Annotated in this window: 52 protein-coding genes (2 of these 52 running past the window's edge); 19 read left to right on the top strand and 33 right to left on the bottom strand. The window is 63.2% G+C overall.

Annotated elements, in window-relative coordinates:
* Together BBX50_RS27835 and BBX50_RS27830 are read left to right on the top strand one after the other, a co-directional pair.
* Window positions 1-755: the 3' portion of a metalloregulator ArsR/SmtB family transcription factor gene (locus tag BBX50_RS27835; protein WP_065778504.1), read on the top strand. Its footprint begins 91 nt before the window's first position; only the last 755 of its 846 coding nucleotides appear in the window; its start codon lies off the left edge, out of view; the stop codon is at window positions 753-755.
* Window positions 748-1,347 (top strand): dihydrofolate reductase family protein, encoded by a 600-nt coding sequence (locus tag BBX50_RS27830; protein WP_065778503.1) that lies wholly within the window; start codon window positions 748-750, stop codon window positions 1,345-1,347. The genes BBX50_RS27835 and BBX50_RS27830 overlap by 8 nt, the downstream gene beginning before the upstream one ends.
* A gap of 41 nt (window positions 1,348-1,388) precedes the next feature.
* On the opposite strand, the gene BBX50_RS27825 is transcribed toward BBX50_RS27830, so the two are convergent.
* On the bottom strand, window positions 1,389-2,447 hold the full coding sequence (locus tag BBX50_RS27825; RefSeq protein ID WP_065778502.1) for a D-TA family PLP-dependent enzyme: 1,059 nt from the start codon (window positions 2,445-2,447) through the stop codon (window positions 1,389-1,391).
* A 218-nt stretch (window positions 2,448-2,665) separates the two neighbouring features.
* Between BBX50_RS27825 and BBX50_RS27820 the strand changes: the two genes are divergently transcribed.
* The 4 genes from BBX50_RS27820 to BBX50_RS27805 all read left to right on the top strand — a co-directional run bounded on the left by BBX50_RS27820 (window position 2,666) and on the right by BBX50_RS27805 (window position 5,631).
* Window positions 2,666-3,445, top strand: coding sequence for a transporter substrate-binding domain-containing protein (locus BBX50_RS27820; RefSeq protein WP_244513237.1), 780 nt, complete (start codon window positions 2,666-2,668; stop codon window positions 3,443-3,445).
* 71 nt (window positions 3,446-3,516) lie between these two features.
* On the top strand, window positions 3,517-4,179 hold the full coding sequence (locus tag BBX50_RS27815) for an amino acid ABC transporter permease (RefSeq protein WP_065778537.1): 663 nt from the start codon (window positions 3,517-3,519) through the stop codon (window positions 4,177-4,179).
* Window positions 4,180-4,184: 5 nt separating this feature from the next.
* Window positions 4,185-4,847, top strand: coding sequence for an amino acid ABC transporter permease (locus BBX50_RS27810; protein WP_065778500.1), 663 nt, complete (start codon window positions 4,185-4,187; stop codon window positions 4,845-4,847).
* 13 nt (window positions 4,848-4,860) lie between these two features.
* Window positions 4,861-5,631, top strand: a complete 771-nt coding sequence (locus tag BBX50_RS27805) for an amino acid ABC transporter ATP-binding protein (RefSeq protein WP_065778499.1) — start codon at window positions 4,861-4,863, stop codon at window positions 5,629-5,631.
* Window positions 5,632-5,709: 78 nt separating this feature from the next.
* Here the strand turns inward: BBX50_RS27805 and ugpC are convergent, their stop codons facing one another.
* From ugpC to BBX50_RS27775, 6 genes are all read right to left on the bottom strand, one after another.
* Window positions 5,710-6,795, bottom strand: a complete 1,086-nt coding sequence (ugpC, locus tag BBX50_RS27800; RefSeq protein WP_065778498.1) for a sn-glycerol-3-phosphate ABC transporter ATP-binding protein UgpC — start codon at window positions 6,793-6,795, stop codon at window positions 5,710-5,712.
* Window positions 6,792-7,727 carry a PfkB family carbohydrate kinase gene (locus BBX50_RS27795; protein WP_065778497.1) on the bottom strand — a complete coding sequence of 312 codons (936 nt, stop codon included), beginning with the start codon at window positions 7,725-7,727 and terminating at the stop codon, window positions 6,792-6,794. Before BBX50_RS27795 ends, ugpC begins: the two co-directional genes overlap by 4 nt.
* 2 nt (window positions 7,728-7,729) lie before the next feature.
* Window positions 7,730-8,755: an aminotransferase gene (locus BBX50_RS27790; protein ID WP_065778496.1), complete on the bottom strand. Its 1,026-nt coding sequence runs from the start codon at window positions 8,753-8,755 to the stop codon at window positions 7,730-7,732.
* Window positions 8,752-9,597 (bottom strand): carbohydrate ABC transporter permease, encoded by an 846-nt coding sequence (locus BBX50_RS27785; protein ID WP_065778495.1) that lies wholly within the window; start codon window positions 9,595-9,597, stop codon window positions 8,752-8,754. The genes BBX50_RS27790 and BBX50_RS27785 overlap by 4 nt, the downstream gene beginning before the upstream one ends.
* Window positions 9,597-10,478 (bottom strand): sugar ABC transporter permease, encoded by an 882-nt coding sequence (locus BBX50_RS27780; RefSeq protein WP_065778494.1) that lies wholly within the window; start codon window positions 10,476-10,478, stop codon window positions 9,597-9,599. Before BBX50_RS27780 ends, BBX50_RS27785 begins: the two co-directional genes overlap by 1 nt.
* A 205-nt stretch (window positions 10,479-10,683) precedes the next feature.
* Window positions 10,684-11,922 (bottom strand): extracellular solute-binding protein, encoded by a 1,239-nt coding sequence (locus BBX50_RS27775; protein ID WP_065778493.1) that lies wholly within the window; start codon window positions 11,920-11,922, stop codon window positions 10,684-10,686.
* A 229-nt stretch (window positions 11,923-12,151) separates the two neighbouring features.
* Here BBX50_RS27775 and BBX50_RS27770 point away from each other — a divergent pair, with 229 nt between their 5' ends.
* Window positions 12,152-13,381: an ROK family transcriptional regulator gene (locus BBX50_RS27770; RefSeq protein WP_065778492.1), complete on the top strand. Its 1,230-nt coding sequence runs from the start codon at window positions 12,152-12,154 to the stop codon at window positions 13,379-13,381.
* A 13-nt stretch (window positions 13,382-13,394) separates the two neighbouring features.
* Here the strand turns inward: BBX50_RS27770 and BBX50_RS27765 are convergent, their stop codons facing one another.
* Window positions 13,395-14,315 (bottom strand): LysR substrate-binding domain-containing protein, encoded by a 921-nt coding sequence (locus tag BBX50_RS27765; protein ID WP_065778491.1) that lies wholly within the window; start codon window positions 14,313-14,315, stop codon window positions 13,395-13,397.
* Between the two features lie 127 nt (window positions 14,316-14,442).
* Here BBX50_RS27765 and BBX50_RS27760 point away from each other — a divergent pair, with 127 nt between their 5' ends.
* The gene (locus BBX50_RS27760; protein ID WP_065778490.1) at window positions 14,443-15,120 is read left to right on the top strand and encodes an isochorismatase family protein; all 678 of its coding nucleotides are present in this window, start codon (window positions 14,443-14,445) and stop codon (window positions 15,118-15,120) included.
* Window positions 15,121-15,189: 69 nt separating this feature from the next.
* Here the strand turns inward: BBX50_RS27760 and BBX50_RS27755 are convergent, their stop codons facing one another.
* The 10 genes from BBX50_RS27755 to BBX50_RS27710 all read right to left on the bottom strand — a co-directional run bounded on the left by BBX50_RS27755 (window position 15,190) and on the right by BBX50_RS27710 (window position 28,046).
* Window positions 15,190-16,443, bottom strand: coding sequence for a Zn-dependent hydrolase (locus BBX50_RS27755; protein WP_065778489.1), 1,254 nt, complete (start codon window positions 16,441-16,443; stop codon window positions 15,190-15,192).
* Window positions 16,440-16,976, bottom strand: a complete 537-nt coding sequence (locus BBX50_RS27750) for an L-2-amino-thiazoline-4-carboxylic acid hydrolase (protein WP_065778488.1) — start codon at window positions 16,974-16,976, stop codon at window positions 16,440-16,442. Before BBX50_RS27750 ends, BBX50_RS27755 begins: the two co-directional genes overlap by 4 nt.
* A 214-nt stretch (window positions 16,977-17,190) precedes the next feature.
* Entirely contained in the window at window positions 17,191-19,752 is a 2,562-nt protein-coding gene (locus BBX50_RS27745; RefSeq protein ID WP_244513230.1) for a fused MFS/spermidine synthase, read from the bottom strand.
* A 65-nt stretch (window positions 19,753-19,817) separates the two neighbouring features.
* Window positions 19,818-21,461: an arylsulfatase gene (locus BBX50_RS27740; RefSeq protein WP_201723529.1), complete on the bottom strand. Its 1,644-nt coding sequence runs from the start codon at window positions 21,459-21,461 to the stop codon at window positions 19,818-19,820.
* 145 nt (window positions 21,462-21,606) lie between these two features.
* On the bottom strand, window positions 21,607-22,977 hold the full coding sequence (locus BBX50_RS27735) for a BatD family protein (protein WP_083219772.1): 1,371 nt from the start codon (window positions 22,975-22,977) through the stop codon (window positions 21,607-21,609).
* The gene (locus tag BBX50_RS27730) at window positions 22,974-24,545 is read right to left on the bottom strand and encodes a VWA domain-containing protein (protein ID WP_065778487.1); all 1,572 of its coding nucleotides are present in this window, start codon (window positions 24,543-24,545) and stop codon (window positions 22,974-22,976) included. Before BBX50_RS27730 ends, BBX50_RS27735 begins: the two co-directional genes overlap by 4 nt.
* Window positions 24,542-25,546, bottom strand: a complete 1,005-nt coding sequence (locus BBX50_RS27725) for a VWA domain-containing protein (RefSeq protein WP_065778486.1) — start codon at window positions 25,544-25,546, stop codon at window positions 24,542-24,544. Before BBX50_RS27725 ends, BBX50_RS27730 begins: the two co-directional genes overlap by 4 nt.
* Window positions 25,533-26,060, bottom strand: a complete 528-nt coding sequence (locus BBX50_RS27720) for a DUF4381 domain-containing protein (RefSeq protein WP_139108225.1) — start codon at window positions 26,058-26,060, stop codon at window positions 25,533-25,535. Before BBX50_RS27720 ends, BBX50_RS27725 begins: the two co-directional genes overlap by 14 nt.
* A gap of 2 nt (window positions 26,061-26,062) precedes the next feature.
* A complete protein-coding gene (locus tag BBX50_RS27715; RefSeq protein WP_083213841.1) occupies window positions 26,063-27,058 on the bottom strand; it encodes a DUF58 domain-containing protein in 996 nt (331 codons plus the stop codon).
* Between the two features lie 16 nt (window positions 27,059-27,074).
* Window positions 27,075-28,046 (bottom strand): MoxR family ATPase, encoded by a 972-nt coding sequence (locus BBX50_RS27710; protein WP_065778484.1) that lies wholly within the window; start codon window positions 28,044-28,046, stop codon window positions 27,075-27,077.
* Between the two features lie 280 nt (window positions 28,047-28,326).
* Here BBX50_RS27710 and BBX50_RS27705 point away from each other — a divergent pair, with 280 nt between their 5' ends.
* The 4 genes from BBX50_RS27705 to BBX50_RS27690 all read left to right on the top strand — a co-directional run bounded on the left by BBX50_RS27705 (window position 28,327) and on the right by BBX50_RS27690 (window position 33,153).
* The gene (locus BBX50_RS27705) at window positions 28,327-29,292 is read left to right on the top strand and encodes a formylglycine-generating enzyme family protein (protein ID WP_244515139.1); all 966 of its coding nucleotides are present in this window, start codon (window positions 28,327-28,329) and stop codon (window positions 29,290-29,292) included.
* Window positions 29,293-29,333: 41 nt separating this feature from the next.
* Window positions 29,334-30,398: an HAD family hydrolase gene (locus BBX50_RS27700; RefSeq protein WP_244515137.1), complete on the top strand. Its 1,065-nt coding sequence runs from the start codon at window positions 29,334-29,336 to the stop codon at window positions 30,396-30,398.
* A gap of 197 nt (window positions 30,399-30,595) precedes the next feature.
* Window positions 30,596-31,159, top strand: coding sequence for a hypothetical protein (locus tag BBX50_RS30910; RefSeq protein WP_244513231.1), 564 nt, complete (start codon window positions 30,596-30,598; stop codon window positions 31,157-31,159).
* Window positions 31,160-31,377: 218 nt separating this feature from the next.
* The gene (locus tag BBX50_RS27690) at window positions 31,378-33,153 is read left to right on the top strand and encodes a hypothetical protein (protein WP_065778483.1); all 1,776 of its coding nucleotides are present in this window, start codon (window positions 31,378-31,380) and stop codon (window positions 33,151-33,153) included.
* 22 nt (window positions 33,154-33,175) lie between these two features.
* On the opposite strand, the gene BBX50_RS27685 is transcribed toward BBX50_RS27690, so the two are convergent.
* The 13 genes from BBX50_RS27685 to BBX50_RS27625 form a co-directional block, all read right to left on the bottom strand.
* Window positions 33,176-34,201, bottom strand: a complete 1,026-nt coding sequence (locus BBX50_RS27685) for an NADP-dependent oxidoreductase (RefSeq protein ID WP_065778482.1) — start codon at window positions 34,199-34,201, stop codon at window positions 33,176-33,178.
* Between the two features lie 179 nt (window positions 34,202-34,380).
* Window positions 34,381-35,742: a PLP-dependent transferase gene (locus BBX50_RS27680; RefSeq protein WP_083213840.1), complete on the bottom strand. Its 1,362-nt coding sequence runs from the start codon at window positions 35,740-35,742 to the stop codon at window positions 34,381-34,383.
* Between the two features lie 103 nt (window positions 35,743-35,845).
* A complete protein-coding gene (locus BBX50_RS27675) occupies window positions 35,846-36,883 on the bottom strand; it encodes a 2-oxoglutarate and iron-dependent oxygenase domain-containing protein (RefSeq protein WP_065778481.1) in 1,038 nt (345 codons plus the stop codon).
* Window positions 36,880-37,206: a hypothetical protein gene (locus tag BBX50_RS27670; RefSeq protein WP_065778480.1), complete on the bottom strand. Its 327-nt coding sequence runs from the start codon at window positions 37,204-37,206 to the stop codon at window positions 36,880-36,882. Before BBX50_RS27670 ends, BBX50_RS27675 begins: the two co-directional genes overlap by 4 nt.
* A complete protein-coding gene (locus tag BBX50_RS27665) occupies window positions 37,196-37,987 on the bottom strand; it encodes an ABC transporter ATP-binding protein (protein ID WP_065778479.1) in 792 nt (263 codons plus the stop codon). The genes BBX50_RS27670 and BBX50_RS27665 overlap by 11 nt, the downstream gene beginning before the upstream one ends.
* The gene (locus tag BBX50_RS27660; protein WP_065778478.1) at window positions 37,987-38,973 is read right to left on the bottom strand and encodes an ABC transporter permease subunit; all 987 of its coding nucleotides are present in this window, start codon (window positions 38,971-38,973) and stop codon (window positions 37,987-37,989) included. The genes BBX50_RS27665 and BBX50_RS27660 overlap by 1 nt, the downstream gene beginning before the upstream one ends.
* A 9-nt stretch (window positions 38,974-38,982) precedes the next feature.
* Window positions 38,983-40,011: an ABC transporter substrate-binding protein gene (locus BBX50_RS27655; protein WP_065778528.1), complete on the bottom strand. Its 1,029-nt coding sequence runs from the start codon at window positions 40,009-40,011 to the stop codon at window positions 38,983-38,985.
* A gap of 423 nt (window positions 40,012-40,434) precedes the next feature.
* Entirely contained in the window at window positions 40,435-40,671 is a 237-nt protein-coding gene (locus tag BBX50_RS27650) for a hypothetical protein (protein WP_065778477.1), read from the bottom strand.
* A gap of 118 nt (window positions 40,672-40,789) precedes the next feature.
* Window positions 40,790-41,515: a TfuA-like protein gene (locus BBX50_RS27645; RefSeq protein WP_065778476.1), complete on the bottom strand. Its 726-nt coding sequence runs from the start codon at window positions 41,513-41,515 to the stop codon at window positions 40,790-40,792.
* Window positions 41,512-42,696, bottom strand: coding sequence for a YcaO-like family protein (locus tag BBX50_RS27640; protein WP_065778527.1), 1,185 nt, complete (start codon window positions 42,694-42,696; stop codon window positions 41,512-41,514). The genes BBX50_RS27645 and BBX50_RS27640 overlap by 4 nt, the downstream gene beginning before the upstream one ends.
* Window positions 42,697-42,767: 71 nt before the next feature.
* The gene (locus tag BBX50_RS27635; protein WP_065778475.1) at window positions 42,768-42,989 is read right to left on the bottom strand and encodes a hypothetical protein; all 222 of its coding nucleotides are present in this window, start codon (window positions 42,987-42,989) and stop codon (window positions 42,768-42,770) included.
* Between the two features lie 34 nt (window positions 42,990-43,023).
* Entirely contained in the window at window positions 43,024-44,895 is a 1,872-nt protein-coding gene (locus BBX50_RS27630) for a hypothetical protein (protein ID WP_065778474.1), read from the bottom strand.
* A 27-nt stretch (window positions 44,896-44,922) separates the two neighbouring features.
* Window positions 44,923-45,369 (bottom strand): helix-turn-helix transcriptional regulator, encoded by a 447-nt coding sequence (locus tag BBX50_RS27625; protein WP_065778473.1) that lies wholly within the window; start codon window positions 45,367-45,369, stop codon window positions 44,923-44,925.
* Between the two features lie 440 nt (window positions 45,370-45,809).
* Between BBX50_RS27625 and BBX50_RS27620 the strand changes: the two genes are divergently transcribed.
* From BBX50_RS27620 to BBX50_RS27595, 6 genes are all read left to right on the top strand, one after another.
* On the top strand, window positions 45,810-48,365 hold the full coding sequence (locus tag BBX50_RS27620; RefSeq protein WP_065778472.1) for an SH3 domain-containing protein: 2,556 nt from the start codon (window positions 45,810-45,812) through the stop codon (window positions 48,363-48,365).
* Window positions 48,366-48,472: 107 nt separating this feature from the next.
* Window positions 48,473-50,605 (top strand): mechanosensitive ion channel domain-containing protein, encoded by a 2,133-nt coding sequence (locus tag BBX50_RS27615; RefSeq protein ID WP_065778471.1) that lies wholly within the window; start codon window positions 48,473-48,475, stop codon window positions 50,603-50,605.
* 43 nt (window positions 50,606-50,648) lie between these two features.
* On the top strand, window positions 50,649-52,103 hold the full coding sequence (locus BBX50_RS27610; RefSeq protein WP_083213839.1) for a lytic transglycosylase F: 1,455 nt from the start codon (window positions 50,649-50,651) through the stop codon (window positions 52,101-52,103).
* A gap of 194 nt (window positions 52,104-52,297) precedes the next feature.
* Window positions 52,298-52,516, top strand: a complete 219-nt coding sequence (locus BBX50_RS27605) for a hypothetical protein (protein WP_083213849.1) — start codon at window positions 52,298-52,300, stop codon at window positions 52,514-52,516.
* Window positions 52,517-52,583: 67 nt separating this feature from the next.
* The gene (locus BBX50_RS27600; RefSeq protein ID WP_065778470.1) at window positions 52,584-53,681 is read left to right on the top strand and encodes a glycosyltransferase family 4 protein; all 1,098 of its coding nucleotides are present in this window, start codon (window positions 52,584-52,586) and stop codon (window positions 53,679-53,681) included.
* Complete coding sequence (locus BBX50_RS27595; RefSeq protein WP_065778469.1) at window positions 53,678-54,445, top strand: polysaccharide deacetylase family protein; 768 nt, start codon at window positions 53,678-53,680, stop codon at window positions 54,443-54,445. Before BBX50_RS27600 ends, BBX50_RS27595 begins: the two co-directional genes overlap by 4 nt.
* On the opposite strand, the gene BBX50_RS27590 is transcribed toward BBX50_RS27595, so the two are convergent.
* Window positions 54,432-55,262, bottom strand: coding sequence for an MBL fold metallo-hydrolase (locus tag BBX50_RS27590; protein WP_065778468.1), 831 nt, complete (start codon window positions 55,260-55,262; stop codon window positions 54,432-54,434). The genes BBX50_RS27595 and BBX50_RS27590 overlap by 14 nt on opposite strands.
* Window positions 55,263-55,540: 278 nt before the next feature.
* Between BBX50_RS27590 and BBX50_RS27585 the strand changes: the two genes are divergently transcribed.
* Complete coding sequence (locus tag BBX50_RS27585; RefSeq protein ID WP_065778467.1) at window positions 55,541-56,734, top strand: DUF3095 domain-containing protein; 1,194 nt, start codon at window positions 55,541-55,543, stop codon at window positions 56,732-56,734.
* Between the two features lie 70 nt (window positions 56,735-56,804).
* Here BBX50_RS27585 and BBX50_RS27580 read toward each other — a convergent pair whose 3' ends face one another.
* Window positions 56,805-56,911, bottom strand: the final stretch of a protein-coding gene (locus tag BBX50_RS27580; protein ID WP_065778466.1) for a nucleotide sugar dehydrogenase. Its footprint extends 1,231 nt past the window's final position; 107 of the gene's 1,338 nt are visible here — the last part of the coding sequence; its start codon lies beyond the right edge, outside the window; it ends in the stop codon at window positions 56,805-56,807.

Below are 56,911 nucleotides of genomic sequence, written 5' to 3'. Positions count from 1 at the left end.
CGGAGCTGACCGGGCTTCGCCAGCCACAGACGACGAAGCACCTCCAAACGCTGGCGAGTGCCGGTCTCGTTACCGTATTTCCGCTCGGGCAGCGTCGTGTTTATGCGATAGAGGCAGCGCCCCTTGCGGAAATCAGAGAACGCTTGCAGCTGCTGATCGAAACGGCGGCGACAAACAGCGGCGAGCGGGACGTCGTTGCCCGCTACCAGGCGGCCATCGCTGCTGATGCCGCGAAGGCAGACCGGGGCCACTGGGCAGACGGGCGCAGCTTCCGGTTCGAGCGTGCCTTGCCGGCGTCGCGCGAGATTGTCTGGCGCCATTGGACCGATGCAAGTCTGCTTGCATCCTGGTGGGCGCCGCCGTCGCTGACGGTCACCGAGTGTATTCTTGAGCCCGAGCCGGGTGGAAGGGCGATTCTCGAATATCGGGATGCCGAGGGGCGCTACCGCTCCGAGGGGTGCGTACACGCGGCGAAGGAGCCCGAAAAGCTCGTATTCGAGCTCTCGGTGCTCGATGGAAGCGGCGGCATCTCCTTTACCGGCCACTACGATGTGGACTTTGGAGAGGCGGCAGGCGGCACCGCTCTGCGGCTCGGTTTGCGTATCACCGAAACGACAGCTGACGCCTTGCCTTACATCGCCGGTATCGAGACCGGCTGGTGGCAGGTTCTCGATAACCTCGCGCATGCGGTTGACGCTGCGACGCACGCGGTTCCTCCCATTCAGCCTGACGACAAGGGGCGAAGCCATGACTAAGACGACGGGCCGCCGGGTGGCCGCGAACCTGGCCCTGACGCTCGACGGACGATACAGCGGTCCCGGTGGGGCGGGTGACCTTGGCGCAATCGTGCCCTATGCGGTTACCGATGTCGCGCGAAACCATATGGCCCGTATCTGGGAAAGCGCCACGACGGCGGTACTCGGCCGGATCAACGCCGAGGGCTTCCTGGGTTACTGGTCGGCGGTAGCCGGCGACGCGGCGGCCGATCCTCGCGACCGCGGCTATGCACGATGGCTGGTCGGGGTGGAAAAGGTGGTGTTTTCGAGGACCTTGAGCGAAGCTCCCTGGGAGCGCACGCGGATCGCGAATGGGTCTGTGGTGGACGTCGTGTCGGAACTCAAGGCATCCGGCGAAGGCGATATCCTTATCAACAGCAGTGCCGGCCTCATCAAGGCGCTGCTTGCGGCCGATATGGTCGACCGGCTCTATCTGATGATCTGTCCGGAAATCGTCGGAGGCGGGCCACGCCTTTTCGACGATGGCCTGCCGGGAACGAAGTGGTCTGTCGCGCACCAGGAAACGGGCGAGCGGGGCGAGATCGCGCTCGTATACGACCGCGCCTCCTGACCGTCGCGCACGCACATCTGCAGCGCAACAATTGCGCGTGGCTAAAGCACGTGGCCGCGCGCCACGACCGGCCACTTTTCCTTCAGCTGATCGCCTTCAACGATGTGGATCGTGTCGACCATGTTGGTCACGACGCACGCATGATTGGGCACGATGCGAAGCTGGTCACCGACCTTGAGCCCGATCGGCCCATCGGTGACGAGTCGGCCATGCTCCTCGGAGAGCTGGTCGATGCGGATATCGTCGCGACCGAGCACGTGGCCGTAACCGGTCATTCCCAGCAAGTCCGACGTCAGCACCTTGCTGCCGGCGTCGATAATGGCGCGGTTTTCCGAGGGCACCGAGACGACGGTCGCAAGCACCGTCAGCGCACACTCGTCCCAGCTTGCCACACCGCGCGAAACCAGCGAACGGTCGTTGTAGATATAGGTGCCGGGACGATACTCGCTGGCGACCGGTGCGCCGGCCGCATGCATCATGCTCGGCGTGCCGCCTGAGGTGATGACGGGAACCGCGATGCCATCCGCTTCGATCAGGCTTTTTGCTTCGCCCATGAAGGCCTGGACCTTCGCTTCACCATTAACAGGCGGATAGGTCATCAGTCCGCCGAAAACGAGCCCTTTTGCACCGGCGATCCGGCGCGCCAGCGTGGCGGCAGCATGCGGGCTGCCAACGCCGCAGCGGTCGGCGCCGGTGTTGCATTCGACAAGCACGCGCAGCGGCTTGTCCTTGCCGGCAAAATAGGCGGCGAGCCCGTCGATGACCGCCTCGCTGTCGGCGACGACCGCAAGCGCGACGCGGGTATTCAGCCGTTCGAGGCGCGCCATCTTGGCTTCGCCGAGAATATTGTAGGTGATCAGCACATCCTTGATCCGGTCGCTGCCGTCGACCATCGCCTCGGCCTCGGTCACCTTCTGGCAGGTGATGCCGATGGCCCCGGCCGCAAGCTGCAGCTCGGCCATCTGCGGCAGCTTGTGCGTCTTGATATGCGGGCGCACGCGAATCCCATGTTTATCCGCATAGGCCTGGAAGCGCTCGATATTGTGCTTGGCAATCTCGAGATCGACGAGAACGGCCGGCGTTTCGATCGGCAGGGGCATCGCGACTCAACTCCTCATGTGGCGCGGGACGGGGCGAAACTAACTCAAGTGCCCTTGACAAGATATGACCCCGGGCATTTGATAGGTCAATCCATTATTCAGGACTTGGATCCGTAATAATGGAACAATAATCGGGAACCCAAAAGGGGAGAAATGAGATGAACAAGACCGTTTTCGCGGGCGCTGCCGTCGTAGCCCTGACCCTTACGGGTCCGGTCATGGCGCAGGAGCAGACCAGCAAGCTCGACGAGGTTCTGGCGCGCGGCCATCTGGTCATGGGCACCGGCAGCACCAACGCGCCCTGGCACTTCAAGAGTGCCGAGGACAAGCTGCAGGGCTTCGACGTCGACATGGGCCGGATCATCGCCAAGGCACTCTTCAACGATCCGGAAAAGATCGAGTTCGTGAACCAGTCGTCCGATGCCCGCATTCCGAACATCACCACCAACAAGGTGGACATTACCTGCCAGTTCATGACCGTGACCGGCGAGCGCGCGCAGCAGATCGCCTTTACCATTCCCTATTACCGCGAAGGCGTTGGCCTGATGCTGAAGGCCGACGGCAAATACGCCGACTACGCCGCGCTCAAGGCCGCAGGGTCGTCGGTCACCGTGTCTGTCCTGCAGAACGTCTACGCCGAGGCGATGGTGCATGCCGCCTTGCCGGAAGCAACGGTGGACCAGTACGAGTCCGTTGACCTCATCTACCAGGCGCTGGAATCTGGCCGCGCCGACACGGTCGCGACCGATCAATCGTCGCTTGCCTGGTACATGACCCAGAACCCCGACCGCTACAAGGATGCCGGTTACGGCTGGAACCCGCAGACCTATGCCTGCGGCGTCAAGCGCGGCGACCAGGACTGGCTGAATTTCGTCAACACCGCGCTGCACGAGGCGATGACCGGTGTCGAATTCGATTTCTATGCGAAGTCGTTCAAGACCTGGTTCGGCAAGGACCTGACGCCGCCGCAGATCGGTTTCCCGGTCGAGTATAAGTAAGCCACTCCCAGGGACGATCTTGCGCCTGCAGGATCGTCCCTTCCGTCCTTTCGGCATGGATGGCTGAAAACATGGGCTATTCTCTCAACTTCGCCGCGGTCTGGCGCTCCTTCGATCTTCTGCTCGAGGGCCTGGCACTGAGCCTCGGCCTCGCCTTCGCGGCGATCCTGGTGGGCTGTGTGATCGGCCTCGCTACCGCCTTCGGGCTGGTGTCGAAGAACATCGCATTCCGCAAACCGGCCGGTCTCTATGTGACCGTGATCCGCAATACGCCGATCCTGGTGCTGGTGCTGTTCAGCTACTTCGCGCTGCCGCAGCTTGGCGTGCGCCTCGGCAAGATCGAGAGTTTCGTGCTGACGCTCGCGATCTATTCCGGCGCCTATCTCGCCGAAGTGTTTCGTGGCGGGCTCCTGTCGGTTCCGCCGGGGCAGCGAGAGGCGGGGCTTGCGATCGGCCTTACCGAAATGCAGATCCGCACCTCGATCATCCTGCCCTTGATGCTGCGCAACGTGCTGCCGTCGCTGAGCAGCACGATGATTTCGCTGTTCAAGGATACCTCGCTAGCGGCCGCGATCGCTGTGCCCGAGCTCACCTTCGAGGCGCGCAAGATCAATGTCGAGACCTTCCGGGTCATCGAAACCTGGATCGTCGCAAGCTGCCTCTACGTCGCCACCTGCTCTGTGCTGGCCGCCCTGCTTCGCGCGGTCGAGCGCCGACTTGCCGTGCCGAGGTGATCGCCATGGATTTTCCCGCATTCCTCGACCAATTGTGGCTCGCCCGCATTCCCCTCTTGAAAGGCCTCGGCGTTTCGATCTCGATCTCATTCCTGTCGATCGTGGTCGGAACCGTGCTCGGCGTCTTTGTCGGCCTTGCGCTCACCTACGGCTACCGACCGGTGCAATGGATCGTGCGCGGCTACACCGACTTTATCCGCGGCACGCCGGTTCTGGTGCTCGTCCTTGCCAGCTACTATGTGCTCAGCACCGTCGGCATCGATCTCGGACCGTTCCAGGCGGGCATTCTGGCGCTGTCGATCTTCTGCAGCTCGCATGTCGGCGAACTCGTGCGCGGCGCCCTGCAGGCAATACCCAAGGGACAGACGGAGGCGGCCAAGGCGATCGGCCTGACGTTCCCGCAGACCTTCGCCTATGTGCTCGGCCCGCAAGCTCTCAGGCAGGCGCTGCCGGCCTGGGTCAATACCGCGGCCGAGATGGTCAAGGCTTCGACGCTTCTGTCGATTATCGGCGTTGCCGAGCTTTTGCTGCGGACCCAGGAACTGATCTCGCGCACCTTCATGAGCCTCGAATTCTATTTCTTCGCGGGCTTCCTCTACTTCGTCATCAACTACAGCATCGAGCGCTTCGGCCGTTACGTCGAACGCAAGACCGCTGTTCCATCGTGAGGCGTCGGTTGTGATGACCCAGACATTGCTTGAAATTCGTGACCTCCACAAACGCTACGGCGCCGTCGAAGTGCTGAAGGGCGTCGACTGCACGATGGCGCAAGGCGAGGTCATCTCGATCATCGGCTCCAGCGGCTCGGGCAAGACGACGATGCTGCGCTGCATCAACATGCTGGAGGAGTTCCAGGGTGGCTCGATCCGCATCGACGGCCAGGAAATCGGCTATGAGACCGTGGGCGGCGTGCGCCGGCGCAAGAAGGAAAAGGAGATCGCCCGTCAACGGGCGATGACCGGCATGGCCTTCCAGCAGTTCAACCTGTTTCCGCATATGACCGCGGCCAGAAATGTGATGCTCGGCCTTATCAAGGTGCGCGGCATGGGACGCGACGAGGCGCGATCAGTCGCCGAGAAGTGGCTGGATCGCGTCGGGCTGCTGTCGCGGATGGATCACTATCCCGGCCAGCTTTCGGGTGGCCAGCAGCAGCGCGTTGCGATCGCCCGGGCGATCGCCATGAACCCGAAGCTGATGCTGTTTGACGAAGTCACCTCGGCACTCGACCCGGAACTCGTCAACGAGGTGCTGCAGGTCATCAAGGGGCTTGCCGAAGACGGGATGAGCATGCTGCTCGTGACCCACGAGATGCGGTTTGCCTATGAGGTCTCGACGCGGGTGATCTTCATGAACCAGGGGCGGATCGGCGAGGAGGGCAACCCACGAGAAATGTTCGTGAAGCCACAGACCAAGCGCCTGGCGGAGTTCCTGAAAAGCTCGTCCTTCAATTGAGGCGCATCGCGCGCCTTTAGGGAGACCGGCCATCGCGCGATCGATGGCCGGTTTCTTCTTGACGCTGTGACCCCGGCTTCAGTCCGTGGCGAGCGACCGGCCACTCTGCGGATCGAAGAGATGCAGCACGTCCACATCGACGACGAAAGTGCGATCCTCGCCGGCCGTGACCGCGCTGCGCGGCGGCAGGCAGGCGGTGATACGCTGCTCGCCGATGCGTGCCGTGGTGACGAGCTCGGGGCCTGTCAGTTCGACCACCTCGATGCGTGCCTTGAACTGCGCTCCCGTTTCGCCGCCCTTGGCAACGCGAAGTGCCTCGGGTCGAATGCCGACCTTGACCCGCTGACCGTCGGCAACAACGCTGCGGAAGTGCACGGGCATATCGATGGGCTGATCGTCGCCGAGGATCAGCAGCTGTTCTTTTGAAACGGTCGCATCGAGAATGTTCATCGGCGGCGAGCCGACGAAGCCGGCGACGTAGAGTGTGGCCGGGCGGTCGTAGATTTCCTCCGGCGTGCCGAGCTGCTCGATCCGCCCGTCGCGCATCACGGCGATCCGCGTCGCGAGCGTCATCGCCTCGATCTGGTCGTGTGTGACGTAGACGACCGTGGTCTTCAGCATCTGGTGCAGGCGCTTGAGTTCGGTGCGCATCTCCATGCGCAGCTTGGCGTCGAGGTTCGAAAGCGGCTCGTCGAAGAGAAAGACCTGCGGATTGCGCACCAACGCCCGGCCAATGGCGACGCGTTGGCGCTGGCCGCCGGAAAGCTGGCTCGGTTTGCGCGCAAGCAAGTTCTCGATCTGCAGGAGCTTTGCCGTTTCCTTCACCGCCTTCTCGCGTTCGGCGGGCGGTACCTTACGCATCTCCAGTCCGAATCCGATGTTCCGGGCGACGCTCATGTTCGGGTAGAGCGCGTAGGACTGGAACACCATGGCGATGTCGCGGTCCTTGGGATGCGCGCCGAGAATGGAGCGCTCGCCGATGCGGATGTCGCCACCGGTCGGCTCTGCAAGTCCGGCGATGATGTTGAGCAGGGTGGACTTGCCACAGCCGGACGAGCCGAGGAGCACGAGGAACTCGCCGCTCTCAAGATCGATGTCGATGCCCTTCAGCGTCTCGACCTCGCCATAGCGCTTGTGGATGTTCTGGATGGCGAGAGCGCTCATGCGCCGGTCTCCTGAAGGAAGGATGAAAGCGGTTTGCCGTATGTGCGCGGCAGCGTCGAGATCGCCTCGGAAGCGATGGTGACGCCAGTGCGCAGGCAGGCTGCAAGCGGCATCTCGGCGGCAAGCGCTGCGAGGAAACCGGCATTGAAGACGTCGCCGGCGCCGATGGTGTCGACGACGGAAACGACGGGTGCTGCGGCGGATGAGAGGTGGCCATCCGCATCGACGGCGATTGCGCCGTTGGGGCCGCGCTTGATGACGACGATCGCGCCTTCGGGCATATGCGTTTTCAGTTCGTGCGCCGCTTCGATCGGGTCGGCAAGACCCGTCAGCGTCGTTGTCTCGACCTCGTTGAACAGTGCCAGCCGGCAGCGCTTCAGCCAGTCGACCGTGGCCGCACAATTCGCCTCGGTCCAGCCGTCGAGCGGCCAGCCGGTGTCGAGCGCCACGGCGATGTCGTGGGCGTCGGCCCAGTCGAAGAAGCGGTCATAGTCCGCCGTCAGCGCATCGGTCAGGAACGCACCGGTCAGGAGTGCGTAACCACCACGCAGTTTTTCGCCGTCGAGCATGGCGCGGACTTCCTCGAAGCTCAGAAGCGGCAGATGGCCGCGCGTCGTGAAGAAGGTCCGCTCGCCATCGGGATGGGTGATGCCGACGGAGAGGGTGGTGCCGACGTCTTCGACCGGCCAGGACCGGGACCGCTCGGGAAAAGCGTCCTTCAGCCAGGTGCCGAACTGGTCGTTGCCGACATTGGCGGCGATCGCGTAGTCGACCCCGAGCGAATCCCAGGCGAGCGCGCTGTTGCCGGCGCAGCCGCCGACCCGCAACTCGTCGTGATCAACGATGATTTCCGTTCCGGCCTTCGGCCAGGGGGCTGCTGGCCCGAGGATGAGGTCGACATTGGCGTTGCCGACCACGGCAAGAGGACGCATCGTTATTCGCTCCGGGTGATCTTGGTCGAGCGCACCGGGGTGCCGGCATTCTCGACGCGGGACGCCGCAAAGGCGATCATGAAGGACTGGGCGACCGGCAGCATGGCGAAGACCGCCGCCAAGCCGGTGGCCGGCGCAAAGGGGATGGTGATGACGCCGTCGATCGGCGCTTCGCCGGAGGCGTCGAAGACGATGACCGGTGAACCAGCCTCAGCCGCGGAGATCGCCATGGCATGCACGAGCCCGGCGGTCGCATCCGCCCCGCGGAAGAGCACGACACCGACCGACGGGCCGAGCATTTCCATGGGCCCATGCCGAAGCTGGCCACCCTCGAGCGAGAAGCAGGGCAGGCGCGAAAGTTCGGTGAGGCCGAGCCCGATCGCCTCGGCCAGCCCCTGCAGTCGACGGCCCGACGTGACGACAGACCGGACGCCGCTCAAGGCTGCGAGCGCTGCCGTCGTGTCGGGCGTTTGCGGCTTTTCCAATGCGTGAAGGGCATTGCCTGGATCGTCACCGAGGGCAACGAGAATGGCAAGATGCAGGGCAAAGCTGATCGTCAGGCTGCGGGTGGCGGCAAAAGCCTTTTCCGTGCCTCCGACGCCGACGAGTGAGGGCCTGCTTCTGGCAAGGAACGAGCCGCCTTCGAGCGTGAGGCCGAAGGTGTGCGGTGTTGCGCCGTTCGTTTCTCCGAACCAGCGCAGCACCTCGGCACTTTCACCCGACTGCGACGTCACGAGGATCGTCTTGCCTTCGATCGAAAGCGGCTGGCCGAGCTGTTCGGAGAGCGGCAGGGCGACGGCATCGATGCCATGAGCGCGGTAAAGCGGCTCGACGGCGCGGCCGACGGCGTGCGAGCCGCCCATGCCGAGCAGCAGCAGCTTGCCGTTCGCCCTCAGCGACGTGGCGATCCTGGCCGCCGTCTCCCCAGACTGGTGGACGGAGGCGACGGCGTCCGAGGCCTGGCGCGCCATTTCACGGTCGATCGCGACGAGCCCGTCCGGGCGTTCTGAAGTGGTCATTGTCGTCATCCTTTGACACCGCCGCTGGTGAGCCCCGATATCAGGGCGCGCTGCATCACAAGGCCGATCAGCACCGGGGGCAGGGCGGCGAGCACCCCGGCGGTTGCAATCAGCCCGTAATCGGAAACACGGCCGCCGGCGAGGTCGGAGATGGCGACGGTGAGGGTCTTGGCGCGCAGGTCCGAGGTGAAGAGCAGCGCGTAGAAGAACTCGTCCCAGGCGAGAAGGAAGGCAAAGAGCGCCGATGTGGCCATGACAGGCGCTGCGAGCGGCAGCGTGATGATCCTCAGGATCTGGTCGAGACGTGCTCCGTCGATCATCGCAGCGCTCTCGATTTCCTTCGGGATGGAATCGAAGCCGGATTTCAACAGCCAGGTGGTGAAGGGGGCAAGAATGGTGAGATAGACCAGCGCCAACCCGAACACCGAATTCAAAAGGCCGAGATAGGCAAGTCCCATATAGAGTGGAACAGCAAGTGCCACCGGTGGCAGCATATAGGTGGCGATCACCGCATAGAGCGACCAGGAGATCTGAGACGTGCGCGAGACAGCCCATGCCGCCGGAACGGCAACGGCGATCGCCGCCAGCGTCGCCATGCCTGCGACCTTCAGGCTGTTGAGCAGCGACGCGGTAAAGGATGCGCCGGCGCTGTTTTCGATCGTCGACAACAGCAGCCGGTAGCGCGACAGGTCGATCTCGTTCGGCCACCAGTTGAGCGGCTTGGTCGAGAGGTCGGCTGCCGACGAGATGCTCATGACGAAGAGCCAGAGGACCGGGGCGAGGATGATTGCCGCCAGCAGCAGTGCAGCGGCGTAGACGAAAACGGTGAAGAGAGGGCTCTGGCGTTCCATCACGAGGCTCCTGCGGCTTTGCGCACCAGGCCGGCATAGGCAACGGCGAGCACGGTTACGAGCAAGGTTACGATCAGTGCCAGTGACGCGCCCGATCCGGCGCGCTGGAAGGAGAAAGCTTCCTGGTAGACGAGGATCGACAGCGTGCGGGTGCTGTTGGCCGGCCCGCCGCGCGTCATTACCCAAATGAGGTCGAAGACCTTGAAGGCTTCGATCGTGCGCAGCACCAGCGCGACCAGCAGAGGTCCGGCGAGATAGGGCATGATGACATAGCGGAACCGGTTGAGCGGACCGGCGCCGTCGACAAGCGAGGCGGCGGTTATGTCGCGCGGCACGGCCTGAAGGGCTGCGAGCGCGATCAGGGCGACCAGCGGAAAGTTCTTCCAGCAGTCGGCGACGATCAGCGCCGTCAGCGCCGAGCCCGGCTCTCCGAGCCATGAGCGATAGCTGTCGATCAGGCCGAGTTGGGTCAGGGCGGCGTTGAGCGCGCCATATTCCGGATTGTAGATCAGCCGCCAGAGTGTGGCGTTGACGACGGTCGGCAGCGCCCAGGGCAGGATCATCAGCGCGCGAAGCGCGGTACGGCCGCGGAATTGCTGGTTGAGCAGCAGGGCTGCGAGCACGCCGATCACCATTTCGGCTGTGACCGAGACGACGGCAAACCAGGTCGTCGTAACAAGGGCGCGCTGGAAGCTCGAGCCGCCAAGCACCTTCACATAGTTGTCGAGGCCGACGAAGGTGCCTTCCGTGCCGACAAGCTTGGCATCGGTGAAGGACAGCCTGACCGTATCGATCAGCGGCCAGCCAATCACCGCAGTCATGACCACGAGCAGCGGCAGCATGAGCAGCCATGCGCGCGTTGTTATCCAGGTGCCGGACATGAGATGGAAACCTTCTCGGGGCCGTGGACCCCGCCATGCTATCGCATATCGCCTCAAATCGTCATTGACGTCAGCGAATGATGCATCAAATCAACGTGTTGCAGAAGCCCGCCAGCGCGCAAGCCAGGCTGCCGCTCTCCAACGCAGCTGCGTTGTTTCCGGGTGGACCCCGGGCGGGTGCCCGCCCGGGGTCTGGGAGGATGGCTTAAAGGCCGCTGTTTTCGGCCGCCGTCTTTAGCGCATCTTCAGCCGAAGCCTGTCCAAGCAGCGCTTCCTGGATCGCCTGTTGCAGGGCTGTGGAAAGCTCCTGGTACTTCGGCGTCGTCGGACGCGGATACATGGCGGCAAGTCCGAGCTTGGCAGCGGCAATCAGCTCTTCCTGACCCTTGGTGACGCTGGCGTCCTCATAGGACGAGGCCCAGATCGGCAGGCTGAGCTTGGCATAGGCGTTCTGCGTCGGCTGCGAGGTCATGTGAACGATGTACTTCCAGGCCTCGTCCGGATGCTTGCTGGTCGAGGTGATGCCGAGGCCCATCGAGCCGTTGACCGCCGAGACTTCGCTCTTGCCCGCTACACCCGGTGCCGGCACGACGCCGACTTTGCCGGCGACCTTGCTTTCCTTCGGGTCGTTGGCAAGGTTGTACATGTAGGTCCAGTTCAGCGCGAAGGCGGCTTCGCCATTCTGGAACACCTTGCGCACGTCCTCTTCCAGGAATTCCTTGGAGTTCGGGTTGGTGAGACCGGACTTGTAGCTCGTGACCATGTAGTTGAGCGCGTCGAGACCGCCGCCGGAGGTGAAGGCCGGTTTGTTGCCGTCGATGAACTTGCCGCCATAGGCGCTGACAAGCGTGGTGTAGTCGCAGATCGCGGCTTCGGCCTGCGACCAGCTCCAGGCGATCGGAGTTGCGAGCAGGCCCTTGTCCTTGATCGCTTTCGCCTGCTCGGCAAGCTCGTCCCAGGTTTTCGGCGGCGCCTTGATGCCTGCCTTCTCCAGGATTTCCTTGTTGTAGAACAGGTACTTGGTGTCGAGGATCCAGGGCATGCCATAGCGCTTGCCGTCATATTCGACGGTGGTCCAGGCGCCCGGCAAAACGCCGGACTTCATCTCGTCGGTTATGCGGTCGGTGACGTCGACGAGCACCTTGTTGGTGGCATATTCGGCCGGCCAGATCACGTCGAAGAGCACGACGTCGTAGCCGCTGCCGGACCCCTGCGCCAGCACGGCCTTGTCGTGCAGGCCTTCATAGGGGACGAACTCAAGGTTGACCTTCACGTCCGGGTTGGCCTTGGTGAAGGCCTCGGTCATGGCGCGCACATCCGCCTCGCTATAGGCAGCCTGCGCCATGAACAGTGCGTTCAGGGTCGTTTCCGCATGCGCGTGGCCGGCAAATGACAGACCGGCAAGGGTCGCGCAAAGCAGTGTCGTTCTTATGGATTTCAACATTCCTACCTCCAATACTTAAGCGTTTCAGATTTTCACGGCGCGCCTCCTCGGCCCGCCGTATGCGAGAAATCCGCCCATTCGCGGCGGCTATCGACATTTCAATCGGAGCGCTTGCGACAGCCTTGCCATCGCCTTCGTTCCCCCGGAGCTCTTTTTGGCTCCTATTAAGTCAATTGTCTTGACTTATTTTTTGTTCAATATTCTAACAGTGTCAAGAGGGGTTTTGTGGATGAACGATATGCGCCCGATCCGGGCGAAGAGCGGTACCAATCAGGAAGGGACCAGCGCGCACAACCGTCGTGTGATGATCGACGCGCTGCGGCTGAATGGGCGATTGTCCCGCGCTGACCTTGCCCGTGCGACGGCGCTGACGAAGCAGACCGTTTCCAACATCATCGAGGATCTGGAGCGGGACGGGCTGGTCGAGTCGCTGGAGGCGGTGCGCAATGGACGTGGACAGCCTTCGACGCCCTATAGACTGGTGCCGGAGGGCGCTTTTGCGATCGGATTGCAGATCGACCGGCACGTGACCCGCACGATCGCCGTCGATCTCGTCGGCCGCGTCCTGACCCGTGGCGAGGCCAACCTGCCGGCCGGCGGTCCGGCGACCGGTGTGCGGACGATCCTGGAACTGATCGAGAAGACCCGGCGGGATCTGGCCGCGATTGCGCCGCAGTCGGAGGACCGTCTCGTCGGCCTGGGTGCGGCGATGCCCGGTCCTTTCGGGGTCGAGGCGGATGCCGATGATCCCTGGATGATGGCGGCCTGGCAGAATTTTCCGCTGCTTGAAACTCTTGCGGCGGGCACCGGGCTTGATGTCGGCCTGCAGAACGATGCGGCCGCGGCGGCGACCGCCGAACGCATGGTCGGATCGGCGCACGGCGTCGACCAGGCGATCTGCATCTATTTCGGCTACGGCCTCGGTGCGGGCCTGATCCTGAACGGTGAACTCTATCGCGGTGCCAATGGCAATGCTGGCGAGATCGGCATGATCCTCAGCCTGCCGCGCGGGGCGCGCTCGGATGAACGCATGCCGCTTGAGCACCGCGCCTCGATCGCCTCGCTCTGCAAGCTGCTCGATCTCGATCCCGCCGATCCCGATCTCTATGCCTGCATCGATGCCGTCGCCGCGCGCCCGGACGAGCGGCTTAGCCGATGGATTGAAGCGGCGGCTTTCGAGATGCGCGCGGCGGTCCAGACGCTGGAGACGATCTTCGACCCGCAAACGGTGATCCTGTGCGGCGGTCTTCCGCCCGGGCTCGCGCGCCTTCTGGTCGACGCGATGATGCCGTTGCTGCCGTCGATCGCGGAGCGGCGCGACCGTAGCCTGCCCCGTCTGCAGATCGGCTTCACCGATCCCTGGGCGGTGGCGATCGGCGCTGCCGCCGAGCCGATCAGCCGCACCTTCGATCCGCGCTTCCAGGCGATCCTGAAAACACGCGAGCACGCCGCAGTGTAGCGGCGGGCAGCCGTCAGGTTCTGGGCTCGTCCAGACGGGCCAGCTCCGCATATTCCGCGGCCAGGAAATCGAGCAGAGCGCGCACTGAAGGAAGCAGACCCCGGCGCGAGGGAAAGACCGCGTGTATGATGCCGGCCCTCGGCGCCCAGTCGGGCGAGACGTCGACGAGCGTTCCCTCCTTCAGGTCCTGCCGGATCACCATCTCCGGAAACTGGCAGATGCCGACTCCGCGGAGTGCCGCGAGCCGCAACGCCACCATGTCTTCGGTGACCAGACGCGGCCGGTGCCGTACGATCGCCGTCGCGCCGTGAGGGCCCTCCAGTCGCCAGTCGTGTTCCGGGCGATCCGGGTTCCAGGCAAGGCTCGGGAACGCGGCGAGATCGGCAGGCGCCGGCGGCCTGCCGATCGCCGCCAGCAAGCCGGGGCTGGCGACCAGTCGTTGTTTGCTCTCGGCAAGGCGCTTGACGACGAGGTCGCTTTCTTCCAGCGGCGGAAAGCGGACGCGGATCGCGATATCGATGCCCTCGCGCAACACGTCGACGCGTCGGTTGGTGCTCTCCAGCACGACCTCGACCTTGGGGCACGCGGCCATGAAACGGGCGATTATCTCCGCGAGCTGGAAATAAACGACGGAAGACGGGCAACTGACATGCACGACGCCCTGCGGCTCGGAGCGCATGCGGTCGATCATCTCCTGCGCCGCTTCGGCCTCCACCAGCATGGCGACACAGTGGCGGTAGTACTCCCGCCCGATCTCGGTGACCACGAAATGGCGGGTCGAACGCTGGACGAGGCGCACGCCAAGCCCCTCTTCCAGCAGGCCGATACGACGGCTGAGGCGTGAGCGTGGCATGTTGAGCTTGCGAGCGGCTGCGGCAAAGCCGTTTTGCTCGACCACGTCGACAAAAAGCTTGAGGTCGTTCAGGTCCTGCATGGGGCGATTGTCCTATTTTCAGGACATTATAGCGCGATATCGCTGGCTACTGCCAGAATTGGTGCAGGGATATCTTCTCTCCAACGCCGCCACCACGGGGCGCCCCCAATCAACAAGGAGCAAGACGATGACACCTGCAAACTTCAACGGACAGCGCCCGGTCATTGATCCCGACGACGCCGTGATGCTTCTGATCGACCATCAGAGCGGCCTGTTCCAGACTGTCAACGACATGCCGATGCCGAAGCTGCGCGCCCATGCCGCGGCGCTCGCCAGCATGGCAACGCTGACGAAGATGCCCGTCATCACGACGGCCTCTGTGCCGCAGGGCCCGAACGGTCCCTTGATCCCGGAAATCCATGCCAATGCACCGCATGCCAAATACGTCGCCCGTCGCGGCGAGATCAATGCCTGGGACAATCCGGATTTTGTCGCCGCCGTGAAGGAAACCGGCCGCAAGACACTGATCATCGCCGGCACGATCACCAGCGTCTGCATGGCCTTCCCGGCGATCAGCGCCGTCCATGACGGCTACAAGGTCTTTGCCGTCGTCGACGCGTCGGGCACCTATTCGAAGATGGCGGAGGAAATTACGCTTGCCCGTGTCGTCCAGGCCGGTGTGGTGCCAATGGATACGGCGGCGGTCGCCTCCGAGCTGCAGCGCAGCTGGCACCGCGACGACGCCCAGCAATGGGCGGAGATCTACACCAAGATCTTTCCGGAGTATCAGTTGCTGATCGAAAGCTACCTGAAGGCGCAGCAGGTCGAGAAGGAGCATGAGCAGCTCGATTCTGCGCGCGCCTAAACGCTGCCTGGAGACGCAGAAGCGGACGCCCACGGCTGTATATCATGCCGTGGGCTTCCTTTTTTGGGGTCAGCGTCTGTCGAGTTCAAGGATGGTCTGGAACAGGACCTCTACGCCGCGCGCGCATTCTTCCGGTGACGTGTATTCCGCCTCGTTGTGCGACAGTCCGTCCTTCGACGGTACGAAGATCATCGCGGTCGGCGTGACCGTCGCGATATGAGCGGCATCGTGTCCGGCGCCGGAGACCACGTCGGTCGCCGAATAGCCAAGGGCTTCGGCACTGTCGCGCACCGCTTCGACAATTGCCGGGTCGAAGACGACCGGCACCTTCGACCAGATATGCTTCAGCGCGGTGCCCGCGCCCGCGTTGCGAACGGCGTCCTCCAGCGCGGCCTGCATCTGATCAAGCCCGGTCTCTGAGGGGTGACGCATGTCGATCTGCAGCCGGACGCTGCCGGGAACGACGTTGCGCGAATTGGGACCGACCTCGGCAAAGCCGACGGTGCCGACGCCGGGCGGATTTTGGCGGGCGATGTCGCGAACCGAAAGGACGATCTGCGCCGCGGCGACAAGCGCGTCGTCGCGCTGCGCCATCGGCGTGCTGCCGGCATGAGCCTCCGTGCCGGATATGGTGACATCGAACCAGCGCACGCCCTGGACGCCGGTGACGACGCCGATCTCGGTTGCTGACGCTTCCAGCAAGGGCCCCTGTTCGATATGGAGTTCGAGATAGGCGGCAAACGCGGCAGGCCCGACATTTGCTTCGCCGCGGTAGCCGATCGTATCGAGTGCTGCGCTGACCGTTACGCCTTCACGGTCGGCCAGCGCGTGCGCCGCATCGAGCGAAAGCGCGCCGGTGAAAACGCCGGAGCCCATCATCGCCGGCGAGAAGCGCGAGCCTTCTTCGTTGGTCCAGTTGACGACGGTCAGCGGATGGCGGAGCAGGGTGGATGTATCCTTGAGCGTCCGCAGAACCTCGACGCCGGCAAGCACGCCGAGAATGCCGTCGAACCGGCCGCCCTGCGGCTGGGTGTCGAGATGGCTGCCGACGGCGATCGCCGGCAGCGACATGTCTTCGCCGGGATAGGTGGCGAAGATGTTGCCGATGCCATCGACCTCGACCGTGCAGCCGAGCGCCCGACATTCGCCGACGAACCAGCCGCGAACCGCGCGATCCTCTTCGGTCAGGGTCAGGCGGGTGACGCCACCCTTGTCCGTGCCGCCGAAGCGGGCGGTCGCGACAAGGTCGTTCCACAGTCTGTCGCCGCTGGTAGCCGGCGTGTTGATGCGCCGAGGCTCGGTGCGCAAGGCTTCGACGCTCATTTCGACTGCTCCGGGGCGTCCTTGTTCAGCTTGTAGCGGAAGTCGCAATGGGAGGCACCCTGCATCACCGTCTGTGTACGCTCGAGCGTGATGCGCGGGTCGTAGCCGGTGCAGAACACGCCGTCGCGGTTACAGGAAAGCAGGTGTCCGATATGGCCAAGCCCCATCTCGCGATAGGTCTCGGCGTAGCGACAGCGCTTTACATTGTAGTGGAACTCGTCGTCTGTCGCCTTCGTCACCTCGATCGTCAGGGCGTCGTCCTGGGTCCAGAGATCCTGCAGCTCCTGGAAGGTGCGCAGGTTCGTGCCGCCAGGCGTCTTTGCGGCAAAGGTCCGGCCGGCCTCGATCGCGGCCTTTGTAATCGCCTTGTCGAGGATCGCCTGCGCGCGCGCCTCGCCGATCTCCTCGCGCATCGCCTCATAGATCGGCGCGATGATGCCGGCCTCGATGCGGCGGCGGGCGAGAATGCCGATCTCGCCATCCATCGCCGTCTTCGACGTGGTTTCGGAGCTTTGTTTGTCCGTCTTTGCCATGGAATGCCTCCCTGTCTGCCAGAGGGCAGAACAACAGGGGAAGGATACTACGCCAGCGAAGCATCTGTGTTGCAAATCTGTGCCGAAAGCGCCGGTCGCCGTGCAAATATTTTGCGCGAACACGTCAATCCGTCGGAAGCCATCTTGCCGGTCCGGCAATTGGCGAGCTGCAGTCGCGAGAAAACTGGAATCGGCGACGCGAAGGGACGCTGGATCAATGCTCGCTGCTCGACACGAACCAGCGGTAGTAGGGATTGCCTGGTTCGACGCGCATCAGCAGTTCCATGTCGCGTGCCCATTCGGCGCGATAGCCCGCATAGGCGTTGAGCGACGCCTGGTAGAACAGCATCAGCCGGTCGTGTGCGCCGGTCACGGATTTTTCGAGGTCCTTGTCGGCGCCGACGAGCGGTGGTTTGCTGCGCAAGGCGACAAGGGCCGGCAGCGTGCGTTGCAATTCGTCGGGACGAACCCAGCCGGCATATTCGATCCTGGGCTGGTCGTCCGTAACCGGTAGTGCCGAAGCGGCATAATGTTCGAGCCCGGCGCGATCGGTCATCCAGGTGGCGAGCAGATCCGGGACCCCGGCGACGCCAACCTCGCTCAGAGCAGCCGCGACGGACGGGGTGGCCATCCGCTCGGCTATGCGGCCCGCATCGAGCTCCTGCGGCTCAGCGGAGCCGACGAGAAGCATTTCGTGCAATTCCGTCGACCAGAGCGAGGTGTGCGGGAAGCTGTCGAGGAAGCTGCGCACGAGTGCCTGCGTGTCCTCGTCGTTCTGGGTGGCGATCGGCAGCCATTGGGCGACGAGCCCGTTGGCTGCGAGCCTTGCACGCGCCAGGCGATAGAAGTCGGACGAATAGAGATTGACGACGCCGGCGGCGGATGGCGGCGGTGGTTCAAGCGTGATGAGATCGTAGCGGTCAGTACTCCTGAGCAGTTCGCGCCGACCGTCAGCCACGCGGATTTCGAGCCGGCCGTCGCCCACAGCATTGAAATTGCCCGAGAACAAGGCAGAGGCGCGAGCGACAGACGGTAACAATTCGGCGGCTACCCGGCGGTCGAGATCGGGATAGGCGAGCAAGGAGCCGGCGGTGATGCCGGTGCCGAGGCCGATGACCAACGCCGATTTTGGTTCGCCTTTGTGGATGAGGAGCGGCAGCAGGGCCTGCAACCGCATGTAGCGCAGCGATGGCATGGCATCGCCGGTGTTGGAAACGCCTTGGATATAGAGGCGCCGGAAGCGCCGCTCAGACTGGCCTTGCTCGATGACCGCGACCGTTGCGCCGAGGCCTTCTTCATAGGAGACGATCGTGCCGTTGCCGCGTGACAGGTTCAAGAGGCCAGCCAGCCGCTCCGACGGCACCATTATGGCGATCAGCACCGTGAGGATGCCGAGAACCGGTGTGACGAGACGCCGGCTCGACCAACCATCCCGTCCGCGGCTGACCGCGATGAGACCGACGGCGGCCGCGGCGACCGCGAGAGTGGCGAAACTGCGGATGATGCCGAAGGCCGGGATCAGCACGAAGCCGGTCAGAAGCGTGCCGGCGATGCCGCCGAGCGTGTTGAGCGCCAGAACCCGGCCGGTATCCCGGCCAGCATGATCCGGATCGACGGCGAGCCGCAGGGCGACCGGGAAGGCGGCGCCGAGGATCAATGTCGGCACGAAGACTATCGTGAGTGCGGCAATGAGAAACCGGGCGGACATGCCGGCGAAAATGCTGCCGGTGATGCCGGCGACGGCCGCTTCCGCGCTGGTCTGCAGGGCCGTCAACCAGGGGCCAAGCACCGCGAGCTCTGCCAGTCCGACGAACCCGGCCAGAGCGACCAGCAGGCCGAAGGTACCCCAGGGATCGGAGAGCCGGTCGGTCCGACGTGCAAACAGGGCGGCGCCGAGCGCGAGCCCGGCGAGATAGGTGGCAAGCACCAGCGAAAAGGCAAACGAACGGGTGGAGATGAACTGGACGATCGCCTGCGACCAGGCGACCTCGTAACCGAGGGCGATGCCGCCGGCAATCGCGTAGAGGACCAGCGCCAGGCGCGAGCCCGGCTTTGCAAGCGCCGATGTCGCCGCGGCGTCCGTCGGATAGTTCAAAGCCACAGGTGCTCTTGTGGAAAGCGCAATTGCAGCAGCGGCAACGCCAAGGCCCGCGGCCGCAAGACCCGTCGCCTGAACGCCGAGCGCGGGGATGATGACGAAGGAGACCGCGAGGCAACCGACGATGGCGCCGAGCGTATTGGCGGCATAGAGCCGGCCGCCTTTTGCCCCGACGCCGCCCGGCGCCCGGTCCAGCGCGCGCAGCAGCACGGGCAGCGTCCCGCCCATCAGAAAGGCTGGTGCGGCAATGACCAGGATCAGCAAGCTCCAGGCGGCAAAGCTGTTTGTACTCTCAATCGCGACGAACAGCGGAGCGATGCGCGAAAGGGCAATGGTGACGCCGGCGCCGAGGACCGCCACGCCTGTTTCGAGCAGGGCATAGAAGCGAAAGGGCTGCCGCGAGCGGTCGCCGGCGCGTCCGAGAACGAAGCTGCCGAGCGCCAGACCGAGGAAAAAGGCGCTGACACCGACGCTGACGGCATAGACGTCGACACCGGTGATCAGCGACAGCTGCTTGATCCACAGAACCTGGAAGATCAAAGCGGCGGTGCCGGAGAGGAAGAGCATGAACGCGGCGATTGCCGGCCGGAAGGCCTGGATCCGTTGCCCGGTCAGCGGGTCTCCGGTCGTCTCAGCAAGAGCGGTGGTTCGCATGAACGGGCTGTTCTTCGTCGTCATCGCGGCATGCCATCTTCTCAAGGGCAAGGAAGAAAGGCGGCGCCGGCGCGCCGCCTTCGAGAGTGTTACTGCGCCGGCTGGGTCTTGGCCATGATCTCATCGATCTTCTGGTGCACGCTCTCCTCGATTTGATCGACCGAGAAGCTCGCCGGTTTCTGGCTCGGCGGATAGGCGATGAAGGTTTCCAAGAATGCGGCTGCTCTCCCTACGCCCTCGGCAACCAGATAGGCGTTCTTCGTACGCCAGTCATTATACTGATCCGAAACGATATCCGCCCGTTCGTACGGATCCATACGCAGGTTGAAGATCTTCGGAACGCGCAGGCAGACAAAGGGATCCTGCCAGACGTCGAAGCCACCGGGTTTGCGCATTTCGCAGAAAACGTGTTTCCAGTTCTCATAGCGCATGCCGACGAGCTTGGCATCGTCGTTGAAATAGAAGAACTCGCTGCGCGCGCCCTTCGGCTGCTCGCCCAGTATGTAGGGAAGCTGGTTGTAGCCATCGAGGTGAACCTTGAAGGTCTTGCCGTCGAGGTCGGTGCCCTTCAAGAGTCGATCCTTGATGTCCTTGTCGCCCGCAGCAGCGAGCAGCGTCGGGAACCAGTCGAGACCGGAAACCATCTCGTTGGAAATACCAGGCTTGATCTTGCCCGGCCAGCGGATCATCGCCGGTACGCGGAAGGCGCCTTCCCAGTTGCTGTCCTTTTCGCTGCGGAACGGCGTGGTTGCCGCGTCCGGCCAGGAGAACTGGTTCGGACCGTTATCCGTCGTGTAGACAACGATGGTGTTGTCGGCGATCTTCAATTCGTCGAGCAGGTCTAGGAGCTTGCCGACGTCGTTGTCGTGCTCGACCATGCCGTCGGCATAGTCGTTGCCGGGCATGCCGCTCTGGCCCTTGTACTGGTCGCGCACATGGGTGAAGAGGTGCATGCGGGTGGTATTCATCCAGGTGAAGAAGGGCTTTTTCGCCTCTGTCTGCTTCTTGATGAACTCCATCGCTGCGGCTGTCGTCTCGTCGTCGATGGTTTCCATGCGCTTGGAGTTGAGCGCCCCGGTATCCTCAATCTTGCCGTCGGCGAAGGAGTGCAGCACGCCGCGCGGCGAATAGGACTTCAGGAAAGCCGGGTCGTCCTTCGGCCAGTAGGGCCGTTCCGGCTCTTCCTCCGCATTCAGATGGTAAAGGTTGCCGAAGAACTCGTCGAAGCCATGGGCCGTCGGCAGGAAGCGGTCCTGGTCGCCGAGGTGGTTCTTGCCGAACTGGCCGGTGGCGTAACCAAGCGGCTTCAGCGCCTGGGCAATGGTCACGTCGCGGTCCTGGATGCCGACGGGTGCGCCGGGAACGCCGACCTTCGACATGCCGGTGCGCAGCACCGTCTGACCGGTGATGAAGGTCGAACGGCCGGCAGTGCAGCTGTTCTCGGCGTAGTAGTCCGTGAACATCATGCCGTCCCGGGCAATCCGGTCGATGTTCGGGGTCTTGTAGCCGACGACGCCGAAGGAATAGGCGCTGATGTTCGTCTGGCCGATGTCGTCGCCGAAGATGACGAGAATGTTCGGCTTGGCGGCATCCTGCGCGAAGGCAGGCAGGGGCGAAGCAGTTGTGGTCGACATCAGCACGGTGCCGGCCAGCGCCAGCGCTTTCGGTTTCATCGACCGCTCGACCGCACTTGCGGCGAGGCGGCCAATCCTACTCTTCATATCGATGCTCATTTCATCTCTCCCTGAGGCCGTGAAAGATCGCTCTCGGAATGCAGTCTTCAACTACCGGTGCAATTTCCGCAGGAACGCGCCTACAGGGAAGTACGTAACAGTTACGAAAGCCGGCCTTCACGTGTAACGCCGCCCGTTGGCAGCGTCAGAAATTCGCCCTTGGCCTGATATCAAGCGCCGGATTGAGAGCCGGTAATTCGCTTGCCGATCCGTTGCCATCTCCCGAAGCTTCCACCAGCCAACGTTGCCGCGACGCTTTCAGGCCGGTTCGCAGACGCGCGAGATCGGGCGTGCCGTGGTCGGACCGGGCCGTGCCGTAGCGGCTCCTTCGATAGTCGGCAAAGGCGCGCCGTGTCTGCGCATCGGCAAACCTGTCGAGCCAGCGGGACAGCGGCAGGTTGCCGGCCTTGCGCGACCAACCGTCAAGCGCGGTCTCCAGTCGTGCCGGATCGTGCTCGCGACAGGCGTCAAGCACATGGCGGAAGGCCGTCGCCTCGGATCGCGCTCGGCGCGTCAAAGCTGTGTCGAGCCAAGTTTCCAGCCGGCCGGCCAGGTTGGCGGCAAGCTGGAGCAGCAAGGCGAAGGCGAGGACGGCAGCCGTGATGCTGGTCCACCAGAGCCAGTCGAATGGCTCCTCGGCGGGCGGTGCCGCAGGCGGAGCGAGCGCGGTCTCTGTTGCCGGCGCTGCCGCGATCGTGAGTTCGGCAGCTTCAGCCTCAGCCGTCTCTGTCTTCCCCGAAGCCGGATTGAACCACTGCAGCGCGATCGCCGGCAGGGAGAACTTGCCCGGCTGAGTAAAGACGTAGGTTGCCGTGTCCTTGCGCAGCCCTGCGGTAGTCTCGCCGCGTGGCGTGCGCTCCTCCGACAGCGCCGGATCGTGCCGGTAGACTTGCACGCCCGCGGGAGCATCGAAGGAGGGTTCAGGGATCATCATCGGTGCCAGGCCCACGGCCCGGATGATGATCGTGCGCACAAGCGCGTCACCCGTGTGCAGGCCCGCCAGATCCCGGTCGAATGTCTGGGTGATCGTCATCTCACCTGCGGTAACGCCAGACGTGCCACCTGCGCCGCCGGGAACGGCAGCGACCGTAATCGTCAGCGATGGCACGGTCACCTTGCCCTGGCTGGTCTGGCCGGGCACGGCGGCATAGCCGAAGGGGATGACGATCGCAGGCAATGCGTAGTCACCGGCTGCCTGAGGCGTGATCACGTAGGTCTTGCGGATGCCGGAGAAATCCTCGCCATTGACGGTCTCATTGAGGTTCATGCCGCGATCGTCGGGCATGGTGACCACGGTGCCGGGAATGTCGAACAGCGGAAACTGCGGCGGCGAGAGAAAATAGTTCGGCACGAAGACGTCGATATCGACTTCCACTTGCTCACCGGCGTAGATCGTGCCCTTGGTCGAAACCGTGGCGCGAGCAAAGGGATCGGCGGCGGACGCCATGCCAGAGAGCGTGAACGACAGGCCGACCAGCCAGAAAGCCAACCGAGTGATGGTGGCCAAGGCGCTCACGGCGTTGTCTCCTTCGCCTCGATTGCGAACTTCCGCGCAAGCAGCTCGGCGGGTGAGACCTGGATGTTGCGCATCCACATGTCGGCCGTTTGCGGCCCGCCCTGGATCGTTGCCTCCGTGCCCTTCTTGCCCTTGTCGTCGAACTGCACCTGGTCGGGGTCCATGCCCGCCTGTTCCTGTTGCTGGTCCTGCTCCTGCTTGTCCTTGTCGGCCTTGCGTTTCTCGGCGATCGTCAGGTTCTTCTTGGCATCGGCCCAGTCGGGACGGCGCTTCAGCGCCTGTTGATAGGCGACGATCGCTTCCTCCGCCTTGTCGAGATGAAGCAGAGCGTTGCCCTGGTTGTAATAGCTTTCGGCCGTATCGCTCTCGGCAAAGGCGTCGATCGCATCCTGGAAGCGGCCGGCGCGGTAGAGCGCGGCGCCGCGCCAGGCGGGATCTGCGAAGTCCTCGGCCGCGCCCTGGAAATCGCCGCGTTCAAAAGCGCGCCGTCCCTGCTGATCCGGTGTCAGCCAGATGTCGACGAAGCGATTATCGGCGGCGGTCGCCCGGTCGTTGCCCATCAGCATTGTGGCGGCGATGAGATAGACAGCCCAGCGCACGGTCCAGCCGCGGCGGAACCAGAAAAGGCCGATGGCGGCGATCGGGATCGTCAGCCACCAGCCGGCGTCGTGCCAGCGCGTCAGACCCTCGGCGGTCTTGGCGGCAAAGTTCGTCTGGATGCGCCTGACGATCCAGCGCACATCGGCATCTTCAGCTGTCACCGTCGCGACTTCGGCCCTGGATGCGGACTGCAATGCCTTCAGACCGTCGACATCGAGCTTGGCTCGAACATGGCCGCCGGTCGCATCGCTGAGAAATCCGCCGTCGGCCGTCTTGACCGGACCGCCTTCGGCGGTGCCGATGCCAAGAACCATCAGGGCATTGCGACCCTGGTATTGACCAAAAGCCTGAAAGGCGGAGCGCTCGACGCCGTCGGTCATGAACAGGATCGTGCCAGGCACCGTTTCGTTTGCCAGAGCCCTTTCGACCTCCTGCAGGGCCTTTGCCGTGTTCTTGCCATCGACGGGCATGATCGCGGGGGAAAGCGCTGCGAGATAGGTCTTGATGAGGGCCGCGTCGTCACTGAGCGGCAGAACCATATGGGCAGAGCCGGCATAGGCAAAGAGCGCTGTGCGCGAGCCCTTTCTGAGGCTGAGAATATCCTGGACCTTGAGCTTGGCGCGTTCGAGCCGCGTCGGCGTAACGTCGGTCGCGTTCATGGTCGGGTTGAGATCGATCGCGATCGCCAGTGGTGCGGTGTCCTCGACAAAGGGCGGGCGCTCGCGCTGCCATGTCGGCCCGGCGGCGGCGATCGCAGCGACGGCGATCAGCGCCGCCGTGACATGGACCGGCTTGAAACGCCGCTTTCCGCCTTTCTCGATCAGCAGGTGCTCGAGCAGGTGCGGCGCGATCATGTCCTGCCATTGCGAGCGCACGTCGGAGCGCCGGCTGACGAGGAAGACGAGCAACGGCGCGGCAATCAGGGCCAGCAGCCACAGCGGCCGCAAGAAGTGGAAGTCCGAGATCATGGCGCTGCCCCCTGCCGCCGGCGGTGGTCCGCGAACGATGACAGCAGCCACATGGCCGCGTGATAGGCAAGAACGATGGCAAGGGCGAAGCCGAGCGGATAATGAAAGAGCTCGATGCGCGGCCGCCAGGACAGCGTCTTCTGGTTTGCCGGCGTCAGCTGGTCGAGAAGTTCGTAGATGTTCTGCAGGCTTGCCTGGTCCTGGCCGAAGAAGTAACGGCCCTTCGTCACCTCGGCGATCTGCTGGAGGGCCTTCGTGTCGAGTTTCTGCTCGCCCTCAGCGTTGGGATCGCCAATGCCGACCGTATGGATCACCACCTTCCTGTCGGCGGCAATCTCGGCCGCCTTGTCCGGCGGCATTTTGCTCGCGGTGTCGTTGCCGTCGGTCAAAAGGATCATCACCTTGTCCGGCGCGGTGCTGGCGTCGAACATTTTGATACCAAGCCCGATCGCGTCGCCGATCGCAGTGCGCGGGCCGGCCATGCCCGGCAGACTGTCGGCAAGCATGAGCTTGACCGTCTTGTGGTCCAGCGTGAACGGCACCAGCGGATAGGGCGCATCGCCGAAGGCAATCAAGCCCAGTCGATCGTTCGGCCGTCGGTCGATGAAATCGGCGACGACCGCGTGCACCGCCTCAACGCGGGTCTGAAGATTGCCTGACCGGTCGCGGAAATCGCGCGTGTCCATCGACTGCGAAAGATCGATCGCCAGCATCAGGTCGCGCTGGGGTTCGGTCTTCTCGATCGGTGGCTCGACATATTGCGGCCGAGTGAGAGCCAGAACGATGAGCGCCCAGCAGATGGGGGCAATCACCTTCTGGCCGATATTGGTCCTTGGGACGACCGACCCTTCGGTGGGGCCGAGGTTTGCTGCCGCGGTAATGTCCTTGAAGAACGGCATCCTGACGGCGGCTGATTGCTCGCGGAAGGGTGGCAGCATCCACCAGACGAGGAAGGGCAGCGGCAGCAACATCAGCGCCCAGGCGTAGTCAAGCACGTACATGGTGCGCCTCGATCCAGTGACGCGCCGCGGCGGCGTAGGTGCGGGCCTCGGGTTCGGGAACCGCACAAAGCGCTTCGCTGCCGCGATACTCGGCCTCTTCGAAGAAGCGTGCCGAGGCAATCGGAAATACCGGGCCGCCGGAGTGGCCATCGAGGAAACCGGTCCAGCCGGTGCCGTGGAGCCCGGCGACGCTTTCGCGCGGCCAGATCGCCAGCGCTGTCCGCTTCAGAAGGACCGGCAGAGCGGCGAGTGCTGCGCCACGGGTCGTCGGTGCGGCGAGTTTTGCCTCGATGTCCTTGAGGTCGGCCAGCGCCTCGCGACGGTAGCGATTGGCCTCCCAGCGCCGGTACCAGCGCCAGAAAGCGAAGGCGCCCGCAAGGAGGAAGAGACCGCCGAGGGCCGCCCAGCCCCAGGTCTGCGGCATCATCGAGACGGGCGCCGGCACGGTGATGTCGGCGAGTTGTCGAAGGGTGGCATCGAGAAGCGGGTCTTTGGGAGGAGCAGCCGTCGCCATCGCTATCGCCTCCGCTGCCGGCTGGCGAGCTGACCGAGCATGCTGCGCAGCTGCGGCGCGACCTCCTCGGCGGCTGAAATCGGCAGCATCGGCAGGCCGAGTTCCTCCTGCCAGGCGCGCAGCGCTCGGCCGCGCTTTCGTGCGAAGTTGTCGATCGCCTCGCGGACATTGCCGCGTCCGAACTGTACTTCTGCCTGAAGCAAGCCGCCGCTCAGGACCATTTCGCCCTTGCGCGGCAGTTCGAGCAGGAACGGATCGTAGATGAGGATGGAGATCACGTCGTTGTGCGCCGACAGCTTCAAGAGCATGTCGCGGGTTTCAAGACTGTATCCGTCGAAATCGCTGATGACGATGATCAGGTGATCGTGTCGCGCGATGTTGGCGACGGTGGAGAGCACGACGTCGAGCTGTTCGGCGCCATGCGGCGCCTGTGAACCCGCTTCGAGCGCGGTGTTGTAGCGGACGATGCTGTCGGCGAGGCGGATCACCGCTTCACGGCTGCGATAGGGGCGCACTTCCGCGACCGTCTCGTCGCCGAAGACGAAGCCGCCCACCCGGTCGCCGAGCGAAAGCACGCGCCAGGCGGCGAGTGCTGCCACTTCTGCAGCTGCGACCGATTTCATCGCTCGGCGGCTGCCGAAGAACATGTTGATGCGCTGGTCGACGAGGATAAGCGCCGGGCGGTCTTTCTCTTCATCATAGACGCGAACCACCGGTTTGCCGGTGCGCGCCGTCACCCGCCAGTCGATTGCGCGGATGTCGTCGCCGGGCAGGTAGTTGCGCAGCTCCTCGAAGGAAAGCCCGCGGCCACGCATGCGCGATTCATGGCGACCGGCGAGCAGACGTTGCACCGGCGCCTTGCGCAGGAATGTCAGGTCCCGCGCCATTGCCTCGAGACCGACCAGCGCATCGACCGACGTGTAGGCGCCCGTGGTGTCGGCCGTGCGGGTCCTTATGATGCCGCGGGAGCGAGCGAGAGCCGGCAGGGATATGGCCATCGGCGAACCTCCATCCTCAGGCGACCGCGACGAGTTCGACGATGCGGTCGATCACCTGATTGGCGGTGGTACCGCCGGCATGCGCCTCGTAGGACAGCACCAACCGGTGGCGAAAGACGTCGTGTACGCTTGCCTGCACATCGTCAGGGGTCACGAAATCGCGGCCGTTCAGCCAGGCATGCGCACGCGAAACCTTGTCGAGGCCGATCACGCCGCGTGGACTGACGCCGACCTGAAGCCACTTGGCAAGATCCTTGTCGAGCTTGTCGGGGTAGCGGGTCGCCATGACCAGTGCGACGATGTAGTTCTCGATCGCTTCCGAAACGGTAATCGCCGAAATCTCCTTGCGCGCTGCGAACACGGCATCCTGGGCGAGTTTCTCCGTCGCATGGTTGTTGGATTTCGTGTGGATCTCCTCGGATCGCACGAGCCGCATGATGTCGGCCTCGGACGCTGCGTCCGGGTAGTCTACCTGGATATGCATGAGGAAGCGGTCGAGCTGCGCTTCGGGCAGGGGGTAGGTGCCTTCCTGTTCGATCGGGTTCTGGGTCGCCATCACCAGGAACAGATCAGGCAGCACATGGCTTTTGCCACCAATGGTAACCTGGCGTTCCTCCATCGCTTCGAGCAAGGCCGATTGCACCTTGGCCGGGGCGCGGTTTACCTCGTCGGCGAGGATGAGGTTGGCGAAGATAGGCCCCTCCTGGAACTGGAACGCGCCTTTGCCGCCTTCGGAAAAATAAACCTCGGACCCGGTGATGTCGGCGGGCAAAAGGTCGGGTGTGAACTGGATGCGCGAAAGCTCCGCATCGAGGTTTTTGGCCATGCTCTTGATCGCGCGCGTCTTGGCGAGCCCGGGCAACCCTTCGACCAGCAGGTGGCCGTTGCTGAGGAGCCCCAGCAGCAGCCGCTCGATCATGCCCTCCTGGCCGATGATCGCTTCGCCGATACGCTTGCCGAGCTGCTGGATATCGTCGCGTGCACCCATGAGTTTCCTGCTCCCTTGCCAGGCCGGCGACATCGGTCATCATGAACCGTAGTGGAGCTTATTGTTAAATCGGAGAAAATGGAAAGAACGTAACAGTAACGAAGGCCCGATCGGCCAGTCGGGGCACTGCGCTGGTGACCGGGTGAGATCTGGCGCGCGTCGCACGCCTTCGTAACGGTTACGTACTTTGGGCCGGAAGCAAATGGCGTTAGCCTGTTTCAGCCTTATGTTCGCGCAGCGGCCTGCCGACGATGCCCTGGGAGATGAAAGCCTCATGCAAATGTCCCCGAAAATGCCCCTTGTCAACGAAACGCCGGCGGCCATCAGCGCGCGTGAGCAGATCTGGATCGAGGGCGGGACCTTTCTCATGGGTTCGGACAAACACTATCCGGAGGAAGCACCGGCACATCCGGTGAAGGTGGACGGCTTCTGGATCGACGTAACGCCCGTCACCAATCGGCAATTCGCGGCCTTCGTCGAGGCGACTGGCTACGTGACCGAGGCGGAGAAGGCTCCGGACCCGAAGGATTATCCCGGAGGTCTGCCGGAGATGATGCGTGCGGGTTCGGTCATCTTCGATCCGCCGAAGAAGGTGACCAGCAGCGACCCCTCGCAATGGTGGAACTACAAGTTCGGTGCCGACTGGCGCCGTCCCTATGGGCGGCAGAGCAACATTCGCGGCAAGCTCGACCATCCGGTGGTCCAGGTTTCCTATCTGGACGCCAGAGCCTATGCCGAATGGGCGGGCAAGGACCTGCCGACGGAGGCTGAGTGGGAGTTTGCGGCCAAGGGCGGGCTCGAAAGTTCTGAGTTTGCCTGGGGCGACGAGCTGGTGCCCGAGGGACGCTTCATGGCCAATACCTGGCACGGCGCGTTCCCGACCGAAAATCTGAAGCCCGACGGTTTCGACCGCACCTCGCCGGTCGCAAGCTTCCCGCCCAACGGATATGGCCTCTTCGACATGATCGGCAACGTCTGGGAGTGGACCAGCGACTTTTGGTCGACCAACCATCCGGCGCCGGCGCAGAAAAGCTGCTGCATTCCGTCCAACCCTCGTGGTGGCGGCAAGGAGGCGAGTTTCGACCCGCGACAGCCGACGATCCACATTGCCCGCCGGGTGGTGAAGGGTGGTTCGCATCTCTGCGCGCCCAACTATTGCCGGCGCTACCGGCCGGCGGCGCGGCATGCGCATGAGGAAAACGCCGCGACGACCCATATCGGGTTTCGCTGCATTCGTCGGCGCTGATCCGGTTTCTGGATTCAAAGTTCCCGCAAGGAGGATGCATGATGACGGCAATTGCAATGCGTTCCAGTTCCGTGCCCGATGCGGCCGGCCGGCAAAGCCGACGCCGCTCCAGGTTCGCGGGTTTCCTGCTTCTGCTCGCCACGGCATTTGCACCGCCAATCGCCCTCGTCGCGGCCGATGCGCCCGCCGACGAACTCCCGTCCTGGAATGACGGTGACGCGAAGACCGCGATCGTTGATTTTGTCACCCGTGTGACCAGCGAGGGTGGCGCGGATTTCGTCGCGAAGGAGGAGCGCATCGCCGTCTTCGACAATGACGGCACGCTCTGGACGGAGCAGCCGAACTATTTTCAGGCGATGTTTGCCGCCGATCGCGTCAAGGCGCTGGCGCCTGAGCATCCGGATTGGAAAGACAAGGAGCCGTTCGCGTCGCTGTTGAAGGGCGACATGGCCGGCGTTGCCGCTTCCGGCGAGAAAGGCGCCGTTGAGCTTGTCATGGCAACGCATGCCGGCATGACGACGGACGAATTTACCAAGACGGTCAAGGACTGGTTCGCGACCGCCAAACATCCGCGCTTTGATCGCCCCTACAACGAAATTACCTATCTGCCGATGCGTGAATTGCTCGACTATCTCAGAGCAAACGATTTCAAGACCTACATCGTCTCCGGTGGCGGCATCGAGTTCATGCGGCCCATGACCGAACAGATGTATGGCATTCCGCCCGAACAGGTCGTCGGCAGCAGTATCGTGACGAAATACACGCTCGACGGCGACACGCCGGCGCTGAACCGTGAGCCCAAGGTCGACTTTATCGATGACGGCCCAGGCAAGCCTGTCGGCATCAACACCTTCATCGGCCGGCGGCCGATCTTCGCAGCCGGCAATTCCGACGGTGACTACGAGATGCTGCGGTGGGTAACGGCGGGCTCCGGTCCACGCTTCGGCCTGATCGTGCACCACACGGACGGTGAGCGCGAATGGGCCTATGACCGGCAGTCGCCCGTCGGGAAACTGGACAAGGCGCTGACCGAGGCCGAACAGAGGAACTGGTTGCTGGTCGACATGAAAGCCGACTGGCGCAAGATCTACGCCTTCGAAAAATAAGACGGGTTACCCGTTCCATTGGCGCCGGTGCGCCAGCCGCCGATCTCGTGGAACGCTGGCGCGGATTTGCCTTGCCATGGTGAAGGTGGTCTCTCGGCGGGCCGCGGATCAGGTGGCATTGCATCTCGGATCGGCCGGGTTCTGACGATCCTCGTGGCGTTGGCTGGTAGCAGGACGACCGCAGGCAGGGAGCGGTCTTGCGAAGCATTAAAGAGATGCTCCAATGGGCGATGATCCCTGGGCGTCAATCACCTGAGGCTAATGTTACTGTTACGTACTTCCGGAAATCGGCATTCGTGCCACGCTGTTACCCGAAGGAGAGGTGGGCGGCGGCCAAACTTGGCCGCAGCGCGCCGATCGGCGGAGCCGATTTTTTGCCCAGGGAAGGTGTCTGGTCGTCGCTGGCACCTTTGGAAATTGCGGGCAGGGATATCGGGCTGATGCATGGCACGAGCATCGATGGTCATTCAGATGGGTGGGAAACAATGCCCAACGCGGCCGTTCAGCGGGGACTTCTGAAGCTTATGCTCAAGCTACCGGCGTTGCGCGGGCAGCTGCAACTGCTCAGCGCCAAGAACCTGTCCTTGGCGAGCCTCTGCGAAGCTTACGAGGAAGCGAGCTCTATGCTCGATCGGCAAAGGCGTCGCGACGCTCTGGATCATTCGATGATCTCGGAGTATGAATTGATCTGTCGCGAGATTGAAGAAGAGGTCATTTCTGTCTGTATCGCGGATAGCGGACACGAACCTAATCCGTTGTGATTAACAAATGTCTCTCACGAACCTATCGGATTGATGAAAAACCCACGAGAATTCTATGGGTTTTTATCAAGGTTCCTGTTCCAATCTGAAATGATCCCATTGTTTGACAAAAATATTTTGTAACGGTGCAATATTCTTCTTTGCGCCACAGGGGCTCTCGTCTAGAGTTCGTCTCGCGTTGCACTCTCTTTGGGGTTGTGGGCAGTTGGGAGCGCATCATGGAAGCCAGCAGAAATGCGGGTCAGGTGGTTTGCAGTGCCGTTGCCGAATGCGAGGCACGTGCGGTTCTTGAGCGTATTCTTGCCGATAGTCAGTTTCACGCAACCGAACGTCATCGCAAGCTTCTGCGATACCTGGTTGACGAGTTCTTCGCCGGCCGCTCGAGCCAGGTAAAAGCCTACACCATCGCTATTGACGTCTTCGGACGACCCACCTCCTTCGATCCGGCGACCGATCCGATCGTGCGTGTCGAGGCTTCGCGGCTGCGTGCTGCGCTGGCGCAATACTATGAGGCGCTGGGTGAAAAAGCGGAGCTTCGCATCGAGCTCCCAAAGGGCAATTACGTGCCGCACTTCGTGTTCGGTGGCGAGCCTCTGCGAAGCTTACCCGAGGTTCCGACACCTCCCGCAGAAGCGGCAAACGAACAGATCAACGTATCGCCGATGGAACCGCCCGCCTCGTCGCAGAGCCGTCTTCCGCTCGGCAGGGTTGCTGCCCTTGGACTGGGCTTCGTCGCGATAGCGGCCGCTCTTTACGTGTCCGTTGTCGACCGTCTGCCCTGGGAGCCGGTGCTCACGGCCAAGCCGACGATCGTTGTCGAGGTTCCCGCACGCAGTGGCGTCGACGACGAAACGCAGAGGAAGGCCGGTGACTATCTGGTTCACGCGCTCTCGCAGTTTTCCGCTGTCCGCACCCTAGCGCAACCGGCGTCGGCGGGCGTCGATGTCGCCTCAGTTACCGGCTGGGTTCCGTCGGCGTCGCCGGTCAAGCTGAAGGGGAGCAAGGAATACAGGCTTTCGATTGCCTACAGCGCCGACGTACGCAGGCATGAACTCTCGTGGCAGGTCATTGATGTGCAAAGCAACGAGGCACTGAGAGCCGGTACCTCAAAGGCGGCGATCGATAGCGGCGACGCGCAAGAGATACAGGAAAAACTGCTTTCGCGGCTCGCCCTTTCGCTTGCCGGAGAGGAAGGTGTCATCGTCAGCCTGGAAGCAGCGCGACAACTGACCACGCCGTCAATCGGCTATGGCTGCGTGCTTCTGGCGGATGTTGCTCTGGCGCGGATCGAACCTGAGGCGCTGGCTTCGGCCCATGCCTGCCTCGAACAGTCGGTGACCTATCAGGCTGCCGACCCCGACGTACTGGCAAGCCTGGCCATGGTTCTGGTCGCCACCGGCGAAGCGCGCGCCGCTCCACCGGTGGCCGAACGCGCCGTGAAGCTTGCGGACAAGGCCGTCGCGTTGGCGCCGCAGTCGAGCCAGAGCTACGTTGCACAGATGCAGGCGCGCTTTGCGGCGGGCGACACGGAAGCTGCGTTCCTGTCCGGTCGCCGCGCCGCGGTACTCAATCCGCTCGATGATGCCATTCCGGCTCGGCTCGGCCTTTTGTTGTTCGTTAGCGGACAGTATTCGGAGGGGCTTGGTCTGGCGCGGGCGGCGCAGGCCGGTTGCGATTACCTCCATCACGACGCGGCGCTCACCTTGGCGCTCGAAGACTACCGAAACGGCCGATACCGCGAGGCGCTGAGGCGGGCGCGGCAGCTTGCCAACCCGGCCGATACCGCAGTCAACCTGCTGCGCATGGCCGCGGCGGGCCAGCTCGGGCTGACACGGGAGGCGACAAGCGCCTTTGACGGGTTGCGCTGGAGCAAAGTTGGCGCAACGCAGCCGTTCGAAAAGGAACTCGCAGCGCGCGGTTATGCGCCGGAGCTCATTGCGCTGCTCCATGACGGTTTAAGCAAGGCCGGAATACATATGGCCGGCTTGCCGTAACCACCGGCGCGAAGGCGTTGGTTCAGCTTTCGGCTGCGACCCGGACCACCAGCTTGCCGAAGTTGGAGCCGTCAAGCAAACCGATGAAGGCGCTTGGCGCATTCTCGATCCCGTCGACGATATCTTCCCGGTAGCGGACCTCGCCGCTTTTGATCCAGCCGGCCATCTCTTGGTAGAACGCCGGCCGCTGATCGGCGAATTCACGCTGGATGAAGCCGCGGATGAGCAGGCTCCGGCTGAGGACCTCGCGCATCACGCCCGGCAGCCGGTCGCCGCCCTCCTGAGCGCCGGCGGGCTGGTTGTAGTGGGCGATCAGACCGCAGACAGGCACGCGGGCAAAATCATTGAGCAGCGGGAAAACCGCGTCCCAGACATGGCCGCCGACATTCTCGAAATAGACGTCGATACCGCTGGGGCAGGCCGCGGCCAATTGCTCGGCGAAATCCGGTGCGCGATGGTCGATCACCGCGTCGAAGCCGAGCACATTGCGAACAAAGGCGCATTTGTCGGCACCACCTGCAATGCCGATCGCGCGCGCACCCTTGATGCGGGCGATCTGACCGACCGCCGAGCCGACGGCGCCGCTGGCGGCTGCCACCACCACCGTTTCGCCCGGCTTCGGCTTGCCGATGGTCAGCAGTCCCGCATAGGCGGTGAAACCAGGCATGCCGAGAATGCCAAGCGCAGTTGAAAGCGGGGCCGCCGCCGGATCGAGCTTGCGCAGATCGGTGCCGCGGGACAAGGCGTAGCTCTGCCAGCCGGAATGCGAGAGCACGAAGTCACCGTCACTGAATTCCGGATGGCGGGAGCGCACGACACGGGCGACCGTTCCGCCTTCCATCACCGCGCCGATCTCAACCGGCTTGGCGTAGGAGCGGCCGGCATTCATGCGGCCACGCATGTAGGGATCGAGCGAGAGGTAGAGGATTTTCAGCAGAACCTCGCCCTCGGCCGGTTCGGGTACAGCCGTTTCAGCAATGCGGAAATCGCTCGGTACTGGCCGACCGGCTGGCCGGGCGGCCAGCAGGATCTGGGTGTTCTTGCTCATTGTTTTCGCCTCCCTGGGCGCGGCCCGATATGCGCCGCCGTCGGCCCTCGGTTCTCGAATGACAGCATCTTGTGGCACGAAACCGGACGGGGGCCCACCGATCAATTCCCAAACCATAATGGCTTCGCGGGCCCAAACCAACAGGGCGAGCCCGCGGCAACGACGAAGACAGCTTTTGATCAGGCGGCGTCGATCGCCTGCTTGATATCGGCGATAATGTCTTCGGGATGCTCGATACCGATCGACAGCCGCACATAGCCTGGCGTCACGCCGGTCTTGAGTTGATCCTCTTCCGACAGCTGCGAATGTGTCGTCGTTGCCGGATGGATGGCGAGCGAGCGCGCATCACCGATGTTGGCGACATGATAAAGCAGCTTCAGCGCGTCGATGAAGCGGCGTCCGGCGTCGCGCCCGTCCTTTAACTCGAAGCCGACGAGCGCGCCGTAGTGGCCGTTCAGCAGATATTTCTCGGCTCGGGCCTTCGCCTCGCCTTCCTGGAACTTCGGAAAGATCACCCGCGCCACCTTCGGGTGGGTGCTGAGGAACTCTGCGACCTTGATCGCATTCTCGTTGTGCTGCCTGATCCTGAGCGGCAGCGTCTCCAGGCCCTGAATGAACTGGAATGCGTTCAATGGGCTGATGGCGGCGCCGAGATCGCGCAAAAGCACCGCACGGGCGCGCAGGATATAGGGATGGAAGGCGATCGCGGCCGCCTTTTCGAACCAGGTCTTGCCCTGGTAGCTCGGATCCGGCTCGTGCAGGTTCGGGTGGCGCGCCGCATGCTCGTGCCAGGGAAAGCTGCCGCTGTCGATGATTGCGCCGCCGATCGAGGTTCCGTGGCCGCCGATATATTTCGTCGTCGAATAGACGACCACCGCGGCCCCATGATCAAAGGGGCGGATCGTCAGAGGTGCTGCGGTGTTGTCGATGATCAATGGGATGCCAAAACGCTTTCCGACATCAGCAACTTCCGCGATCGGGAAGACGTCGAGCTTCGGGTTCGGCAGGGATTCGGCATAGTAGGCCCGCGTCCTGTCGTCCGTCGCGCGGGCAAAGGCTTCGGGATCGGCGGCGTCGACGAAGCGGACCTCGATACCGAAGCTCTTCAGCGTTGCGGCAAACAGCGCCCAGGTGCCGCCATAAAGGCCGGCGGCACTGACCACGTTATCGCCGGCACGTGCCAGGTTGAGGAGGGCGAAGGCAGATGCCGCCTGGCCGGAACCGAGTGCAAGTGCCGCGGCCCCGCCTTCGATTTCCGCCAGCCTTTGCTCAAAGGCGTCCTGCGTCGGATTGGAGACGCGGGTATAGAGATGGCCCGCAGCCTCCAGAGCAAAAAGCTTGTCGGCGCCATCGGTGCCGGGAAGCTGGTAGGAGGTCGTCTGGTAGATCGGCACGGCGACGGCGCCGCTCACCGGATCGAAGCGATAGCTGCCGCCGTGAAGCGCCAGCGTTTCGGCATGCAGCCGCGAGCCGGCCTCGCGCAGCCCGGTCGATGCCTTGATTTCGACTGCGGCTTCCTCCGGCTTTTGATGGATCGTCATCGCATTTCTCCTTGGCTCTTCAGGTAAATCGGGGGCTCTTCAGGTAAATCGGGGGCTCTTCCGGTAGATCAGGGGTTCTTCAGGTTGATCGGCCGCTTCGTTCTCAGGCGGGCACGGCCGCCTTCTGCTGCTCCAGAAGGTCGGCGTGATGCGCGGCGGCGACATCGGGATGCGAGCGCAGCCGGGATTTCAGCACGTTGCGGCCGACCTCGTGGAAGAGTGGGTTGAGCGGGTCCTGGGTGACGCCGCGCACCTCGGCGGCCAGTTCCGACGGCAGGTCGAGCACCGGAATGGTCGATGCGAGATTGGCGCCAAGGAAGAAGGCGACGGAAAGCCGATCGCCGCCAGCCGGCGGGGTGACCACCCGGTGAATATTGGCAAGCAGGTAGCCGTTCGAGGCCAGCTCCAGAAGCTCGCCGACATTGATGACGAAGGTGCCGCGCTTCGGCGGCGCATCGATCCATCCGCCTTTGCGGTCGTCGACCTGCAATCCGCCGACCACATCCTGCAAGAGGATGGTGACGAAACCGCCGTCCTTGTGCGCGCCGACCCCCTGGTCGCTCTCGGTCTTGTCGCGGCCGGGATAGCGGATGATCTTCAGAAGCTGGTTTGGGCCATCGCGATAGATGGGGCCGAAGACATCGGGCTTCTGGCCGAGCGCTTCGGCAAAAATCTCGATCAGCCGGATGCCGAGGCCGGTGACCGCATCGATGTAGGCGAGGATCGCGGATTTCAGCTCCGGCAGGGCTTCGGGGAACTGGTTGGGGCCGATCAGCCGCTTCCACGGCGCATCGCCGGGCGCGACCTCGATGCTCTGGCGCTCTGGACCGAAGTCGACCTGCTCGCGCCAGTCCTGGGTGCCGCGGGTATATTCGAGACCGGCTCGGTTATAGCCGCGAAAGTGTGGCGACTTGCGCATTTCGATCGCCAGCTTGTCCGCTTCCGGCAAGGCGAAGAAGCGGCGCGAAAGCGCAAGAATGCCGTCGATCTCTTCCTGCGGAATGCCATGGCCTTCGAGGTAGAAGAAGCCCACCGAGCGGGCGGTCGAGCGCAACTCGTCGAGTGCCGCCGCCCGCTCGGGATGGCCCGCCGCAAAGCGCGCGAGATCAAGCACCGGCAGGGTTGAGTTGGTGTGGCTCAAGATAGTCTCCTTTCATGTGTCGCTGCTGTCCGCAGTCGGCTTCGGATCTCAAGGGTGAGGCCGAGGGTGAGCAGCGTTGCGGATGTCCAAAACAGTTCGGTCGAGTAGCGCGTGATGCCGAGCACGTGCTCGGTCTTGCAAAGCGCCTGTGCCAAGGCGCAGATGTCGCTTGTCTGCGCGAGGCAAAGTGCCGCTTGCGGCAGCGTCAGATAATCTCCGGCCATGACCTGCCGGAAGACGAGCCACCACCAGCCGAGCCCGACGAAAAACAAGGTCGCCCCGCTGGCGATAACGATGCGGGAAAGGTGCCGCTCAGACCGCATCTGCGACCCCCAGCTTGGCAAGCAGATGGCCGCGCAACGCCACCAGGTCGGCGTCGTCCCGCCGGCGCGGATGCTGTTTTGTCACCGGAACCTCGGCCACGATCCGGGCTGGCCGATCGCTCAAGACAATCACCCGGTCGGCAAGCAGCAGCGCTTCCTCGACATCGTGGGTCACCAGCAGCGCGGTGAATCTCCGATCCTTCCAGAGGGAAAGCAGTTCGTTCTGCATCTTCAAGCGCGTCAGCGAATCGAGTTTGCCGAAGGGCTCGTCGAGCAGCAGCAGGCGCGGATCGTTGACGAGCGCCCGGGCAATCGCCACCCGTTGCGCCATGCCGCCGGACAATTGATGCGGGTAGGCGTCAGCGAAATCTTCGAGGCGGACAAGCCGAAGCAACTGGTCGACCCTGTGCCTTTCGTGCGCAAGCACGCCACGCGCATCGAGCCCGGCGGCGACGTTCTTCCAGACTGTCAGCCAGGGAAACAACGTCGCGTCCTGAAACACGAGCAGGCGTGACGGATCCGGTCGCGTGATCGGCGCAGCATCTTCCAGCAATGAGCCGGCGGACGGCGTGTCGAGACCGGCCGCCAGGCGCAGCAACGTGGACTTGCCGCACCCCGAGGGACCAAGCAGCGCCACGAATTCTCCCGGCGCAATGGTAAGATTGATGTCGTCGAGCACGGCATAGGTTTGATTGCCGATTTCGAAGGCGTGCGACACGTGCTCGACGTCGAGCTTCAGGGCATTCGGCACGGCGGCCGGAGGTTGCGAAAGGGCGGTCATCAGAGAATGCCCTTTTGCCAGCCGAGCAGACGATCACGCACGACGAACAGCAGCCTGACGAGACCGGCGCAGATCAGCGCCATGACGATCAGGGCGGCGTAGACATTGGCGTAGGCCGAATAGGCGGTGTTGAACTGCAGATACCAGCCAAGCCCGAACTTGGCGCCCAGCATTTCGGCGACGACGAGAACCGCGAAGGAGTAGTATAGCCCCATGAAAAGGCCGACGAAGACGTTGGGCAGGGCGGCAGGGATGGCGACTTTCAGCACCAGATAGCGCGGGCCCGCTCCAAGGGTGCGGGCGACATCATAGAACGAGCGATTGACCTGACCGACGCCCGAGGCGGTGAGGATGGCGACGGGCACACCGGAGGCGAGCGCCACGAGGAAGATGCTGGCGTGGAACGTCGTCGGAAAGATGAAAAAGGTGCAGGGGATCCAGGCACTGGCCGGCACAGGGCCGATCAGCTTTAAGACCGGCATTCCCCAATAGGCGAACCGCTTCGACCAGCCGAGTGCGACGCCGGCAGCAAAGCCGACAAGGATGCCGGAGAAGAAGCCGAGCCCCCAGAGGCGAGCGGTATAGGCGACGCAGATCAGCAGCCGATCCCAATCGGTGACGTAGACGTGCAGCAGGCCTTGCGGTGGCGAGAAGAACGGCTTCGGCAGCCAGCCGAATTTCGCCGTTGCCAGTTCCCAGACGGCGAGCCAGAGACCGATGACGATCAACCACGGGCCGTAATGTTCCAGTGTCTTGCCGGGGCGGGCTGTGAGGGCGAGAAGCAAAAGGATTGTGCCGCCGGCGGCGAGCAGAAGCGCCAGCAACACCGTCTTGTCGCCCCATACGATCGTGTCGGGCAGGAGATAGGTGATGCCCGCCGCAGCAAACCAGCCCGCGGCGGCCAACACTCCGTCCCTCCAGATCCGCCGGGGCAGGGCGGCAAGGCCGCTCTCAAGCGGGATAGCGTCTCGGATGGCGTCGCTCATGGCTGGCGCTCAGGCGAGAATGTCGACGGTGATGCGGTTGGCGATCTCCGCCGGATCGGTCGCGGCTTCCACGACGCCGGCCAGCTTGAGATCCTCGTAGCCGATCTGCACCTCCTTGATCAGCTCCTTGCCGAACCAGTGCTTGTGATAGGTGAACGAGGCGAGCACTTCCGTCAGATCATCGAGCGGGATGCCCGGCTTCAATGTGTCGAAGTACCATTTGGCGACTTCGTCCGGATGCTCGGCGGTATACTGATGGATCTCCAGATTGGCGGTGGCTACCCGGCGGATGGCGTCCTTGTTGGCTTGGAGGTAGTCGCCGTTGACGCCCAGCACGCAGCAGACGCGATCCTTGAAGACGCCGGTCTGGGTGTCGTAGATCTTCAGGAAGCCGTGCTGCTTTTCATAGGAATAGGCCCAGGGGTCCATATGTGCGACGGCATCGGCCTCGCCCTTGAGCACGCCTTCGGCAACGAGGTCGAAGGGGAACACCTTCCAGGTAACGTCCCGTTCCGGATCGAGACCCGCCTTGGCGAGCGCGACGGAAAAGGCGACGCGCGAGGGCGAGCCGACGTCGAAGGTTCCGATCGTCTTGCCCTTGAGGTCGGCGAGCGACTGGATGCCCGCGTCGGGTTTGACCAGCAGGCGCTGGCAGCCGCCGTGCGAGCCGGCGAAGAGCTTGACATCAAAACCCTGCTCGATCGGCTTCAGCCAGTCGTAGAGCAGGCCGGGACCGGCCTCTGCCTTCCTGGTCGCCAGCGCCTGGATCAATGTCTGGCCGCTTGCCCCCTGATAGAAGAGTTCGACGTCGAGGCCGTGCTTGGCGTAGATGCCCTTGTGCAGGCCAAAGCCGACGGGCGAGTGGCAGGCGGCGACCTCCGTCCACTCCAGCGTGATCTTGGACAGGTTGCCGGCGATGGCATAGTTCGTGGCGCGGCTCGCGGCGACCCCGAGTGCTGCAGCGGCCCCTGCTGCGGTGGTCGCCTTCAGAAGCGTTCGGCGCGACAGGCCGCCAGTCGTCGAAAAGATTTGGCTCATGATCATCCCCGCTCGCATGTGGTGACAACAGCCTAACCGGTGTCGCGGAGATTATTCAATATTATCTATGGAAATTATGGACTAAATTTCGCGCCCCGCGCGCAGTCCGCTTTCGAATGTCTGGCTGTTGCGCGAAAAATCCGTCCGGCATCGGATCCAGCGATATGCTCGCAGGTACTTCACGTCGAAGCGTCTGGGTGAAAGACCGGGCCTGCGCATGGCTGGCACCAGTGTCGGGAACGGGGTGCCGTGTGCGTAAGTTCGCGTCCGGGCGGGCTTGCCGTCAAGCACACCAAAGAGCCCTGTCTTTTTCGAAACAGGGCTCCTGAAGAGCGAAGCTCTGAGATTGCCGGCATCAAAATCGTCCGAAGTCGGCCGAACCTTTGCCACCGCGCGATCGCGAGCGGAAACCGTCCAGGCAGTTCAGCAGCGACCGAGGCTCGGGCGCGTCAGCAGTTCGTTGGTGAGATGCGCTCGCTTGCTACCGCAGTCCTCGGCCTCCTTGAGCAGCGACGCAAGCGCCAGCTCGAGACAGTACTGGACGCCTTCGACATTGAGGGTCTTGGCGGAGTCGCGCGCATAGGTGACAAGACGAGCCAGTGCCAGAAGCTCCTTTTCCTTGTCTTCCGGCTCGGCCGGCACAGCGAATGAAGATAGCATGATTTTCCCCAGCTCCCTGTGGATCGATGATCCCGTTCAGCGTGACCAATCATAGCGTGACTGCGCTCCAGCGCGCGTGACATGAGCGTGACACACGTTGTATGGGAAAACCGCGCTCTTAAGATGAAGCGTCAGGTTGACCGGACAACCTCTTCCACATGCTGGTAGAATTGAATTTCCAGTTTTTGGCTACAACCGTCCGTTGGGTTGGCGCGGAATGCAGGGCGTCGAGCAGATGCTGCGCATCAAGTCTTTTCTGGTCAACGAACCGGGCGTCGAGCAGCTCGATCACGCCGGCCGGATCGATGCCTGTGGGCAGCGCAACGCGCGCGATGATGTTGGCCCAGTTGCGTTCCTTGTAGAAGATACCGGCCGCCGTGGCAGCAATCGCCGCAACCAGGTCCGAGGTAAGAGCCCCGTCTTCCCCAAGGCGCTTGAGGGTTGCGTCGACATTGACGAGAGGCAAGGTCAGCGGCAGATAGCCGAGCTCGGCCGGGCCATGGATAAGCGCGACATCGGCGTCGTCCACCCGCGCTCGGGTGGCGTATTGCCGGAAAATGTCACCAATGCCAACCATGCCGAAGGACGCGCATTCCGCTGCGCGAAGCGCGCCCATGCTGGCGGCGCCAAGGACCCGCACGCCTTGCGACAGCGCGTACAGTATCTCCTTGTGCCAGACGGGTGCGACGTTCTCGAAATTGCCATCGACGAGCCCGATCGCCACCGCGCCGCTTTCGACCGCGCGCAAGATGTCGCCCTGGACCGCGGGGGGCAGGACAAGGATCTCCTTGCCGGCCGTCAGGCGCGCATCCGGTAAGGTCGGGCCAATGAAGGCGACTTTCATCCGGCCTCCAGCGCTTTGGCAAGCGCCCGCTCGCCAAAGCGGCGCTTGCGCATGCCGTCGGGATTTTCCAGCGCCGGTACGATAATCTTGACCACTGAAAAGGGCATGTCGCTGTCCATCAGCGGGACGACGATGATTGTGCGGATGCGCGCAATGTCGAGCCGCCGTACCACGAGATCGAGCAGCGCGTGCGGTCCCCGCCGGACGGCGGTCGTTGCCATGGGCTTCCGTTGCGGCACGGCCGTAAACAGGCCGCGTGTTTCATCGGGAAGGTCGCGGACGAATGTCTCGGGGAACACGTCGTCGCGGGCACCACTGATATAGGTGAGCCGTGACTGCGCGGCTTCGGTCACGGCGCGGATGGCGGCTCGCCGTGCCTCCGGATGGGCGCCATGGCCAATCGTCACGTCGTGATAGCGGAGTCGTTTCGCCGACAGGATGCCGGCGTCGGCCAAGGTTGCGGCATAGCAGGGAATGCCAATGTCACTGGTCATGTCGAACAGGCGCAACTCAAGACCGCAGGAAACAATCCGTCCGGTCATATCGTCAAGAATGGGATCCTCAAAGGATGCAGGATCGATGCAACCGCTGAGCTTGCCGCGCAAAGGCAGCAGGCGCCAGAGCGTTTCGGCATCGCGCTCGATGCGCTCCAGCAAGCCGTGCAGGATCGCCTCCGCCTCGGAATTGCCCGAGGCGAGGCCATCGGAGGATTGCCAGTAACGGCAGCCGTCAAGGGTCCGGTCGAGGACCGCCGCCTCGCGCGGCACCCAGGTCGTCGCGCCGTCCGAGAGGTCGAAGCCGCGCAACCAGTCGATCGGTTCGTCGTCCTTGAGATCCGTATGCCCGGCGGCGATGAAACCCGGAAGCGCCAGGGCGCGGTCGCCGGCCTTGCACAAGTCATGCCGCGTTGCCGTCCTCACCGGTACGGACGGGTCGCTGGCGATGGCGCGTTCAAGCGCTTCCATCGCAGCCGAAACCTTGGCGTCGATATCGGTGATGCCTTTGCCCTGGTTGATGACGATCGACCTGGCGTTCGGCGAAACCGCGCTCCAGACGGGAATGCCGATCCTGTCCAGTCCGGTCAGGCGGGCCAGTCTGCTGACGCCGAGTTTCGGCAGAAATGATTCAACCCGCCGGAAGGTCTCCTCGGGCGAGCAGGAACGATCGCTGTAGGAAAGCATGTCGGCCGTCGGACGAGCGCGTTGGTCGTCCGACGGCCGGTTCTTGTCGGTGGCCTGTGCCACGCGCCGGACTAGCCGTCCATGAATCCGCCCGAGACCGAGCCGGACGAGGCGGCAAGCACGGCCAGGTTGACGCCCTTGTGCACCATTGCACCGCTGCTGTTGCGCAGGTCATTGGCGGCTGCCAAGGGGCCTTGTGTCGGGGTTGGGATCAGCGACACCGTTCCTGCGTCCAGATCAGCAACCCAAAGCCTGTCGTCACCCGCTACGCCGATTACCACCACTTTCGCCATTTGCCCCTCCTTGTGTTGTTGCTTGACGTGAATATCAGAAGCCTGCTTTGCGCAGGCCCTCGCAATAGTGGATTCGCTGCCATTCTTCCCTAAAGGGGACGATCGCGATCCATTTGTCGAGGTCAAAATCGGGGTGGACATCAAAAGTCTTGCGTACGAACTGGCGCGCCTTCTTCCGGTTGCCAAGCATGCCCCAGCTCGCGGCCGACAACCGGTCGGCCGGGGTGGGATCGCGCATGCGCTCGATGTAGGCGATCGCCTGTTCGTATTGGCCGAGCGAGTAGCTGGCTCCGGCCGCGGTCCAGAAATATTCATCCGGTGCGATCGGGTTGAGGTCGAGCGCTGCCTGGATCTTGCGCAGCCCGCCTTCCGGCCTCGACGCCTGCACCAGCGTATCGGCATAGCTTGCGATCACATTGGCATGTTGCGGGCTCAGCGCCTCCGCCTTGTCGTGGAACTCCATGCTCTCGTCGAACTGCCGGAGATAGAGCTTCACGACGCCGAGCTCGCGGTAGCCCGTCGCCAGCGTGTCGTCGGCGACGACCGCGTCACGCGCGTGCCGCTCGGCAAGTGCCAGCAGCTCGCCGTCGCCGCGCGCCGTCAGCAGCCATTCGACAAAGTAGCTGCGCGCCAGGCCGCTCATTGCCGGTGCGAAGTCGCCATTCTGGTAGAGCGCTTCGCGGAAACTTTTGCGAGCGCGCCGTACTTCGGGAAGATTGAGCTGCTTGAGATAGCGCTGCCCCAGGAGGAAACTGCGATAGGAGCCGACATTGGTCTCGTAGGTTTTCCGGTGCGTCTCGTTGCGCTCCACCTGACTGGCGATGGCAAGCGCGATCTGGCGGGCAATCTCCCGTCGCGAGGTCATCAATCCGTCGCCATCGAGATTGAAGCGATCGGCCCAGATCACCTCGTCGTTGGCAAAGAAGATCAGCTGCGTGAAGAGCGTCAGCCGGTTGCCCTCGTCCGTCAGGCGTGTGTCGAGAATATAGCTGATCGCGTGCTTCTGGTATGTGTTCGCCTTGTCGGCCTGGAGGCTGATCTGGGCCGCCGTGTAGGGGGCAATTACCGAAACTGAGCGAAGCGCGCAGAGACCGATCGTGACATCTTCGATCAAGGCGCTCGCAAACTGAGTTGCCGGGCTGTCGATCGTTCCGTTGTTTGGCGGCAGGAGCACGACGCGGGGCGGGCGCATGTCGACGGCCGGCTCCGACGCCGGGATAGACATCACCGAAGCCGGTCGCCATTCCGGCCCGATTGCCACCGCCGGCACGCCGACATGCGAGACAGCCCGCGCTTCGAAGTGATTGCCTTCGAGCTGAAACGCCTGAGCGAGGATCTTGCGTACGTCTTCATCGAGGGGATTGCGCTCAAGCAGCCGGGTCGCTGCCGTCTTGACCAATTTGCGGTGGCCGTTTGTCGCTTCCGGCGCGGCGAGCAGCAGGCTCTCGCGCAAGAATTCCATGTGTTCGCCGCGTTGCCGCTCGATCCAGCTGTGCAGCGCCTGCCCCTGGGATCTCAGATCCCTGAGGAAGTCCTCCTGTAACGTTTCTACAGCCAATTGGAGGCGGGACAGCGGATCGCCTACGTCGCGACTGATGGCATCCAGATCGCTTCGCAACCGGCTGGAATCAAGCCGCACCGACGACTGCGAAAAACTCAAGAAGTGGCAGCCGAGTTCCTGCTGTCGCGCACTGATACGGGATATCGTCTTGCGCAGATTGACGAAGGCCTGGCTCGGGACGACCTCGTCCCACAGCAGCTTGGCGACGTCATTTCGAGACTGCTCGCTATGCCCGCCGACGATCAGATAACAAAGGACGAGCAGACCCTTCTCGGGGAAAACGACCTCGCGCCCGTCCGCATCGACGAGCCGCAGGCGCCCAAGGGTCTGCAGTCTGAATGTCATCCGATCATTCCTGTGGCGCGCGGACGCTTATCCGTGCAGGTCCTGAGCGTGGCTCGCCCCTGTCCGAGTGGGCTCGGTCTCCGGCGTCTGAGCAACGGCAGCGACCAATGAGATGATTTTCTTGCGCAGCACCGGATCGGTGATCTTCAGGAAGGCGCGATTGAGCGCGATACCTTCCTTCGACGAAACGAAGGAGGAAATCTCGCTCGGCTCGCGCGTCGTCTCGCCATTGCGGGCGCCGGCGTCTTCACCCTCCTGGAAGAAGAAGCTCGGGTGGACGCCGAGGATATCGGCGATCGCCTGCAGGCGGCTCGCGCCGATACGGTTGGTGCCCTTTTCGTACTTCTGCACCTGCTGGAATGTGATCCCGAGGCCGTCTGCCAGTTTCTCCTGGCTCAATCCGGCCATCAACCGACGCATCCTCACGCGGGAACCGACGAAGACATCTATCTGGCTGGGGGCTTTCGTGTTCACTTGCATTTCCTCCGCACGTAGGAGTGTCAAATCATGCATATGAGTTTGCTTGAATAAATGCCCCGATGCAATCACCACGGGCTAAAACAAAGAGATTTGCAGCGTAATAGGCGGTTTCCCTGTCGCAGCTCGGCCGCGGATCACCGCAAACGAAGCAGAGGCCGGAAAACGTGGCCGTCTCACAGACATGACGCCACCTGATGTCAGCGTTTTTGCTGGCGATTCGGTCGGTCTCGCACCGATCACATGCGGCCGCCGAGATCATATCTGCCGATCCCGATGCGCTTCACGCTCAGCTGTTACGCTCGCCGTTACTGTTACGTACTTGCGCTCCGGCGAAGGGCAAGCTGCTTATGTCTCAACCGATTTGCGGTAACCACTTCGGGTAGAGGTCGTTGTGGGGTGCCGGTTCGGATCGCCTATGGAAGTCGGAGAACGATATGCGCAGATTGACACTTGCCTTGACCCTTCTCGCAATGGCCTCAGCACCGGCTGAAGCCGGCCCGGCAACGACGAGCGCATCCGTCAATTTCCGGGAAGGACCGGGAACCGGCTTCGACAGTCTCGGCACGATCGCGGAGGGTGCAAACGTCGACGTCAAGGAATGCGACGATGCCGGCACCTGGTGCGCCGTGAGCGTCAACGGCCAGAACGGCTTCGTCAGCGGCAAGTATCTGAACGATGCCGATCCCAAGGGGCTCGGTTGGCCGCGCGCCTTTACGACCGACAGCGGCGCGACCATCACGCTCTATCAACCGCAGATCAACGCGTGGAAGGATTTCACCGAACTCGATGCGCTGATCGCTGCCGAATACAAGAAGTCCGACGACGCCAAGCCGATCTACGGCGTCATCGGTGTCACCGGCAAGACCGATGCCGACAGCGCGGCCGGCCAGGTCGTCGTTTCGGACATCAAGATGACGGAGATCAACTTTTCGGTTCTGGACAGAAAGGAACTGGCGGACCTCGCGCTGGACGTCGGCAAGTTGATGCCCGTTGGAACGATCACGGTGTCGGAAAACAAACTGACGGCGAGCCTTGCCGACTATGAGCGGCTCGGCAATGTCGAGGGGCTGAAGGCCGATCCGCCGCCGATCTTTGTCAGCAAGCAAGCGGCGATCCTGGTCCAGACCAACGGCAAGGCGGTGTTCGCGCCGGTCAAGGGCGTCGAGGGGCTCTCCTTCGCGGTCAACACCAACTGGGATATTTTCAAGGTTGAGGCAGACAGCACCTACTATCTGCGCAACGACAAGACATGGCTGCAATCGAAAGATCTGGCCTCGGGCTGGCAGCCCGCATCATCGTTGCCGGACATTTTCGGCAAGCTGCCGGACGACGACAATTGGAAGGACGCCAAGGCGGCGATCCCGCCTCAGGCCGCAAGCGGTGTCGCGCCGAAGGTCATCTATACGGACAAGCCTTCGGAGCTGCTCGTCTTCGATGGCGAGCCGAAGCTCGAGCCGGTGCCGGGCACGGGACTGAAGGTTGCGACCAACAGCGAGAGCGATGTCTTCTACCGCGATGCGGATTCCAACTGGTATATTCTCGTCTCCGGCCGCTGGTTCGCAGCCGCGTCTCTCGATGGCCCCTGGACCTTTGCGACGCCCAAGCTTCCGGACGACTTCCAGAACATTCCGCAGGATGCGGCCTATTACACTGTACGCTCATCCGTGCCGGGCACGTCGGAAAACGCCGAGGCACGGCTGAAGGCGAGCATTCCGGAAAAGGCGCGCGTCGCGCTCGACGGCTCGGTCAAGGTGGACGTCGCCTATAGCGGCGATCCGAAATTTGAGAAGATCGACGGCACGTCGCTGACCTACGCCGTCAACACGAACGAGACGGTCATCAAGGTCGGCGACAAATATTTCGCGCTGAAGGACGGCGTCTGGTTCGTCGGCGCTGCGCCGGCGGGGCCGTTCAGCGTCGCCAAGGCGGTCCCGGACGAGATCTATACCATTCCGCCGTCGTCCCCGGTCTACAATGCCACTTACGTTCGTATCTACGACACCGAGCCCGACGCCGTCTGGTTCGGGTACACGATGGGGTATCTCGGTGCCTATCTCGCCTGGGATACGTTCGTCTATGGCACCGGCTGGTACTATGACGACTACTGGGACTATGGCTGGGCTGGCGGCGGCTACTGGCCCTATTATCCGACCCCGGTGACCTATGGCGTCGGTGCTTTCTACAATCCGGCCGTCGGTACCTTCGGCCGCTATGGTTATGCCTATGGGCCTTATCGTGGCATCGCTGCAGGGGCCGCCTACAATCCGCGCACCGGCACCTATGTTCGCGGCGCCGTCGGCTACGGGCCGAATGGAGATCGTGGCTTTGTCGCCGCCTACAATCCGCGCACCGGCAACGCGGCGATCGCACGCGGCGGGCACAATGTCTATGGCAGCTGGGGCACGGCATCGGTCAAGCATGGCTCCGACTTTGCGCGCATCAGTGGCGGCTCGACGGCAAGTGGTGGCGGCGTCCATTGGCGGACGTCTGACGGGAACCACGGCTTTGTCGCCGGCGGCAAGGGCGGTGACGTCTATGCCGGGCGCGACGGGAACATCTATCGCCGTGACGACGGGCAATGGCAGAAGCACACGCCTGACGGCTGGCAGCCTGTTCAGAAGCCATCGATCCAGGACCGGGCGACGGCGGGACAACAATTCGTCACCAGGCATCCTGATGCCGCCCAGAACCTTAACGAGCGGATCACCACGGGTGATCGCGCGCCGGATCATCTGGCGATCGACAACATCGGGCGGCAACTTGGCAATCAGCGCTCCTTCGAGCGCCAGTCCTTCGATCAGCGACCGTTGAACTTCCCGACCGGGGGTGCCGGGGGCTTCGACCGCCCGGGTGGCTTCGGTGGGGGCGGCTACGGCGGCGGAGGTTTCCACGGCGGTGGCGGCTTTGGCGGCGGTGGCGGCGGTTTCCACGGAGGGGGAGGCTTCGGTGGCGGTGGCTTCCATGGCGGCGGCGGATTCCGGCGCCGTTGATGCCATCGTGAACGAACATTGACGAAATTGCCCGCGGGTATGCTAGCTTTCGTATGGGTTAAAATGTGTCGGTCGGGGGATCGTCACGATCGGCGGGGGTGCTGAGAATGGGTTGTGTCGGGTTGTCGCGTCGTCTGCTGGAGCCGGTCCTCGGTTTCCTTACGCTTCTGTTCATCCTCGTCGGACCGGCCCTGCCGGCCTTGGCGCAGGATGCGGCGACTGCCGCGCCGCCCGCCAAGGTCCAGCAGCTGATCCAGCTTCTCGACGATCCGGAGGTGAAGCAATGGCTGTCTACGAAACAGGCGCCGGCAGCTCCGGCGACGGCACCCGCAACAGAGACGCCGGCTACAGGCGTCGTCGCTCGGTGGACGGCCGAAATCAGGCGACACCTGACGGGTATCGGCAATGCGGTTCCGCGCGTTTTTCCGGAAATGCAGGCAGCGCGGGAACGCCTGGCCGGCGATATGGAGAGCCACGGCGCGGCGCCCATCCTCAAAGGGTTCTTTTTCATTCTGCTGATCGGCTACGGCGCCGAGTATCTCCTGCGCTGGCTGCTCAGGCGCAGCCTGCGGGGCGCCGTGCTGACGGGGCCGGCCCGAACGATGCTCACACGCGTTCTGCCGCTGATCGTGTTTGCGGCGGCCAGCATGTCCGTACTTGCCATCGCCGATTGGCCGACGCGGCTTGAGACGACGATTGCGCCGCTGCTTGGCGCCTGGATCGGTGCCCGCCTGCTGATGATCATCGCATCGGCCGTTCTGACCGGCGGCCCGGTCAACGAGGGAAGCGCGGACGGGCGAGCTGGATATCTGTCGCTGACGACGGACGAGGCCCGCTTCTGGCATCGTCACTGCCTGTGGTTGATTGCCGCCGCGGCGCTCGTCTGGGGCGTCGGCGATGCGATGCGGGCACTCTCCATCTCCACCGATGTGCGTAGCCTCATCACCGCCATCCTGGGGCTGGTGGTGCTGGCACTCGGAGTTCTCACAGTGGTGCGGCGCCCTGTGGGTGCTGTCACCCGTTCGCGCCGTATCGTCGGCAACGTACTCTTGATCGCCTTTCTGATCGTCCTTTGGCTCCTCTGGGTCGCCGGCATGGACGTCCTGTTCTGGATCGGCCTCTATGTGATCGGCTTGCCGCCGCTGCTGCGTTTTACCAGTGCCTTCACCAAGACGTTGCTGGACGCTTCTGCCGAAGAGGAGACGCGTGTCATGCGCAACATCTTCATCGAGCGCGGCGCGCGGCTGCTGGTCATCGCTCTGGCCGCCGGCTGGCTGGCGCTCGTCTTCAAGGTCAGTGCCACGGCAATGATGGAGGACGACGCCTTCAATCGGGTTGTCCGAGGGGTGTTGGCTGGTGTCGTCATCCTGCTGGCGGCGGACCTCGTCTGGCAGCTCGCGAAGGGCTTCATCAATCTGCGCATGAAGCAGGCCCGCCACGTGCCCGACGATCCGGCGGAACTTGCCCGCAACACGCGGCTGCTGACCTTGCTGCCGATCCTGCGCAACTTCCTCGCGGCGTTCATTGCGGTGGTGGCGGTGCTGATGGTGCTGTCCGGCCTCGGCGTGGAGATCGGCCCGCTGATTGCCGGCGCCGGTGTTTTCGGCGTGGCGATCGGCTTCGGGTCGCAGACCCTGGTCAAGGACGTCATCAGCGGCATCTTTTACATGATGGACGACGCCTTCCGGATCGGGGAATACATCCAGAGTGGCAGCTACAAGGGCACGGTCGAATCCTTCAGCATCCGCTCCGTCAAGCTCAGGCACCATCGCGGCCCGGTCTTTACCGTGCCTTTCGGGTCGCTCGGGGCGGTGCAGAACATGAGCCGAGACTGGGTGATCGACAAGTTCCTGATCAACGTCTCTTTCGATGCCGACGTCGCCAAGGTGAAGAAGGTGGTAAAGGGCATCGGCGCCAAACTGCTCGAGGATCCGGATATCGGGCCGCTGATCCTGGAAACGGTCAAGATGAAGGGCGTCGAGAATTTTGGCGACTATGGGATGACCTTGAGTTTCGCCATGAAGACGAAGCCGGGAAGCCAGACCCAGGTCAGACGTCGGGCCCAGGTCATGATCAAGGAAGCCTTCAAGGAAAACGGCATCAACTTCGCCTCGCCGACGGTGCAGGTGGCGGGCGACGAGCAGCAGCAATCTGCCGCCGCGGCCGCGGCAACCCGCGACGCGATCGCAAAGAAGAACGCTGCGGCCGCGCTTGGCGAGGGCGGCCCGCCGCAGGAATAGTTTGGACTGGTCGACAAGGGTTCCCTGGGCTGGGCAGGTCAGCATGAAACGGCTTTTGTTCGGAATATTGATCCTGTTGTTCGTTGGTGGCGGCAACGCTTGGGCACAATCGAGCGAACAATTCCTCCGCTCGATGCTCGTTCCCCACACGGACGACTTCGACGACATGGAAAAGCGTCGCGTCGTTCGCATCATCGTCCCCTTCAGCAAGACGATCTACTTCATCGACCGCGGCCAGCAGCTGGGGACCGCTGTCGACTTTGGCATGGCGCTCGAAAATGAGCTCAACAAAGGGCGCAAGAAGCAGATCGACAAGATCCGCGTCGGCTTCGTGCCCATGCCGCGGGCAAAGCTCCTGTCGGCGCTCGAAGATGGCCTCGGCGACATCGTCATGGCCAACCTGACGATCACCGAGACCCGCCTTGCCAAGGTGGACTTCACCGATCCGCTGTTTGCCGAAGCCAAGGAGGTTCTGGTCACGGGGCCTTCGTCGCCGGCAATTGCCAGCCTGGACGATATGAGCGGCAAGGAGATCCACGTGCGCCGCTCAAGCAGTTACTATGAGCATCTGGCGGCACTCAGCGCGAACTTCGAAAAGGCGGGGCGTGCGCCGATCGCGCTGAAGGACATGGATGAGAACCTCGAGGATGAAGACCTCCTCGAGATGATCAACGCGGGTCTGTTGCCGTGGACGGTGGTCGACAAATACAAGGCGGATATCTGGGCAACGGTTTTCACAGATCTCAAGGTGCGCGACGATATCGTGGTCTCCGACCATGGCCAGATCGCCTGGGCGATCCGCAAGGACAGCCCAAAGCTCAAGGCCGCCCTCAACGATTTCGTCAAGACCCATCGGGTCGGCACGACCTTCGGCAACACCCTGAAGAACACCTATTACAAGGGTGACAAGATGCTGAAGCGCGCCTATGCGCCAGATGACATCGAACGCTTCAAGCAACTTGTGGAGATCTTCCGCAAGCACGGTACCACCTATTCCTTCGATCATCTGATGTTGATGGCGCAGGGCTATCAGGAATCGCAGCTTGATCAGTCGCGCCGCAGCCATCGCGGTGCCGTCGGCATCATGCAGCTCCTGCCTTCGACCGCGGCGGACAAATCGGTCAATATTCGCGGCATCGACAAGGACGAGGATCTCAATGTCGAGGCTGGATCGAAGTATCTTCGCTACCTCGTCGATACCTATATCAACGATCCTGAGATCACGCCGCGAGATCAGCTGCTGTTCGCGTTCGCGGCCTACAATGCCGGGCCGGGAAATCTGCGCAAGTTCCGGGCGAAGGCCAAGGACATGGGGCTCGATCCGAACCTCTGGTTCGGCAATGTTGAGAACGCAGCTGCCGCCATCGTCGGGCGCGAGACCGTTCAGTATGTGAGCAACATCTACAAGTACTATATCGCCTACAGCCTGCTTGCAGCACATGACGCTGACGCTGCGGCGGCGAAGGGCGTCGGCGCGGAGCCGGTCGCTGCGCAATAGCCAGTGCGTGCGGCAGGCGCTGATCAGACCAGCCGGCACATGGATTTGCCGTCTGGGCGCCGATGCAGAATGTGGCAAGAACGGCGACGCGATCGATGGTCGCGCCGCCCAGCCAGGAGGTGAAGACGATGATCTCTGCACGAGGTATCTCCGGTATCGGCCGGTCGTCGGGTCTATTCGCAATCATTGCGTTGATGGTCGTTGGCTGCACCACGCCGGACCTTGAGCCCATCCCCGGCAGCATCACCTATGGCGGGCAACCGCGCACGAAACTGACCAAGTCACCTGTCGGCAGCCTCGTTCCGCACCGCTTCACGAGCGGCAACAGTTTCGTGCAGGAAACCTACGTGATTGAGCCGGATCGCTCGCTGAAGCTCATCCGGAGGGACTACTACGATCTGCCGATCGATTGACGAACCAACGGTGCTTGCGTCTCACTCGGTTGACAGTCTCTTGCGAAGGCACGATAGCTCGCTGCGGATGAAGATCGCCTTTTACGCACCGCTGAAATCTCCCGATCACCCGGTTCCCTCGGGCGACCGGTTGATGGCGCGCCAGCTGATGGCAGCGTTGCAAGCTGATGGCCACGAGGTCGCTGTCGTCTCGGAGTTGCGCAGCTTCCTGGCGGCTCCGTCTGCAGACGAGTTTCATCAGCTGGAGCGGGAAGCCGACGCGGAAATCGCCCGTGTTCGAGGCACCTGGCAGCGTGATGGCGCTCCCGATCTCTGGTTCTGCTACCATCCGTATTACAAGGCGCCGGATCTTCTCGGGCCGGTGCTTGCCGCCGAGTTTTCGATGCCCTATGTGACGGCCGAGGCATCCTATTCGATGCGGCGGAACGAAGGCGTACGCGCCATCGCCCAGCGGCATGTCCTGACGGCCATCGAACAGGCGACCGTCAATATCTGTCTGACGCGGCGCGACCGCGACGGCCTTCTGGAAGCTGCCCCTGCCTGTCGTCATGCGATGCTGGCGCCGTTCATCGATGCGACGCCGTTCGTGTCGACCAGGGACAGGAGCAATGATGGCTGCCGGATGGTCGCAGTGGCGATGATGCGCAGCGGCGACAAGATGGACAGCTACCGGATGCTGGCAAAATCACTGGCGTTCATTGCCGACAGTCCCTGGGTCTTGACGGTTGTCGGAGATGGGCCTTGTCGCGAGGAGGTGCAGCAAGCCTTCGCGGCATTGCCTTCCAGCCGACTGCAATGGCTGGGTGAAAAGAAGGCGGCGGCCCTGCCGGGTATCCTTGCGAGCGGCGATCTCTACGTCTGGCCCGGCTGTGGCGAGGCCTATGGACTGGCCTATCTCGAAGCGCAAGCCACCGGCCTGCCGGTTCTTGCCCAACGAACGGCCGGCGTGCCGGAGGTGGTCCGTCACGGTGAGACCGGGATCCTGACGCCGGAAGGCGATGTCGGCGCCTATGCGGCGGCGATGCGCGACCTGATCGGAGATCCGGTCCGCCGTCGGCAATTGGGCGCGGCCGCCCGCCGCTTTGTCCACGAGGAGCGCTCGTTCCCGGCTGCAGCACAACGACTTCGTGCGATTTTCGATGAATTCCTGGAGGCGCGTGCATGACCGACAGCCATTGGCAACAGCTTTCCGCGAAGCTCGATGAGGTGGCGGCACTCGGGCGACAGGTGGATTTCTGGTGGCGGGACGACGATGCCGCCGAGCCGACGGCGGCGCTCGACCGGCTGCTGTCGCTTGTCGGCGAATACGCGGTTCCCGTGGTCATCGCCGTTCCGCCGGCCCAGGCTACCGACGCGCTTTCGCGCCGACTTGAAGGGCTTTCCGGTGCCAGCGTCGCGGTGCATGGCTGGGCGCATCGCAACCACGCGCCGCCTCTGGAGAAGAAGCAGGAATTGGGCGGACACCGGCCGCGCGCGACAGTGCTCCAGGAACTCGAACGCGGCTACGCGCGGCTGCAGATGCTTTTCCCGGCAGGTTTCGTGCCAATGCTCGTGCCGCCTTGGAACAGGATCGATGCCGCGCTTCTGGATGGCCTGCCGGACATCGGGTTCACGGCGCTATCGGTCTTCGGCCCGGAAAAGCCCTCGCCGCTTTCCGTCGTCAACACCCATGTCGACGTCATGGACTGGCGCGGGACGCGCGGCTGCCGCGACCACGCATTGATCATCGCGGACATCATGACGAGACTTCGCCAGGTCTGTGGTGACGAAGAGGAGAGGGCGGACCAGACGGGACGGACAATCGGTCTGCTGACGCACCACCTGGTACACGATGATGGCGTCTGGGACTTCCTGGAAGGCCTCTTTGCGCTAACGGTCAGGCATCCTGCGTGCCGCTGGCTCTCTGGCCGCCAAGTCACAGATCGATGATCTGTCCATCACGGGCGGCAAAGGCACCGGCAAAGGTCGCCTGAACGTCGCGCTCCATTTCCGCGAGCGCGTTGTCGGTGCGGGACGGATCGTGATGGAACATCGCGAGCCGCTTCACGCCGGCGGCCATCGCCAGCCGGGCCCCATGCATGCCGGTCGAATGTCCATATCCCTGAAAATGCGTCATCTCGCTTTCGAGATAGGTGCAGTCATAGACGAACAGATCGGCCCCGGCGATCAGCTCGAGAACGCCCGGATCGAGAATGCCGGGCTCGTGCTCGGTGTCGTAGGCCAGAGCAACGGCGCGGCCGTTCCATTCGATCCGATAGCCCACGCAGCCACCTGGATGATTGAGGCTCGTCGTGCGGATCGTTACTCCCTCGCGCGGCGTCAGCACGTCACCTGGCTTGAAATCCATCCCGTCAAGGCTTGCCTGACAGATATCCGGGTCGACGGGGAACCACGGCGGGCGCATGAAGTCGCGGATCATTTCCCTTGTGGTCATCGTGCCGTGGAGGTGGCCCGACCAGAACCGAACCGAATTGCGACATTTGTAGATCGGTTTGAAATAGGGAAGGCCGATGATGTGGTCGTAGTGGCTGTGTGTGAAGAACAGGTCAAACTCTTCCACACCTTCGGCGATCAGGGAATGGCCTGCCTCGCGTATTCCCGACCCCGCATCGAACAGCAATACATCCTTGCCGCATCGGATCTCGATGCAGGACGTATTTCCCCCATAGGCGAGGTATTGTTGGCCGGAAACCGGCAAACTTCCTCTTACGCCCCAGAACCGCACTCGAAAGTTGTCGTCACGCATTCAGTTTGGCTTCACTACGCACGCTTGGATCATTTTGATCCCTGTGTGACTGTTAAACAAGCACATATGGCCGCACCCCTGCAATGCCATGGGTTATTATTTGGAAAGTTACCCTAGCCTCGCCAAGGGCGGTGTACCCAAATCGTCCGGCGAGGCCCTCAATTTCTGCTGGGTTCGCCAGGTCGGTGGTGCCCTTAGCAACGGCATATGAAACTTTTTATCGCCCTGTTATGTAAATTATCTATCGAACGAACTGTAACTTAGGGAACAGGTCACGCATGGCTGAGGCGACAGATGGACGGTTCTACGACACCGTGCCTCTTTTCGATGCGTTCGAAGGGGTCGCGGACGAGGCGAACTATCGCCCGCTTCCCGACGGCTGGGTCCTGGCCGTTGCCGATATCGTCAATTCGACGGGTGCGATCGCGGACGGCCGCTACAAAACGGTGAACATGGCCGGAGCCAGCGTCATATCGGCCCTGATGAACGTGCTCGAAGAAAAGACGATGCCCTTTGTTTTCGGAGGCGATGGCGCGTTGGCGGCATTGCCGGCATCCATGGCCGAGAAGGCGCATGGCGCGCTCTCGGCGGTGAAGACCTGGGTGGCCGAGGAGCTTGATCTCGAATTGCGCGCTGCTCTGGTACCGGTCAGCGATATCCGCGCCAATGGTCTCGACATGCGTGTCGCGCGCTTCAAGGCGAGCGACGAGGTTTCCTACGCAATGTTTGCCGGCGGCGGCGCAAGCTGGGCCGAAGCGGCGATGAAGGCCGGGCGCTACCACGTCGATGCGGCCGCGGCCGGCAGCCGGCCCGATCTGACCGGCCTTTCCTGTCGTTGGAACCCGATCCAGTCTCGCCACGGCGCCATTGCCTCGATCATTGCTGTACCGGGTGAGAAGGGCGACGGGCCAGAGTTCCAGGCGCTCATTGCCGACATCGTCGCCTTGGCCGACGAGGAGGAGCGCAACGGCCATCCAGTTCCCGAGCTTGGGCCGAACCCGCGGTTTTCCTTCAAGGGGATCGACGCGGAGGTGCGCGCAGCCGCACCCAGAGGAAGGCGTGTTGCCGCGCGCTGCTGGATCACGCTGCAGACGCTGGTCCTGTTCGTCTGTCTCAAGATGGGCTGGAACCTCGGCTCGTTCGACACGACCCGGTACCGCCGCGACCTCGCGGACAATACTGATTTCCGCAAGTTCGACGACGGCCTGAAAATGACCATCGATATCAGTGCCGCACGCCTGGAACGGATAGAGCAGCGTCTGCGGCAGGCGGCCGCGGAAGGGGTCGGGCATTACGGCCTGCACCAGCAGGATTCGGCGCTGATGACCTGCATCGTGCCGACGCCGATGACCCGCGACCACATCCATTTCGTCGATGGGGCCTCCGGTGGTTACGCGGTGGCCGCGAGCAAGCTCAAGGCGTCACTGGCGCGCACCGAGGTGGCTCGGCAGGCCCCGGGCGGTGATGCCTAGGACGTTGTACCACACAGCCTGAACGTCCCCATCGGCGCTGGCTGGCTCCCGCTGACCCGGAGTTGTGAGGCTACGCCTTGACGATGTGGCCGCCGGAAAGCCCATTGCGATAAAACACGTTGCGCGTGTCGACTATGAGCGGCGCCCAGGCGGAAAGCGCTGCGTAGTCCACCTGAT

The organism is Ensifer sp. LC11 (assembly GCF_001695835.1).
Taxonomy (GTDB): domain Bacteria; phylum Pseudomonadota; class Alphaproteobacteria; order Rhizobiales; family Rhizobiaceae; genus Ensifer.
The sequence above is the reverse complement of the archived record's forward strand: the minus strand, read 5'-3'. Positions and strand labels throughout refer to the sequence as shown.

Coding starts and splice junctions, on each gene's coding strand:
- BBX50_RS27830 (WP_065778503.1), top strand. CDS start 748: ATGACTAAGACGACGGGCCGCCGGGTGGCCGCGAACCTGGCCCTGACG.
- BBX50_RS27825 (WP_065778502.1), bottom strand. CDS start 2,447: ATGCCCCTGCCGATCGAAACGCCGGCCGTTCTCGTCGATCTCGAGATT.
- BBX50_RS27820 (WP_244513237.1), top strand. CDS start 2,666: ATGGCGCAGGAGCAGACCAGCAAGCTCGACGAGGTTCTGGCGCGCGGC.
- BBX50_RS27815 (WP_065778537.1), top strand. CDS start 3,517: ATGGGCTATTCTCTCAACTTCGCCGCGGTCTGGCGCTCCTTCGATCTT.
- BBX50_RS27810 (WP_065778500.1), top strand. CDS start 4,185: ATGGATTTTCCCGCATTCCTCGACCAATTGTGGCTCGCCCGCATTCCC.
- BBX50_RS27805 (WP_065778499.1), top strand. CDS start 4,861: ATGACCCAGACATTGCTTGAAATTCGTGACCTCCACAAACGCTACGGC.
- ugpC (WP_065778498.1), bottom strand. CDS start 6,795: ATGAGCGCTCTCGCCATCCAGAACATCCACAAGCGCTATGGCGAGGTC.
- BBX50_RS27795 (WP_065778497.1), bottom strand. CDS start 7,727: ATGCGTCCTCTTGCCGTGGTCGGCAACGCCAATGTCGACCTCATCCTC.
- BBX50_RS27790 (WP_065778496.1), bottom strand. CDS start 8,755: ATGACGACAATGACCACTTCAGAACGCCCGGACGGGCTCGTCGCGATC.
- BBX50_RS27785 (WP_065778495.1), bottom strand. CDS start 9,597: ATGGAACGCCAGAGCCCTCTCTTCACCGTTTTCGTCTACGCCGCTGCA.
- BBX50_RS27780 (WP_065778494.1), bottom strand. CDS start 10,478: ATGTCCGGCACCTGGATAACAACGCGCGCATGGCTGCTCATGCTGCCG.
- BBX50_RS27775 (WP_065778493.1), bottom strand. CDS start 11,922: ATGTTGAAATCCATAAGAACGACACTGCTTTGCGCGACCCTTGCCGGT.
- BBX50_RS27770 (WP_065778492.1), top strand. CDS start 12,152: ATGAACGATATGCGCCCGATCCGGGCGAAGAGCGGTACCAATCAGGAA.
- BBX50_RS27765 (WP_065778491.1), bottom strand. CDS start 14,315: ATGCAGGACCTGAACGACCTCAAGCTTTTTGTCGACGTGGTCGAGCAA.
- BBX50_RS27760 (WP_065778490.1), top strand. CDS start 14,443: ATGACACCTGCAAACTTCAACGGACAGCGCCCGGTCATTGATCCCGAC.
- BBX50_RS27755 (WP_065778489.1), bottom strand. CDS start 16,443: ATGAGCGTCGAAGCCTTGCGCACCGAGCCTCGGCGCATCAACACGCCG.
- BBX50_RS27750 (WP_065778488.1), bottom strand. CDS start 16,976: ATGGCAAAGACGGACAAACAAAGCTCCGAAACCACGTCGAAGACGGCG.
- BBX50_RS27745 (WP_244513230.1), bottom strand. CDS start 19,752: ATGACGACGAAGAACAGCCCGTTCATGCGAACCACCGCTCTTGCTGAG.
- BBX50_RS27740 (WP_201723529.1), bottom strand. CDS start 21,461: ATGAGCATCGATATGAAGAGTAGGATTGGCCGCCTCGCCGCAAGTGCG.
- BBX50_RS27730 (WP_065778487.1), bottom strand. CDS start 24,545: ATGATCTCGGACTTCCACTTCTTGCGGCCGCTGTGGCTGCTGGCCCTG.
- BBX50_RS27725 (WP_065778486.1), bottom strand. CDS start 25,546: ATGTACGTGCTTGACTACGCCTGGGCGCTGATGTTGCTGCCGCTGCCC.
- BBX50_RS27720 (WP_139108225.1), bottom strand. CDS start 26,060: ATGGCGACGGCTGCTCCTCCCAAAGACCCGCTTCTCGATGCCACCCTT.
- BBX50_RS27715 (WP_083213841.1), bottom strand. CDS start 27,058: ATGGCCATATCCCTGCCGGCTCTCGCTCGCTCCCGCGGCATCATAAGG.
- BBX50_RS27710 (WP_065778484.1), bottom strand. CDS start 28,046: ATGGGTGCACGCGACGATATCCAGCAGCTCGGCAAGCGTATCGGCGAA.
- BBX50_RS27705 (WP_244515139.1), top strand. CDS start 28,327: ATGTCCCCGAAAATGCCCCTTGTCAACGAAACGCCGGCGGCCATCAGC.
- BBX50_RS27700 (WP_244515137.1), top strand. CDS start 29,334: ATGACGGCAATTGCAATGCGTTCCAGTTCCGTGCCCGATGCGGCCGGC.
- BBX50_RS27690 (WP_065778483.1), top strand. CDS start 31,378: ATGGAAGCCAGCAGAAATGCGGGTCAGGTGGTTTGCAGTGCCGTTGCC.
- BBX50_RS27685 (WP_065778482.1), bottom strand. CDS start 34,201: ATGAGCAAGAACACCCAGATCCTGCTGGCCGCCCGGCCAGCCGGTCGG.
- BBX50_RS27680 (WP_083213840.1), bottom strand. CDS start 35,742: ATGACGATCCATCAAAAGCCGGAGGAAGCCGCAGTCGAAATCAAGGCA.
- BBX50_RS27670 (WP_065778480.1), bottom strand. CDS start 37,206: ATGCGGTCTGAGCGGCACCTTTCCCGCATCGTTATCGCCAGCGGGGCG.
- BBX50_RS27665 (WP_065778479.1), bottom strand. CDS start 37,987: ATGACCGCCCTTTCGCAACCTCCGGCCGCCGTGCCGAATGCCCTGAAG.
- BBX50_RS27660 (WP_065778478.1), bottom strand. CDS start 38,973: ATGAGCGACGCCATCCGAGACGCTATCCCGCTTGAGAGCGGCCTTGCC.
- BBX50_RS27655 (WP_065778528.1), bottom strand. CDS start 40,011: ATGAGCCAAATCTTTTCGACGACTGGCGGCCTGTCGCGCCGAACGCTT.
- BBX50_RS27650 (WP_065778477.1), bottom strand. CDS start 40,671: ATGCTATCTTCATTCGCTGTGCCGGCCGAGCCGGAAGACAAGGAAAAG.
- BBX50_RS27645 (WP_065778476.1), bottom strand. CDS start 41,515: ATGAAAGTCGCCTTCATTGGCCCGACCTTACCGGATGCGCGCCTGACG.
- BBX50_RS27640 (WP_065778527.1), bottom strand. CDS start 42,696: ATGCTTTCCTACAGCGATCGTTCCTGCTCGCCCGAGGAGACCTTCCGG.
- BBX50_RS27635 (WP_065778475.1), bottom strand. CDS start 42,989: ATGGCGAAAGTGGTGGTAATCGGCGTAGCGGGTGACGACAGGCTTTGG.
- BBX50_RS27630 (WP_065778474.1), bottom strand. CDS start 44,895: ATGACATTCAGACTGCAGACCCTTGGGCGCCTGCGGCTCGTCGATGCG.
- BBX50_RS27620 (WP_065778472.1), top strand. CDS start 45,810: ATGCGCAGATTGACACTTGCCTTGACCCTTCTCGCAATGGCCTCAGCA.
- BBX50_RS27615 (WP_065778471.1), top strand. CDS start 48,473: ATGGGTTGTGTCGGGTTGTCGCGTCGTCTGCTGGAGCCGGTCCTCGGT.
- BBX50_RS27610 (WP_083213839.1), top strand. CDS start 50,649: ATGAAACGGCTTTTGTTCGGAATATTGATCCTGTTGTTCGTTGGTGGC.
- BBX50_RS27605 (WP_083213849.1), top strand. CDS start 52,298: ATGGTCGTTGGCTGCACCACGCCGGACCTTGAGCCCATCCCCGGCAGC.
- BBX50_RS27600 (WP_065778470.1), top strand. CDS start 52,584: ATGAAGATCGCCTTTTACGCACCGCTGAAATCTCCCGATCACCCGGTT.
- BBX50_RS27595 (WP_065778469.1), top strand. CDS start 53,678: ATGACCGACAGCCATTGGCAACAGCTTTCCGCGAAGCTCGATGAGGTG.
- BBX50_RS27590 (WP_065778468.1), bottom strand. CDS start 55,262: ATGCGTGACGACAACTTTCGAGTGCGGTTCTGGGGCGTAAGAGGAAGT.
- BBX50_RS27585 (WP_065778467.1), top strand. CDS start 55,541: ATGGCTGAGGCGACAGATGGACGGTTCTACGACACCGTGCCTCTTTTC.